Below are 46977 nucleotides of genomic sequence, written 5' to 3' on the forward strand. Positions count from 1 at the left end.
GATCGCAGCCAGTCGGACCGGAACGGCCGCGGCATCCGCCGCGGCCGTTCTTACGTCCGCCGCCAGACCGTCGCCACGGTGGCGCGGCCTGCCAGCGCCGCCGCGGCACGGCCCAGGTCGAACCCCGGCAGCGCGGCAAAGGCATCGGCCAGGGCGGCCGCGCCCGCGGCCTCGACCGGGATCAGCAGCGCCTGCCCCGCGCCCTTCAGCCGCCAATGGGCGTGGCCGTCCAGCCGCAGCAGCCTGATTTCCGTCACATCGCGCAGGGCGATCTCGCCCCCCAGCGCGCGGGCGGCGTAATAGCGCACGGCCCCCTCCTCGACCTCGACCAGCCCCGGCGCGGCGATGGCCTGCTGAAAGCGGCGACGGCGCCACGCGCCCAGGCCCCACACCGCCGCGACGGCCGCGACCGCGACCCCCAGCGGCTGGAACACTAGCCCGCCCAGCGAAAACAGCCAGACCCCCGCCGCCGCGGTCAGCCCGGCGGCGATCACCTCGCGCCAGGGGCGGACGCGCTGGACCAGTTCGGGGCGGATCAGGGCCACAGCGGCCGCGACATCATGCGATGCGGGATGCCCGCGTCGTCAAAGACCGGACCCTCGGCGACAAAGCCCAGTCGCTCATAGAACCCCAGCGCGTGCGTCTGCGCCCCCAGCCGGGCGGTGGTCACGCCGGGGATGCGGCGCAGCTCGTCCAGCGCCGCGTGCATCAGCGCCGCGCCAAGGCCGGTGCCGCGCGCCTCGGGCAGAACCGCCACCCGCCCGATCTTGCCCACGGCGCCGTCGATCAGCAGCCGCGCGCAGCCGACCGGCCGCCCGTCCACCACCGCCAGCAGGTGGATGGCCGCGTCGTCCAGCCCGTCGATCTCCAGCGCCTCGGGGACGGCCTGTTCGCGGATGAACACCGCGCGGCGGATCGCGTGACAGGCGGCCAGGTCGTCGCTGGGCGCGATCCGGGTGGCGGGCGCGGTCATGCGAAATACCGTTGCAGGATGGCCTGGTAGATGTCTTTCAACGCGCGGACCTGATCGACGGGGACCCGTTCGTCCACCTGGTGCATGAACGCGCCGACCAGGCCGAATTCCAGCACCGGGCAGTGATCCTTGACAAAGCGCGCGTCCGACGTGCCGCCCGAGGTGGACAGCGCCGGCACACGCCCCGTCCGCTCGGCCACCACATCCGCGACCAGATCCACGAAGGGCCCCGGTTGCGTCAGGAAGCTTTCGCCCGAGATATCGACCTGCACCCCCATCCCCACGCCAGTGGCCAGTTCCACCGCCGCCGCCCGCTCGCGCAGCATCGCGGTCAGGCTGGCGCCGGAATGGGCGTCGTTGAAGCGGATGTTCGCGGTGGCCGTCGCGCGCTGGGGGATGACGTTGGACGCCGGGTTGCCGCAGTCGATCGTCGTGACCTGCACCCCCGAGGCGTCGAAATGCGCCGTTCCCGCGTCCAGCGGCCGCGCGGTCAGGTCGCCCAGCAGCGCGACCAGCGCGTGCAGCGGATTGCGCGCCTGGTCGGGATAGGCCGCGTGGCCCTGCACCCCCGTCGCGGTCAGCCGCGCGGTCAGGCTGCCGCGGCGGCCGATCTTGATCATCTCGCCCAGGACCGAGGGGTTGGACGGCTCTCCCACCAGGCAGACGTCCATGCGCTCGCCGGTCGCGGCCATCCAGTCCAGGATCGCCACGGTGCCGTCTTTCGACGGCCCTTCCTCGTCGCCCGTGATGGTCAGGATCACGGCGCCATCGGGCGGGGTTTCGGTGACGAAGTCCACCGCCGCCGCGACAAAGGCCGCGACGCCCGATTTCATGTCGGTCGCGCCGCGCCCCCAGATCAGGCCATCCGCGACCAGCCCGGAAAAGGGCGGATGCGTCCAGCGGGCCGGATCGCCGGGGGGCACGACATCGGTGTGCCCGTTGAACCCGAAGCTGCGCGCACCCTTGTCGCCCCAGCGGGCGAACAGGTTGGACGTGCCGTTCCGATCGACGCGCGTGCAGACAAAGCCCGCGGATTCCAGAAGCGCGGCGATCAGCGACAGCGCGCCCCCCTCGTCGGGGGTGACAGAGGGGCAGCGGATCAGTCGGGCGGTCAGGTCGGCGGCGTCGGTCATCGGGTTCCATCCAAGGCGCGCGGGGTGCGGTGATCGGGGATCAGCGCCCGCCGGACCCTGCACCAGCCTGGGCAGGCACCGCAAGGCGGCGAAGGACCGGCCCCCGCCCTGCCGCCCCCTGCCTTGGCGCACCCCCACGCCGCGCAAGGAAGATGCGTGGCCGGTTACGCCCGCGCAGCATAGTTGCGCTGCACCTGCGAAAGGGGTATGGCCGGTTCAACACCTTGACCACAGGGATTTCCCCATGCTCGACACCCGCGACGCGACCCTGACCCTGTCCGCTGCCCAGGACATCCTGCCGGAACTGAACGCCCTGCTGGGTCGCGCAACCGATGCGCTGCGCGCGCGCGTGACCGTCGGCGGCAAGATCGACGCCAGCGCGCTGGAGGTCGAGCAGCACGCCGCCCACGCGCTGTCCTGGATGGCGACCTATGTCGAATCGCTGGTGCAACTGTCCGCCTGGGCCGACCGGCTGGGCCCGTCGATGGGCGAGATGGAACGGCTGATCCTGACCATCGGCTTTGGCGAATACCTGACGCAGCTGGCTGGCGGCATCCCGATGAGCCAGACCGAATTCGCCCGCCTGTCCGACCTTGACCTGGACTGGCAGCCGTCGGACGCCGCGCGCGCCGCGATGGGCGGCAACACCCCCGCCGCCCGCGCCCGGCTGGCGGCGCTGATGCAGGACACCCAGGGACGCGCGACCTTTGGCGCGACGGGGCTGGACGAGGATCTGGAGATGATCCGCGACCAGTTCCGCCGCTATGCCGACGACCGGGTGATCCCCAATGCCCATGGCTGGCACCTCAAGGACGAGCTGATCCCGATCGAGATCATCCACGAGCTGGCCGAGCTGGGCGTCTTTGGCCTGACCATCCCGGAAGAATTCGGCGGGCTTGGCCTGTCCAAGGCCAGCATGGTCGTCGTCAGCGAGGAACTGTCGCGCGGCTATATCGGCGTGGGTTCCCTGGCCACCCGGTCCGAGATCGCGGCCGAGCTGATCCTGTGCGGCGGCACGCCCGAGCAGAAGGCGCAGTGGCTGCCCAGGATCGCCAGCGGAGAGATCCTGCCGACCGCGGTGTTCACCGAGCCCAACACCGGCAGCGACCTGGGCAGCCTGCGGACACGTGCCGTTCAGACGGCGGACGGGTGGGAGATCACCGGCAACAAGACCTGGATCACCCACGCCGCGCGCACCCATGTGATGACGCTGCTGGCGCGCACCGACCCCGACACGACCGACTGGCGCGGCCTGTCGATGTTCCTGGCCGAAAAAACTCCGGGCACGGACGAGAACCCCTTCCCCACCCCGGGCATGACCGGCGGCGAGATCGAGGTGCTGGGCTATCGCGGCATGAAGGAATACGAGCTTGGCTTCGACGGCTTCAAGGTCGCGGCCGACAACCTGCTGGGCGGGCAGCCCGGACAGGGCTTCAAGCAGCTGATGCAGACCTTTGAATCCGCCCGCATCCAGACCGCCGCCCGCGCCGTCGGCGTCGCGCAGTCGGCGCTGGAGATCGGGATGCAGTATGCGCTGGACCGCAAGCAGTTCGGCAAGGCGCTGATCGCGTTCCCGCGCGTCGCCGACAAGCTGGCGATGATGGCCGTCGAGATCATGATCGCGCGGCAGCTGACCTATCATTCCGCGTGGCAGAAGGATCACGACAAACGCTGCGACCTCGAGGCGGGGATGGCGAAGCTGCTGGGCGCGCGGGTGGCCTGGGCCGCGGCCGACAACGCGCTGCAGATCCACGGCGGCAACGGATTCGCGCTGGAATACGCGATCAGCCGCGTCCTGTGCGACGCCCGAATCCTGAACATCTTCGAGGGCGCGGCCGAGATTCAGGCGCAGGTCATCGCCCGCCGCCTGCTGGGCTGACGGCCGCGGCGGCGTGGCCCTGCGGCGCGCAGGTGTGCTTTGCACATCGCGGCGTGCCATAAAGGTCGCGGCCGGCGCAGCCGCGGGTTGCCGAAAGACCGCTTTGGTGGCATTGCGAATAGGCCATCATCCTGTTTCCTTGGGGGATTTCCGCATGTCCACTGTCTTTCGGCTGACCGCCGCCGCCGCCGCCCTTGCGGCGCTGGCCGCGTGCGAACCCACGGCCTCCACGTCGGCCGGGGCCGGCACGGGATTCGAGGGGGGCATCCCCCTGGGCACCTATACGCTGGTCGGCTTCGGAAAAGAGGCTGTCCCGACCCGCGACGGACGGCTGCGGCTGACCCAGGGCGGCGGTTTTTCGGGCAACGGCCCCTGCAACACCTTCACCGGCCGGAACGCGGCCCCGCTTCCGGCCTTTCGCGTGGCGGTGATGAACTGGACCGACAATCCCTGCGGCCACAAGGGGTTCGAGGGGCGGTTCTTCCAGGCCCTGACCCAGGCGCAAGAGGCGCGCTGGGAAGGCGGGGTGCTGAAGATCATCGGCCCCACCTACATGACGCTGGAACGCACGGGCAACTGATCCCGGATCAGGGGGCGCGGCCCGGCAGGGGCCCCGGTCCGCCCCCTGCGCTGCCGCGTTCATCCGGTCTGCCGGGCACCGCCGGGGCCTCGCTGCTGTCCGCCCCCTTGCGCCCGCGCGCCGCATTGCCGCCGTCCCGGGCGGTCCCCTGATCGGGCAAGCCCCCGCCCTGTCCCTCTGGATTGCTGCCCTGCGTGGTCCCCCTGTCCCCGGCGGCCGTGTCGCCGGTCGCCGGTTCCCTGCCCTGCGGGACGCCGCCGGTCTCCGCAGGCGCCTCCCCTGTCCCCGATCTTTGCGGCGATGCCGGTGCCAGGCGTGCCACCAGACGCCTGCGGGCGGCGGGCAAGGGACGCCCGGCCTGCCCCTCGGCCAGGCGCGCCGACAGGAAATGCCCCGTCAGGGCCAGCGCCTCGGCCATCCCGCCGCCCTGCCCCCCCAGCAGGCCGGGCAGGGGCAGCAGGCGCGGCGCCCACGCGCCCGCCGCGGCGGCCGTGACGGCGTGACCCGTGCGGGGGCTGACATAGGCCAGCCCGGTGCGCGCGTCCGTGACGGCGCAGCGGTCCAGCGCAAGGCCGAACCCCAGTTCCTCCAGCAACAGCATCTCCCATCGCAGATAGGCGTCGGCCCAGGGCGCGCCCGCATCCATCGCGTCCAGCAGCGCCTCGGTCGCGTCGGCCAGGCGCGGGTGCGGGTCGCGGTCCGGCAGCGCATAGGCGATCAGCGCAGTCACCGCGTTCAGCCCCGCCAGCGCATCCGCGTCGGCCATCAGGCCCGGCCGCGCGCGCAGCGGCTCGACCGCGAACGTGCCCAGCTGGTCGTCGCGCCGCGCGCGCCAGTGCAGCGACAGCCGCCCCCCCGGCTGCATCAGCGCCGCGCGCCGCGCGCTGGCCCCGCCCGGCACGACCCCGCTCAGCAGGCCCGCGTCGCGCGCGAACACGGTCAGGATCACGGCATGCTCGCCATGCCGGCGATGCGTGATCGCGGTCGCCTCACCCTGCCAGTCCATCATGCCTTCCTTTCGCCGCCACGCTGCCGCAATCCTTGTCCGCACAACAGGGGACATCACATGCTGAAACCGTGGATCGAGGCGCAGGCAAGGCTGGTCGAGGTCGCCGCCGGCCGCGCGCCTGCCGATCTGGTCATACGCGGGGGCCAGTGGGTCAACGTCCACAGCCGCGAGATCCTGCCCGGCCACGACATCGCCATCGCCGACGGGCGGGTGGCCTGCGTGCTGCCCGATGCCGGGGCCAACATCGGCCCCGGCACGCAGGTGATCGAGGCTGCGGGGCGGTTCATGCTGCCGGGGCTGATCGACGCGCACATGCACGTCGAATCGGGCATGCTGACCCCCGCGGGCTTTGCCGCCGCCGTCATCCCGCACGGCACGACCACGATCCTGCACGACCCGCACGAGATCGCCAACGTGCTGGGGCTGGAGGGCGTGCGCCTGATGCGCGACGAAAGCCTGATCCAGCCGATCACCATGCTGACCCAGATGCCAAGCTGCGCGCCCTCGGCCCCCGGCCTCGAGACGACGGGCCACCCCATCACCGCCGGAGAGGTCGCCCAGGCGATGGGCTGGGACGGCATCGTCGGCCTGGGCGAGATGATGAACTTTCCGGCCGTGGCCGCGGGCGATCCCGCGATGCTGTCCGAAATCGCGGCGACCCGCGCGGCGGGAAAGGTGGTGGGCGGACATTACGCCAGCCCCGACCTGGGGCGGCCCTTTGCCGCCTATGTGGCGGGCGGCGCGGCCGACGATCACGAAACCACTGCCGAGGCGCAGGCCGTCGCCCGCGTCCGGCAGGGGATGGGCGCCATGCTGCGGCTGGGATCGGCCTGGCACGACGTTCAGGCGCAGATCACGGCCATCACGCAGCGGGGGCTGGACCCCGCGGGGTTCATGCTGTGCACCGACGACTGCCACGCAGGAACGCTGGTGGACGACGGGCACATGGACCGGGTGGTGCGCCATGCCGTGGCCTGCGGCTGCGACCCCTTGGTCGCGATCCAGATGGCCACGATCAACACCGCGCGCCATTTCGGCCTTGAACGGGACCTCGGCTCGATCACGCCGGGACGCAGGGCGGACGTGATCCTGACCTCGGACCTGACCGCCCTGCCGATCGAGGCCGTGGTCGCGCAGGGGCGGCTGGTGGCCGAGGGGGGGCGGCTGCTGGTGGGCTGCCCGCGGATCGACTGGCCGGCCGCAACGCGCGCCACCGTCCGGCTGGGCCGCGCGCTGAGGCCGGGCGACTTCCGCGTGCCCGCCAGGGGCCAGCGCGCGACGGTCCGCGTCATCGGCGTGGTCGAGAACCAGGCGCCCACCCGCGCGCTGACCGCCGACCTGCCGGTGGTGGACGGCGCGGTGCAGCCTGCGGGCGACATCGCCCGCATCGCGCTGGTCGAACGGCACCGCGGCACGGGCGGCGTCGTCAACGGCTTCGTGTCGGGGTTCGGCTATCGCGGGCGCATGGCCGTCGCCTCGACCGTGGCGCACGACAGCCACCACATGATCGTCGTGGGCACCTGCGAAGGCAGCATGGCGCGGGCGACCGCGCGGCTGGCGGATCTGGGCGGCGGCATCGCCGTCTTTCGCGACGGGGCCGAGCTGGCCTATGTCGCGCTGCCCATCGCCGGGCTGGTGTCCGACGCCCCCGCGGCCGAGGTCGCGGCGGCCGCCCGCGCCGTGGGCGAGGCGATCCGCGCCTGCGGCTGCACGATGAACAACGCCGTGATGCAGCACGTCCTGCTGGCGCTGGTGGTGATCCCCGAGCTGCGGATGTCCGATCTGGGGCTGGTCGATGTGACCCGGTTCGAACTTTGCGACGTGGTGGTGGCGGCGGACTAGCGGCCCCGGGCGGCAGGGATCAGGGCAGCGTTAGGGTGCCATCCGCAGCCAGCGGCCAGAACGGGTTGTGGGCGATTTCCCAGACATGGCCGTCGGGGTCGGCGACATAGCCGGAATAGCCGCCCCAGAAGACCTGCCCGGGGCGCTTGAGCGGCGTTGCGCCTGCCTCGACGGCAGCCTGCCAGACGGCATCGGTGTCCGCCCGGTCCGCGCAGTTCTGCGCCAGCGTCATCGCCCCTGTGCCCAGCGCCGCGCCAGGGCGGCCCTGATCGGCGGCAAGGTCATGCAAGGGAAACAGCGCCAGCGCCGCCCCCTGCATCTGATAGAACACCACCCCTTCGGCCGGGCCCGGATGCGGGGTCCAGCCCCAGGCGGCATAAAAGGCGCGGGCGCGGTCCAGATCGGCCACGCCCAGGGTGATCAGCGTCACGCGCTGCCGCGGCAGGCTCATGTCAGTCCTCCGTCACGGCCCTCGAGGCGCCGTCCTCGCGCCGAACCTCGACGAAGCGGGCGCGGCCGTCCAGCGTGTCGAACAAGTCGCGTCCGGTTCCGGTCATGAACACCTGGGCAGGCAGGGCCGTGATCTCGTCATGCAGCGCCCGCCGGCGGTCGGCATCCAGATGCGCGGCCACCTCGTCCAGCAGCAGGATCGGACGGTCGTCCGCCAGCGCCCGCGCGTTGGCCAGCATCAGCGACAGCAGCAGCGCCTTTTGTTCTCCGGTCGATGACAGCGCGGCCGGCATGTCCTGGGGGCCCCAGCTTGCGCCCAGATCGGCCCGGTGCGGGCCGGTCAGGCTGCGCCCGGCCGCCATGTCGCGGCCGCGCGTGGCCGCCAGCCTGCGCGCGATGCTGTCGGCGTCGGGATCGTCGGCGCTGCCCTCGCCCGGCAGCAGGACCAGCCGCGCGGCGGGAAAGGCGGTTTCCGCCCCCGCCTGCGCCGCCATGATCCGCGCGATCGCCTGCTGGCGGCTGCGGGTGATGGCCGCCCCCGCCTGCGCCATCTGCGATTCCAGCGCGTGATACCAGCGCGCGTCGCCCACCTGGTCGCGCAGCAGCCGGTTGCGTTCGCGCATCGCCTTGTCATAGGCCAGCGCGTCGTCGGCATGCCCCGGCACAAAGCTGAGCGTGACGCGGTCCAGGAACCTGCGGCGGGTGTCGGGCGCATCGGTCCACAGCCGGTCCATCGCGGGCGTCAGCCAGATCAGCCGCGCCAGACGCCCCAGCGCGACCTGCGGCACCGGCTTGTCGTCGATGGTGACGCTGCGTGTCTCGCCGGGCGGCGCCGCGGTTTCCACGTCATGGCGTCCCAGCCTGGCCCGGATGCGCCAGCCGGCATCCGGTCCCTGCCGCGCCTGCTCGGCCGGGCTTGCCCCGCGCAGGCCGCGACCGGGCGACAGCAGCGACAGCGCCTCCAGGATGTTGGTCTTGCCGGCCCCGTTGGGGCCGAAGATCGCCAGCGGCCGCGCGTCCAGATCCAGGTCCAGCCGCGGCCAGGACCGGAACTGCGCCAGCGACAGATGGTCGAGCGTCACACCCGCATCGGCATCACGACATAGACCGCGCTGTCGTCGCCGCCCTCGCGGATCAGCGCGGCGTCGCCCGATCCGTTGAACAGGAAGACCGCGTTCTCGCGGTCGATCTGCTGGGCGATTTCCTGCAGGTACTTGGCGTTGAACCCGATTTCCAGCGGATCGTCGGCATAGGCCACGGCCAGTTCCTCGTCGGCGGCGCCCGCGTCGGGGGCGTTGACCGACAGGACCAGCCGATCCTCGTCCAGCGCCAGCTTGACCGCGCGCGAGCGTTCGGAACTGACCGTCGCCACCCGGTCCACCGCGCGGGCGAAGTCGCTGGCATCGACCTCCAGCTTGCGGGCGTTCCCCTTGGGGATCACGCGCGTATAGTCGGGGAAGGTGCCGTCGATGACCTTGGAGGTCAGGGTGATCGTGGGCGTGGCAAAGCGCACCTTGGTCTCGCTGACCGACACGGCGATCTGGATCTCGTCGTCGTCCAGCAGCTTCTTCAGCTCGGCCACGGTCTTGCGCGGCACGATCACGCCGGGCATCCCCGCCGCGCCGTCCGGCAGGGGCGCGTCGATGCGCGCCAGCCTATGGCCATCGGTCGCCACGCAGCGCAGCGTCGGGCCGCCCTCGCCCTCGGCCACGTGCAGATAGACGCCGTTCAGGTAATAGCGCGTCTCCTCGGTCGAGATGGCGAACTTGGACTTGTCGAACAGCCGGCGCAGCAACGGCGCGGGGGCCGCAAAGTTCGCCGTGTACTCGGTCGAGGCCATGACCGGGAAATCCTCGCGCGGCAGGGTCGCCAGGCTGAAGTTGGACCGCCCCGCCTGCACCGTAAGCCGCGCGGTCTCAGGGTCGGCGGCGATGGCGACCAGCGCGCCATCCGGCAGCTTGCGCGCGATCTCGTTCAGCAGCGCGGCGCTGACGGTGGTGGCGCCGGGACGCTCGACCATGGCGGTGGCGCGGTCGACCACCTCGGTGTCCAGGTCGGTCGCGCGAAAGCTGACGCCGTCGGGCCCGGCCTCGATCAGGACGTTGGACAGGATCGGGATGGTGTTGCGGCGCTCGACGACCGACTGGGCCTGCGCCACGGCCTTGACCAGCACCGCACGCTCGATGGAAAACTTCATGGCGTCCTGCCCCTTGCTGTCGTCGGATCGGCCGCTGACGCGGCGCGCTCAGTTTCGTTGTTTGATTGCGGCGGTCAAGCGCCCGTGATCACGCCTCCAGGGCGCGGCGCAGCAGGTCGATGTCCTCGGCCAGGCTGCGATCCTCGGACCGCAGCTCCTCGATGCGCTTGACGCCGTGCAGGATGGTCGTGTGGTCGCGACCGCCAAAGCGGCGACCGATCTCGGGCAGGCTGCGGCTGGTCATCTGCTTGGCCAGGTACATCGCGATCTGGCGGGGGCGGGCCAGGGTGCGGACCCGCTTGGGGCCGACCAGGTCCGACAGGCGGATGTTGTAATGCTCGGCCACCTTGCGCTGGATCTCCTCGACCGAGACCTTGCGGTCGGAGGCCCGCAGAATGTCGGCCAGGCATTCCTGCGTCATGTCCAGGTCGATCGGCCGGCCCATCAGGCTGGCGAAGGCGAACAGCCGCTGCAACGCCCCTTCCAGGACGCGCACGTTAGACGTGATGCGGTGGGCCAGGAACTCCAGCACGCCGGTGCCCAGGACCAGGCCCGGATAGATGGTGCGGAACTGCTCGGTCTTGGATTGCAGGATCGACAGGCGCAGCTCGTAGTCGGTGGGGTGCAGGTCCACGATCAGGCCGCAGCTGAGGCGGGACTTGATCCGTTCCTCAAGGTCCTTGATCTCGCCCGGCGCGCGGTCGGCCGAAATGACGATCTGCTTGCCCTGATCGACCAGCGCGTTGAAGGTGTGAAAGAATTCCTCCTGCGTGCTGTCCTTGCCGGCGATGAACTGGACGTCATCGACCATCAGCAGGTCCACCGTCCGGAACAGCTCCTTGAAGTCCATGACGGTGCGTTCGCGCAGCGCCTGGACAAAGCGGTACATGAACTGCTCGGCCGACAGATACAGGATGCGGGCCTGCGGGTCGCGGGCCTGACGGTCGCGCGCGATGGCGTGCATCAGGTGGGTCTTGCCCAGGCCCACCCCGCCATACAGAAACAGCGGGTTGAACGACACGGCCCCGCCCTCGGCCACGCGGCGCGCGGCGGCATGGGCCAGTTCGTTGGGCTTGCCGACCACGAAGTTGTCAAAGGTGAAGCGCGCGTCCAGGGGGGCGGTCATCTCGTCGTCGCCCCGCAGGGCCGGGCGCGGGGCCGCCGCCCGTGCCGCGGGCGCGGTCGCAGGCCCGGCCGGCCCGGCCGGCTGGGCCGCGACGGTAAAGCTGAGACGTTCGACGGGGGTGCCGTTGCGGTTCAGCACCTCAAGGATGGGGCGGCTGTAGTGGCGCGACACCCAGTCCGACAGGAAGTGGGTCGGACAGGACAGCGCCGCCGTGCCATCCTTGAGCCCGGTCAGTTCCAGGGGGGCGAGCCACCGGGTATAGTTGTTGCTGCCGACGAGCGTTTCCAGCTCGGCGCGCGCCTGGCCCCAGATGTTGTCCATGTGACGTCCCTTATGTCCCCGATCCCCGCCCGGCATGGCCGGCGGGACACTGCGGTTGGGCCGCGACGGGGTCAGGACAGCCGCATCCATCGTGCCGCAGACTGCGGCACGGGCGCGCCCGAACGGGCACGGACACGGATGGCGCTGGCGGACGACCCCGGTGGCAGCCGGTGCCGGTCCCGAGGACGGTGCGGCCCCCCGCATCCGTCCCAGATCACCCATCAGACGACCGCAGAGCCTGTCCCTGGGCGACGTTCCCCCATCGCGACGTGAATCGCATGGATAACGCTACCCCCTGCCCCCGGACGGCTGCAACCGAACTCTGTTGTTGACAGCGCAATTGCCGGAACGAATCTGGCGCAGTGTTGCAAAAATAAAAATCGTTTGAAAACAATGATTCCGGCATGAAGAAAGGGCGTGCGGATGGCACGCCCTTGCACAGTCGTCCGAAGGTCCGGGTGGTTCCGGGGCCGGTCGAAACCGGCCGTCAGGCCGCCGACAGCGCCTTGACCCGGGCCGCCAGGCGCGAAATCTTGCGGGCGGCCGTGTTCTTGTGGACGACGCCCTTGGTCACGCCGCGCATCAGCTCGGGCTGGGCGCTTTTCAGCGCCTCGGCCGCGACCTGCTGGTCGCCACCGGCCAGCGCCTCTTCGACCTTGCGCAGGAAGGTGCGGATGCGCGAGCGGCGGTTCTTGTTGACGGCAGTGCGGCGCTCGGTCTGGCGCGCGCGCTTCTTGGACTGGGGCGTGTTGGCCATGTCTGTGCGGTTCCGGTTTTGCGGTGTCTGAGAATCCTGAAGTCGGGCCTATAAGCCGCGCGGCGCCCGGAGTCAACCGGGACGCGCCCGGCCCTGCATCGGAACGCCGCCGCCGACCGGCGCATCGGCATCGCCGGGCGGGCTGTCGCCCCCGCCCGTGCTGGCGCACCGCAGCCCCGCGCTGCGGCAGGAACCCCACTGCATCCTGCCGGGCATCCCCCTGCCCGACAGGCTGCGCCCGCGTCCTGTCGTTCGCTTGCCCGAATGCGGCAGCAGAACGCGGGGGCATCGTCATCAGCGGGCATAGGCCCCGGGGTAGCCGGCCCGGTGAATTCGGTCGATGGCGCGCACGATCGACCGTCGCCCGTCGAAGGGACCCGCCATGATCGTCTGCACCGTCGTTCCGCGCCGCGTCTCGCGCGCCATCGAGACGGGCAAGCCCAGTCGCGCCACGACCTGTGCGGCGCGCGTGGCACTGCGCGCGTCCGCATAGGTCCCGATCTGCACGAACCGCGCGCCGGGCGGGATCACCCGGGATGGCGCACGGGATGTCGCACGGGCCTGCACCTGCCCCGTGCGCGCCGTCTTGGGGTCAGGTGCCGCGGCGTCCTGCCGGGCTTTCGCCCGCGCGGGCCTGGCCGCATCGGGGCGCCCGCCGACCGGCGCCGACGTCCTCGGCCCGGGCGCGGGCGAGGCCGGCCCCGTGCCGTCGACCCTGCCCCGCTGTCCGTCCGGCAGCCCGCCCGCCGCAGCCGCGATCCGAAGGATCGGCAGCGGCTCGGCCCCGCAGCGGCCCAGCGCCATCTGCTGGCCCAGCCGGACGCTGCGGGCCGCGCCCTCGGACGCGCCCAGAAGGCGACAGAGCGCCGTGGATGGTTCCGCCTGCGCCATGCCTGCCCGCACCGCAAGGCCTGCCTCCGCAGCCGCCGTCAGATCCGGCAGCCCCTTTCCCACCGCCGCCCCTGCGCGCGCGGGCTGCCCTGCGGCAGCAGCCTGCACGGGTCCGGCGGACGCGGCCGGCGCGGGCCGTTTCGCTTCGGGCGCCAGCAGTTCGCCCTCCTGCAGATTGCCGATGATGGTTTCCGACAGCACCCGCTCGATCCGCGCGACGCGCGGCTCGGCGGGCACGGACATCAGGGTCGCCGCGGCATCGGGCATGGTCCGGCGTGCCGACAGCGTCGGGGGATAGCCGCAGAGGACGGCGCCGTCCCTGCCCACGCGCGGCCGCCATTGACCCTGCAGGTTCAGGAACACGCAGCCTGCGCTGTCGATGTATTGCACCCCCGCAAAGCCGGGCGGCGGCGGCTCGGCGGGTCCGGGCCCGGCGCCGACCGCGTGGTTCGTCTCGGCCGGGTTTCGCACCCGCTCGGGCACCGGCGCCATCGGGGCAGCCGCCCCGGCCTCCGGCTTTCCCTGCGGGGTGGCGGCGGCCCCGCTTGCCAGCACAGGCAGGGCCAGCGCCGTCACCCAGATCCCCACCGCCCCGGCCACGAGGGCCAAGAACCCTGACACGCGCATGCCCGACCCCTCGATTCGGTCCACAATCGTCGTGTTCTAGGGCGAAAACCCTCAAGCAGCCGTTAAGGCGCGCCTATTTCGTGCCGAACATCCGATCGCCGGCGTCGCCCAGGCCGGGCACGATATAGCCGTGATCGTCCAGTCGCTCGTCCAGCGCGGCCGTCACCACCGGCACGTCGGGATGGGCCTGGCGCATCCGCTCGACCCCCTCGGGCGCCGCCAGCAGGCACAGGAAGCGCAGGTTCCGGGCCCCCTTCTGCTTGAGCAGGTCGATCGCCGCGACCGAGCTGTTGCCGGTCGCCAGCATCGGATCGACGACGATCACCATCCGGTCCTCCAGCTCGCCCGGCACCTTGCTGTAATACTGCACCGGCTGCAGCGTCTCGGGGTCGCGGTACAGCCCGATGAAGCCGACGCGCGCGGCCGGGATCAGTTCCAGAATCCCGTCCAGCAGCCCGTTCCCGGCCCGCAGGATCGAGATCAGCGCCAGCTTCTTGCCCTCCAGCGTGGGGGCCTGCATGGGGCACAGCGGCGTCTCGATCCGCATGGTGGTCAGGTCCAGCTCACGCGTGATCTCGTAGGCGAGCAGCAGGCTGATCTCGCGCAACAGACGGCGAAAGCCTGCGGTCGACGTGGTCTTGTCGCGCATCAGCGTCAGCTTGTGCTGGACCAGCGGATGACTGACGACGGTCAGATGTGGGGTCATGGGGGCCTCTTTCCTGCGGATCAGTCATGCACCATCGGCGCGGGCCAGCAAGCCGGCCAGCCGGGTCCGGGTCGCCGCGTCGCAGAAGGCGGCCTCGGCTGCCCACAGGTTCATGCGGGTGAAGTCGGCCTCGGTCCAGCCGAAGGCATCGGCCAGCCGCTCGTATTCCTGCGCCAGCGTGGTGCCGAAAAAGGGCGGATCGTCGCGCGAGATGGTGACGCGGACCCCGGCATCGACCAGCCGGGCGATGGGATGGCGGGCAACGTCGGGGTAAAGCCCCAATGCGATGTTCGACCCCGGACAGACCTCCAGCGTGATGGCGCGTTCGGCCAGGTCGCGCACCAGGCCTGCGTCCTCGATGGCGCGCACGCCATGGCCGATGCGGGTCACGCCCAGCGCCAGCGCGTCGCGGACCGACTGCGGCCCGGCCCATTCGCCGGCGTGGCACGTCAGACCCAGCCCCGCCTCGCGCGCGCAATCGAACGACCAGGCGAAATCCTGCGGGCGGCCCACCGTCTCGGCGCCCGCAAGGCCCAGGCCCGCGACCCAGCCCCCGGCGGTTTCCGCCGCGCACAGGGCGCTGCGCCGCGCGCGGTCCGGGCCGAAATGGCGGATGGGCGTCACGATGGCGCGGCTGTCGATGCCCTGCGCGGCCATGGCCGCCGCGGTTTCCGTCAGTGCGGCCACATGGTCGCGCCACGCCGGCAGGTCGCCGCCGCCGCAGAACTCGGGCGAGACGAACAGCTCGACATAGACCGCGCCCTGCTCGGCGCAGTCGGCCAGAACAAGCTCCAGCAGGCGGGCATAGTCGCGCGGGCCGCGGATCACCGCGGTCGCGGCCTCGTAGACCCGCAGAAAATCCCTGAACCCGGACCAGCGATAGCCGCCGTCCTCGGCAAAGATCGCCGGCGGGTCCACGCGGCGTTCGGCCGCAAGCCCGCGGATGAAGCCGGGCGGGGCCGCGCCCTCGAGATGCAGGTGCAGTTCGATCTTGGGAATGGGTTTCATGCGCTTGCGGGATCAAAGGTGGTGGCTATGGGCAGGACGCTTTTGCCGTGGGCGGGTCCGGGCACGCCCAGGTGCGCGCAGACACTGGCGCCGACATCGGCAAAGGCCACCAGGCCGATGGGCTGCAACCCCAGGCCCCAGCCCAGCACCGGCACGCGTTCGCGCGTGTGGTCTGTGCCCGGCCAGCTGGGATCGTTGCCGTGGTCGGCGGTAAAGATCGCGAGGTCCCCGGGCCGCAGCCGCGCCAGGAACCGCCCCGCGACCGTGTCGAACCATTCGAGGGCGTCGGCGTAGCCCGCCACATCCCGGCGGTGGCCGTACAGGCTGTCGAACTCGACAAAGTTGGCCATGGTCAGGCTGCCCGGCTGCGCCTCGTCGGCCAGCCGGACCAGATGCCCGGCCAGTTCTGCATCCGACCGGCCCTTGTGCAGATGCGCGATGCCGCGATGGCTGAAGATGTCGCCGATCTTGCCGATGGCATGAGTGGCCCGGCCGGCGCGGGCCGCAAGGTCCAGGATCGTGTCGCCGGGCGGCGGGATGGCAAAGTCGCGGCGGTTCGGGGTGCGGGTGAACTGCCCCTCGGCCCCGTCGAACGGGCGGGCGATCACGCGGCCGACCCGCATGGCGTGCACGGTGGGTGCAATCGCCTGGCACAGGTCGAGCAGCCGTTGCAGGCCGAAGCGGCCCTCGTGCGCGGCAATCTGCAGCACGCTGTCGGCAGAGGTGTAGCAGATCGGCCAGCCGGTCCGCAGATGCTCGCCCCCCAGCGCATCGACGATCGCGGTGCCGGGGGCATGACAGTTGCCCAGAATGCCCTGCGTGCCCGCCAGCCGGCAGATCTCGGCCGTCAGGTCAGGGGGAAAGGCGGGGCAGGTGTCGGGAAAGACGCGCCAGTCCCAAGGCACGGGAACGCCCGCAAGCTCCCAATGGCCGGACGGGGTGTCCTTGCCGGGCGAGACCTCGGTGGCCGCCCCCCACAGCCCCTGCGGGGTCGCGCCAAGGCCGGGGGCGTCGGCCCCGCTGGCCAGCCGGACGGCCGCACCCAGCCCCAGCGCGTCCAGATGCGGCATCCGCAGCGGCCGGGCGGCGGCGATGTGGCCCACGGTGTTGGCGCCGCTGTCGGGCAGCGTGCCGTTGAAGAACCGATCCGCATCCGGCGCGCCGCCGATGCCGACCGAGTCCATGACGATCAGGAACGCCCGGCGGGTCATGCGGCACGCCCCGGCAACGCCGATACGCCGCCTTGCAACGGCGCGGACGGGGCCACCGCCCGGGGATCGGGCCTGTCCCGGCGTCTTGGCACGGCCTGCGCCGCCGGCCCGGCGTCGGCGATCCACGGCGCCAGAGCGGGGCTGTCGAGGGGCGAGCCCTTGTCCGTGTTGCGCTGACCCATCGGCAGCAGGGGACGGGCGGTCGCACTGTTCGGCCGCCCCCCGAAAGCCCACAGGCTTGTCCCGAGTGGCCTTGGGTCAGCGCGCGCGGCTGACCTTTCCCCTGGCCCGGTGCATGGCGTCCCGGTCATGCCGCAATCCGTTCGCGCACCAGCGGCCCGGCGCTGGCATCGCCCAGGCGATAGGCGGCCTGGACCGCGGCGATGGCGATTTCGGCCGCCTCGGCCGAGGCGGCGTGGACCAGCGCCAGCACGCCGCCGGTCGGCTCGGCCAGCCGGCGCAGGTTGGACAGGCCCACGCGGGGATCGACCGCCTCGCCCGCGCGCCGGCGGCCGCCGCCCAGCGCCACCACCGCGCGGCCCAGGGCCGCCACGTCGATGTCGGCCACGATGCCGTCCGGGGCGGGCACGGGCCGGATCACCGGCGCGCCGGGCAGGCGGTCGGGCCGGTCGATCAGGTCGCGCAAGCCCCCCTGCGCCGCGACCATGCGCGACCAGCGTTCGGCGGCGGACCCGTCGTCCAGCCGCGCGGTGACGCGGGACAGCGCGTCATCGCCCGCCAGGCCCGCCACGCGCAGGCATTCCGCCGCCAGCGCCAGCGACAGATCGCGCAAAGCGCCGGGCGCGCCGCGCAGGACGGCCATCGCCTCGGCTACCTCGACCGCATTGCCCGCGCTGCGGGCCAGGGGCTGGTCCATGTCGGTGATCAGCGCGACCGTGGGGCACCCCGCGGCCGTGGCCGTGCCCACCAGCGCGCGCGCCAGTTCGCGCGCCTGCTCGGTCGCGGACAGGAACGCGCCGCTGCCGGCCTTGACGTCCAGCACCAGCCCGTCCAGCCCCGCCGCCAGCTTCTTGGACAGGATCGAGGCGGTGATCAGGTCGATGGATTCCACCGCCGCGGCCTCGTCCCGGATCGCGTAGAGACGCCGGTCCGCAGGGGCAAGCGACGGCCCTGCCGCCACGATGGCGCAGCCCGCCCGCGTGACGGCCGCGCGGAATGCCCCCTCGTCCAGGTCGGTGCGAAATCCGGGGATCGCCTGGAGCTTGTCCAGCGTGCCGCCGGTGTGTCCAAGCCCGCGGCCCGAGATCATGGGCACGAACCCGCCGCAGGCCGCGACCAGCGGGGCCACGATCAGCGAGGTGGCGTCGCCGATGCCCCCGGTTGAATGCTTGTCCACCGTGGGGCCCGGCAGATCCCACGCCAGCACGCGGCCGGAATCCCGCATGGCGCGGGTCAGCGCCGTGCGGCCCCGGTCCCCGATGCCCCGCAGCAGGACCGCCATGGCGAACCCGGCGGCCTGTGCGTCGCTGACCGACCCGTGGGCCAGCCCGCGCGCGATCAGGGCCGCCCCCGCGTCGTCCAGCCCGCGCCCGGACCGGACGGCGGCGATGACGGGGCGGGGGTCGGGATTCAGGCCGGGGGCGGCCAAGCCGGCGGGCAGCGGCGGCTGGGTCATGCGCCGCCCTGCATGTGCGCCACCTCGAACCGGCCGGGCAGCAGCTCGGCCACGGTGGTCGCCAGCGTCTCGCCGGACACCGTCGCCAGCAGGACCGGCGTGTCGCCGCGGGCGAATTCGGCCAGCTTCTGGCGGCAGCCGCCGCAGGGCGGCACGGGACGGGGGGCGTCGGCGATGACGCAGACCTCGATGATCTCGGTCTCGCCCGCCGCGACCATGGCCGCGATGGCCCCGGCCTCGGCGCAGGTCCCTTCGGGATAGGCCACGTTTTCCACGTTGCAGCCGCGGTGGATCGCACCCGACGCACCGCGCACCGCTGCCCCGACCTTGAAGCCGGAATAGGGCGCATAGGCAGTCTCGCGCACCTCGCGCGCGGCATCGATCAGGGACATGGCGGCTCCTTTCCGTTCACGCGCATCATCACGCCCGCCGGTGTGCGGCGCAAGCGCCGGCAAGGCGGGGATGGAAACCTGTCGCCGCGTCTTGTGACGCAACGTCCGCCGCCGTATCCCGGGGGCCAGCGACGGAGGGGGCGGCGAATGGACGAGCGGCGGCAGGACACGGTACGGCAGGCGGCACTGGACTATCACGAGCTGCCGCGTCCCGGAAAGCTTGAGATTCGGGCGACCAAGCCCCTGGCGAACGGCCGCGACCTCAGCCTGGCCTATTCGCCCGGCGTGGCCGAGGCCTGCCTGGAGATCAAGGCCGATCCGTCCGCGGCCAGCCGCTATACGGCGCGCGGCAACCTGGTCGCCGTTGTCTCGAACGGCACGGCCGTCCTGGGCCTGGGCAACATCGGCCCCTGCGCCGCAAAGCCGGTGATGGAAGGCAAGGCCGTCCTGTTCAAGAAATTCGCCAACATCGACTGCTTCGACCTCGAAATCGACGAGACGGACCCGGTCAGGCTGGCCGCCATCGTCCGCTCGCTCGAGCCGAGCTTCGGCGCCATCAACCTCGAGGACATCAAGGCCCCCGACTGCTTCATCGTGGAAAAACTGTGCCGCGAGTCGATGAACATCCCCGTATTCCACGACGACCAGCACGGCACCGCCATCGTCGTGGGCGCGGCCGCCAGCAACGCCCTGCGCGTCACGGGGCGCTCGTTCGACACGATCAAGGTCGTCTCGACCGGGGGCGGGGCGGCCGGCATCGCCTGCCTGAACATGCTGCTGAAACTGGGGGTGCGGCGCGAGAACGTGTGGCTGTGCGACATTCACGGGCTGGTCCACACGGACCGGGCCGAGGACATGACGCCGCAAAAGGCGGCCTATGCCCAGGCCACCGACCTGCGCACCCTGGACCAGGTGATCGAGGGCGCCGACCTGTTCCTGGGCCTGTCCGGTCCCGGGGTCCTGTCGCCCCAGATGGTGGCGCGCATGGCCCGGCGCCCGATCGTCTTCGCGCTGGCCAACCCGACGCCCGAGATCTTGCCCGAGGACGTGCGCGCCGCAGCACCCGACGCGATCATCGCCACGGGCCGCAGCGACTATCCCAACCAGGTCAACAACGTCCTGTGCTTTCCCTTTATCTTCCGGGGCGCGCTGGACGTGGGCGCGACCGAGATCAACGACGCGATGCAGCTGGCCTGCATCGAGGGGATCGCAGCCCTTGCCCGCGCCACCACCAGCGCCGAGGCCGCCGCCGCCTATCGCGGCGAGACGCTGACCTTCGGCCCGAACTATCTGATCCCCAAGCCCTTCGACCCCCGCCTGATCGGCGTCGTGGCCACGGCCGTCGCCCGCGCGGCGATGGAATCGGGGGTGGCCACCCGCCCCCTGCCCGACATCCACGCCTACAAGCGCCACCTCGACGGCTCGGTCTTCCGTTCGGCCCTGATCATGCGGCCGGTGTTCGAGGCCTCGGCCACCGCCGAGCGGCGCATCGTCTTTGCCGAGGGCGAGGACGAGCGCGTGCTGCGGGCCGCGAATGCCATGCTTGAGGAAACCAACGACGTTCCCATCCTGATCGGCCGTCCCGACGTGATCGAAACCCGGGCCGAGCGCGCGGGCCTGCCCATCCGACCCAATGTCGATTTCCAGATCGTCAACCCCGAGGATGACCCCCGCTATCGGGAATACTGGGAAACCTATCACACGCTGATGGCGCGGCGCGGGGTCACGCCCGACATCGCCCGGGCGATCATGCGGACCAACACCACCGCCATCGGCGCCGTGATGGTCCACCGGGGCGAGGCCGACAGCCTGATCTGCGGCTGCTTCGGCCAGTATTCCTGGCATCTGCGCTATGTGCGCGAGATCCTCGCGCGCGGCGGGCTGCACCCGGTCGGCGCGCTGTCGATGATGATCCAGGAGGAAGGCCCCCTGTTCATCGCCGACACCCAGGTCAACCACGACCCGTCGCCGCAGGAGGTCGCGGACACCGCGATGGGCTGCGCCCGCCACGTCCGCCGCTTTGGCCTGACGCCGCGCATCGCGCTGTGCAGCCATTCGCAGTTCGGCAATCTCGACACCCCCTCGGGCCGCAAGATGCGCGAGGCGATGGACATCCTGGCCGACCGCGAGGTCGATTTCGTCTATGACGGCGAGATGCACGTCGATGCGGCGCTGGACCCCGCCGTCCGGGCGCGGCTGATGCCGGCGTCCCGGCTGGGGTCCGACCCCGCGAACGTGCTGGTCTTTGCCGGCACGGATGCGGCCTCGGCGGTGCGCAACGTGCTCAAGACCCGGGCGCAGGGACTCGAGGTAGGGCCGATCCTGATGGGCATGGGCAACCGCGCCCATATCGTGACGCCCTCGATCACGGCGCGGGGCCTGCTGAACATCAGCGCGCTGGCGGGAACCCCGGTCGCGCATTACGGCTAGGGGCGGCTTGCGCGACTCAGGCCCGTCCCGGGGTTTGCAAACATTTCGGGATTGGCCAACATGTTTGCTGGCGCATCGAGTTTGCAACGAAAGCCGCGGACAATGCAGGATTCCTGCACGGCAGGGCGTGACCGATACCGTTAACACGGTTGCCCGGCCCCGCCGCTGTCGCCTATCAGATTGCTGTCTCGGGAGGGGGACCGATCATGACCTACGCCGAAACCTACAGCCGCTGGAAACAGGATCCCGAGGCGTTCTGGATGGACGCCGCGCAGGCGATCGACTGGGCCACGCCGCCAAGCCGCGCGCTGTTCGACGACGACGCGCCGCTGTATCAGTGGTTCGCCGACGCCCGCGTGAACGCCTGCTGGAACGCCGTGGACCGCCATGTCGAGGCCGGACGCGGGGACCAGCTGGCCATCATCCACGACAGCCCGATCACCCATTCGACCAAGGGCATCACCTATCGCGAACTTCAGGCCCGCGTGGCGTCGCTGGCGGGCGCGCTGCGCGCCAAAGGCGTCGAAAAGGGCGACCGCGTCATCATCTACATGCCGATGGTCCCCGAGGCGCTGGAGGCGATGCTGGCCTGCTCGCGCCTGGGCGCCGTCCATTCGGTCGTCTTCGGCGGGTTCGCCGCGCATGAGCTGGCCGTCCGCATCGACGACTGCACCCCCAAGGCGATCATCGCGGCGTCCTGCGGGCTCGAGCCGGGGCGCGTCGTCCACTACAAGCCGCTGCTGGACCGCGCCATCGAGGAGGCGACCCACAAGCCCGATTTCTGCGTGATCTTCCAGCGCGAGCAGGAGGTCGCCAAGCTGATCGAGGGGCGCGACGTGGCCTGGCATTCGTTCCAGTACGGGATCGAGCCGGCCGACTGCGTGCCGGTCGAGGGCAACCACCCGCATTACATCCTGTACACTTCGGGCACCACGGGCCAGCCCAAGGGCGTCGTTCGCCACACCGCCGGGCATCTGGTGGCGCTGAACTGGACGATGAAGAACATCTACGGCATCAACACCGGCGACGTGTTCTGGGCCGCGTCGGACGTGGGCTGGGTCGTGGGCCACAGCTATATCTGCTATGGCCCGCTGATCGCCGGCGCCACGACCATCGTGTTCGAGGGAAAGCCCGTCGGCACCCCCGACGCCGGCACCTTCTGGCGGGTGATCCAGAACCACAAGGTCAAGTCGTTCTTCACCGCCCCCACCGCGATCCGCGCCGTCCGGCGCGAGGACCCCGAGGGCGAGCTGATCAAGGATTACAACCTGCGCAGCCTTCAGGCGCTGTTCCTGGCCGGCGAGCGCGCCGACCCCGACACCGTGCAATGGGCCGAGGAGCATCTGCGCGTCCCGGTCATCGACCACTGGTGGCAGACGGAAACCGGCTGGGCCATTGCCGCCAACCCCTTCGGGATCGAGCCGCTGCCGGTCAAGCGCGGCAGCCCCTCGGTCCCGATGCCCGGCTATGACGTGCACGTCCTGGACGAGGGCGGCAACCCCCTGCCTGCCGGCAACCTGGGCGCGATCGCGATCAGGCTGCCGCTGCCGCCGGGCACGCTGCCCAGCCTGTGGAACGCCGACCAGCGGTTCCGCAGCGCCTATCTGACCACCTTCCCCGGTTATTACGAAACCGGCGACGCGGGCTATATCGACGAGGACGGCTATCTCTACATCATGGCGCGCACGGACGACGTCATCAACGTGGCGGGCCACCGCCTGTCCACCGGCGCGATGGAGGAGGTGCTGTCGGCCCATCCGGCCGTTGCCGAATGCGCCGTGATCGGGGTCGCGGACAGCCTCAAGGGGCAGATGCCGCTGGGCTTTCTCTGCCTCAAGAAAGGCGTGACCCAGACCGCGGACCAGGTGCAGAAAGAGGTCGTGCGCATGGTGCGCGATCAGATCGGCCCGGTCGCGGCCTTCAAGACCGCCGTGGTCGTGGACCGTCTGCCCAAGACCCGCTCGGGCAAGATCCTGCGCGCGACGATGGCCAAGATCGCCGATGGCCAGGCGTTCAAGACGCCTGCCACCATCGACGATCCCGCCGTGCTGGACGAGATCGGCGCGGTGCTGAAAGGCGCGGGCTTCCCCGGCGCGGCGGGCTGACAGGATCGCAGCGCAGGGCATCGGGGGCGGGCCACGGCCCGCCCCTTGTGCGTGGGCCTGCTCTCACAGCCCCCCGTCAGCCGAGATCGCCGCCCAGGCGCTGCATCAGCGGCAGGAAATCGGGAAAGCTGGTCGCAATGGGACCGGCGTCGTCCACCGTGACCGGGGCGTCCGAGGCCAGCCCGAGGACCAGGAACGACATGGCAATGCGGTGGTCCAGATGGGTCTGCACCGTCGCGCCGCCGGGCACCGCCGTCCGGCCGTGCACGGTCATGCTGTCGCGGGTCTCGTCCACCGCGACCCCGTTGGCGCGCAGACCGACCGCCATCGCGTCGATGCGGTCGCTTTCCTTGACCCGCAGCTCGGCCACCCCGTTCATCACGGTCGGTCCATCCGCGAACGCCGCGATGACGGACAGGATCGGGAACTCGTCGATCATGCTGGCCGCGCGGTCGGCCGGGACGGTCACGCCGCGCAGGGAGCCATGGCGCACGGTCAGGTCGGCGACGGGCTCGCCGCCCTCCTCGCGGTCGTTGTCCCAGGTCAGGTTCGCGCCCATCTCGGCCAGCGTCACGTAAAGCCCGTCGCGGGTCGGGTTCCGGCTGACCCCCGGCACGGTGACCTGCGATCCGGGCACGATCAGGGCGGCCGCCACCGGAAACGCGGCCGAGGACGGATCGCGCGGCACGGCCACGACCTGCGGGCGCAGCTCGGGCCGGCCGGTCAGGGTGATGACGCGGCCCTCGGGCGTGACCTCGGTGCGGATGGCCGCGCCAAAGCCCGCCAGCATCCGCTCGGTGTGGTCGCGCGTGGGCTCGGCCTCGATCACCACCGTCTCGCCGGGGGCGTTCAGCCCGGCCAGCAGAACCGCGGACTTGATCTGCGCGCTGGCCACGGGGGTGCGATAGCGCACCGGCACCGGGTCGGCGGCGCCGGTGATGGTCACCGGCAGCAGCCCGCCTTGCCGCGTGGCGATCGTCGCGCCGAACAGCGCCAGCGGATCGGTGATGCGCCCCATCGGGCGGCGCGACAGGCTGGCGTCGCCGGTGAAGGTCGCGGTGATCGGCGTGGTCGCCATGGCGCCCATGATCAGCCGGACCCCGGTGCCCGAGTTGCCGCAGTCGATCACGCCGGCAGGTTCCCCGAAGCCGCCGACGCCCACGCCGTGGACGACCCATTCGCCGGTGCCCACGCGCTCGACCTCGGCGCCAAAGGCCTGCATGGCGCGCGCCGTGTCCAGCACGTCCTGCCCCTCAAGCAGGCCGGTGATCCGTGTCTCGCCGACGGCCAGCGCGCCCAGGATCAGGGCCCGGTGGCTGACCGACTTGTCGCCGGGCACAGGCGCCTCTCCGTGCAGGGGGCCGGTTCGGCGGGCGGTCATCGGAACGGGGGCTGCGGCGTGCGACATCGGCTTCTCCTGTGGCGCGGCCGTGATAACGCGCGGCGGGGGACGCGGCCATGGCCGATCTTGCGTCGAACGGCATCCCGCCAGCGACCTGCCGCGCTAGCGGCGAAAGGTCGCGTAATGCGGCACGCGGCCCTCGCGCAGGGCCTTCTGCTCGTACCGGGTGGGCAGCCAGTCGTCCCAGGGCCGCGGCCCCTCGTCCACCAGGGCAAAGCCGGCGCGCGGCACTTCCTCCAGCGTCTGGCGCATATAGTCGGGTATGTCGGTCGCCACCCGGAACTCGGCCCCCGGCCGCATCACGCGGGCCAGCGGCACCAGATGCTCGGGCGTGACAAAGCGGCGGCGGTGGTGGCGGGTCTTGGGCCAGGGATCGGGATAGTTCAGGAAGGCGCGGTCGATGCAGGCATCGGGCAGCACGTCCATCAGGTCGCGCGCGTCGCCGGGATGGACCCGCACGTTGCCCACGCCCGCCGCCCGGATCTTGCCCAGCAGCATGGCGACCCCGTTGATGAAGGGCTCGCAGCCGATCACGCCCACGTCGGGATGGCGCGCGGCCATGTGGACCATGTGCTCGCCCCCGCCGAACCCGATTTCCACCCACAGCGGCCGGTCGTCGCCGAAGAACGCGGCCGGGTCCAGCGGCGCGCGATCGGGGTTGTCCTGAAGCGTGATCCCGCGCGGGCGCAGATCGCCCAGATCCTCGGCCAGATAGCCCTTCTGGCTCTGGCGCAGGGTCTTGCCGTGACGACGGCCATAGAAGTTGCGGCGCTGGGCTGTGCCGCGCGAGGAGAACGCCGGATCGGACATGGCGCTGCATGGCGCGTTCGGGTCCGCGCGTCAAGCCGGCGGGACGGCGGTGACGCGTCAGACAGGGGGCTTCCTTCAGGCTCCTGCTGTGCCTGATGAAACCGGCGCCCGGCCTGAGAGAGGGTTGCGGACCGGGCGATCATGTCGGGTGGCGACGCGTCGCCAGGTCCCGGGGCGGCCAGGAGACGCTCGATCACATTGCGCCTGGCGCAGGCCTTGCGGTCGTGCAGGAGGGGCCGAGCGCAAAGACTGACACGCCCGTCCGAGTCCGCCCGTCCGCTGCATACCGCCGTCCAGACCTCACGCCCCAGGTCAGAGCAGCGCGGTGCGGAGGTCGAGCTCGGCGGATAGACGTTCGTCCAGTTTCAGCTCACTTTCGATATGGTTCAGATGCTCGATCATCAATGCCGCAGCGCTTTGGGCATCCCCGGCCTCCAGACGGTCCACGATGGCCTTATGTTCGTCGGGACCACAGTCGAATTGGGCGGTGTCACGGTAGACGGCGGTGATCAGGGACGCGCGGGCGATCAGGTCACGCATGGTGCTGCTCAGGAAATCAGAGCCGACCAGATCCGCGAGTGCAAGATGGAAGCCACCCGACAGGCGGATCAGGCTGGCAGTATCGTCAGCAGCGGCAGCCCTGCGCTCCTGCTCGATATGAACACGCAGCGCAGCAATGTCCTTTGGCTCCAACGTCTCCACAAGGCGCTCCATCACCCGACCCTCGATGGCTCGGCGGGCGTAGAACACGTCACGCGCGTCCTCGACCGTGGGGGCCGAGACGCAGGCCCCGCGATGGGGTGAGATGGTCACGAGACCGTCGCGCTCCAGCGAACTCAACGCCTGGCGGACACGCGCTCGGCTGGGGCTATCTCGACAGCCGGCCGCGGTCGGGCTTCGCAGTGGCGCGCGACATCCCGGCGATGCGGGTCGGCGCGCGCGGGACGGGCAAGGCCGCGCACAGCATCGCTTGGGACGACTGGCTGCGGGGCCGGCCCGTTCGGAAGCGGGTGATCCGCAAGCCCCCCGATTGGCGGTCCTACCCGTTCCCCTTCATCTACGGCTAGGCCGATCCGGGGCTTTTCGATCATGCCGCCTGGCGCGACTGCGCGCGCCGGGCCCTGGGCGCGCGCGAGTTCAGCGAGCTTGCCGTTGACATGCTGTCGCGCGACGACCCGATGCTGATCGACTACATCTGCACGCGAACGTTGCCGCGCCGGGGCATCCATGCGCGGCCCGAAGAGGTGCTGATCACGGTCGGATCGCAGAACGCGCTGTTCCTGGCGATCGACGTGCTGGCGCAGCCCAACCGGCTGGCCGTGATCGAGGAACCGGGATACCCCGATTTCGCCGAAACGCTTCGGCGCTCCGACGCGCCTTGGCGCTGCGTTCCCATAGACAACAACGGTCTGGACCCGGCAAGCCTGCCGGATGACACCCGGCTGGTGGTCGTGACGCCCAGCCACAACATCCCCACCGGCGCGACCATGCCGCTGCCCCGGCGCGTGGATCTGCTGTCGCGGGCGGTCGCCAATGACTTCCTGATCGTCGAGGACGATTACGATTTCGAGATGTCCTATCTCACCCCGCCGCTGCCCGCTCTCAAGTCCCTCGACCGGGAGGGCCGCGTCATTTATCTGGGCAGCTTCTCGAAGTCGCTGTTTCCGGGGTTGCGCATCGGTTATCTGGTCGCCAGCGAGCCGATGATCGCCGCGGCGCGCGAGGCGCGGGCGATCATGCTGCGCCATCCTCCGACACATCTGCAGCGGATCACGGCCCATTTCCTCGCGCTGGGCCATTACGATGCGCATGTGGTCCGCATGCGCGAGGAAATGAAGCGCCGCCGCAGCGAAACGATAGACGCCCTGACCGGAACAAGCTTCTGCATTGCAGGAACAGCACGCGACGGCGGCGCGAGTATCTGGCTGTCCGCGCCGGAAGGTATGGACAGCCTGGGTCTCGCGGAGCGAGCCCGCGATCGCGGTGTCCTGATTGAGCCAGGCGCCGTCTTCTTCGAGGCGCCGCCGCTGCCATGCCCCTTCTTTCGCCTCGGATATGGCTCAATTCCCTTGCTCCAGATACGCCGGGGCCTCCAACAGCTGCAGAAAGCTTGCGACGACTTGCTGAACCGGCCCCTGTTTCGACCGGACACCTGGGCATAGCCACGGAGGCTTTGGTTCTCGGCTGAGCGGTAGGCGCTCTCTTCCCAGGCGTCCTGGCGGTTTTCGCGTATTGAACGAGTTCATCGAGCAGACGGGGGCCGTCGTGCTTGGTGGCGCGGTAACCACCCAGCGCTGGACGATCTCGTGCATCAGGGCGCTCAAGGATCGGGGCCGGGCCGTCGTTCCTCGGCTTGCCGGTCAAACGCCTGTCGCAGCCCTCTGCCAACATGGCGACGGTGGGATCATCCGAGAGCACAGTAAGCACTAGGCGGGATCACCTTGGCGGGCCGAGGGGCGTCCGGCAACGTCGGACCCGCCAGAGGATAGTCCAAGGCGCAGATCAGATGCTTTCGGCCCCATCAATCACCAGCGCATGCCCCGTCATGAAGGCCGACCTGTCGGAGGCGAGGTAGAGGATGGCCTCCCCCATCTCTTCCGGGGTTCCGAAGCGGCCCATCGGAATGGTGTCGCGCACATAGCTCTCCAATGCGGCGCGGCCGCCCATCTGCTCCTCGAACCCCGTGTTGAAGACAGTGTCGACAAAGCCGGGGCACAGCGCATTGCAGCGTACATTGTGGCGGGCGTAATCGGCAGCGATCTGGCGCGTCATGGCGATGACGGCGTGTTTCGTCGTGCAATAGGCGATCATCTCGCGGTCATATTGCACGCCCGAATTGGACGAGGTGATGATGATCGACCCCGTCCTTTGCGGGGCCATAATGGACATTGCGGCCTTGGCCGCCACGAAATGCGCACGCACGTTCAGCCGCCAGGACAAGTCCATCCCGTCCACGTCCAATTGATCCAGCCGCCCCGGCACCTGCACGCCCGCATGGGAATGCAGCACATCCAACCGCCCAAACCGAGTGGCCGTGTCTAGAATAGCACCCGACAGCGCCCCATCGTCCGTGACGTCAAGGCCGATGCCTTCTGCCTGTCCGCCCTGCGCGGTGATTTCGGCCGCGACAGCTGCGGCGCGGTCGGCAATCAGGTCGGTGACCACAACCCGGGCCCCTTCGCGCGCCATGGCGATGGCTCCCGCCCGTCCGATCCCGGCACCAGCTCCCGTTACGAAGGCCACGCGGTTTTTCAGCATCATGATCCGTCCTTTGAAGGTATCTCAGCGCTTGCGGGGGCGAAGGATCATCTGGGCGGTAATCAGCAGCACCAAAGAGGCCGCCATGACCATCGCTCCAATGGCGTTGATCTCAGGTGTTACCCCTCGCCGGATCGAGGAAAAGACATAGATCGGCAGTGTCGTCTCAGACCCGGCAACGAAGAACGCGACGATGAAATCGTCAAAGCTGAAGGTGAAGGCCAGCAGGAACCCTGCCAATACTGCCGGGGCGATCTGCGGCAGGGTGATCTGCACGAAGCTGCGCATTGGCGGAGCGCCCAGGTCCGCAGCAGCCTCCAGCAGGGTGCGATCCATGCCTTGCAGACGTGCGCGCACGATCACGATGACCAGCGCCATAGTGAACAGCCCGTGCGCGGCGATCAGCGACCCTTTGCCAAGGCCGAGTTGCGGTGGGGCTTTGCCGCCGAACAGCGTGGCCAAGAGCGGGTTTAGCGTGTCGAACACCGTCACCAGCGTGATCAGCGTGGCAATGCCGATGACGATGCCCGGCACCATCACCGCCATGTATATCAGCGCGTCATAGACCATGCGCAGTCGGCCCCGGATGCCCTGCAATGCCACGGCGGCCAACGTGCCGCAGACAGTGGCCAGCAGGGCCGAGGTCATAGCCACAGTAAAGCTCGTCTTCAGCGCGTCGATGACAAAGGGATTGTCCAGCGCCTTCCCATACCATTGCGTGGAAAATCCGGCGAACTGCGCCGCATGCCGCCCGGCGTTGAAGGAAAACAGCGCAATAATCCCGATGGGGATGTAGAGAAACAGATAGACCGCTATGACATAGAGCCTCATCCGCGTCCCTTCACATCATCGCCACATCGTCGCGCCCACCCGACAGGCGCTTCATCGCTCGCAGATAGAGCGTGACGATGACCAGCATGACCATCACCAGCGTCGCCGCGACAGCCGCTCCGAAGGGCCAATTGCGCGATTGAAGAAACAGATCGACCAAGGCATTGCCGACGAAGAACACCTTTCCGCCACCAAGGATCTGCGGGATCAGGAATTCTCCCATCAGAAGGATGAAGACCAGCATCGACCCGGTCGCCACACCTGCCAGCGACAGGGGCAAGGTTATCTGCACGAAGGTCCGCCACGGCGGGCTGCCCAGATCGGCTGACGCTTCCAGCAGACGGCGGTCGATCTTTTCCAGCGCGACATAGATCGGAAAGACCATCAGTGGCAGATAACCATAAACGATCCCCACCATCACCGCGAAGGGCGTGTTGATTAGGCGCGGCCGGCCAAAGCCGAATTCGGCGATCAACCGGGGCAGGCCGTTGCCGCCAAGGATCTGGATCCACGCATAGGACCGGATCAAGATGGAGGTCCAGAACGGCACGATGACCAGGATCAGCAGGATAGTGCGCCAGCGCGGATCGGCCTTGATCGCCAGATAATAGGCCAGCGGATAGGCGATCAGCAGGCACAGCACCGTGCCGAGCGGGGCGAGCAGAATGGTATTCTGAAAAGCCGTCCAGCGTGCCGCGAGGTTCGCGTAATTGTCCAGCGTGAAGGCCGGGACGTATCCGCCCGCAGCCCCCCTTTCGCCAAAACTGAACAGGACGACGACCAGCAAAGGCAGAACCAGCATGAGCAGAAGCCATGCCGTGGCGGGTACCAGAAACAGGGTAGTGCGCAGGGCTGGTCGCACGTCCGTTCCCCGTTAGGCCGACTTAAAGCGAGCCATGATCTCGGCCCGTACGGGGTTGGTGAGCGTGATCGCAGCGCCGAATTCGAGGGCGTTCAGGATATCCGCCGCCGGATAGAGAATCGGGCTGCTGCGCATCTCATCGGGCAGCAGTGCATCCACGCGACTGTCTCCAGTCGGGTAGCCATGGAACCGTGCCTCTTGCGCGGCCATTTCCGGCGCCAGCAGGAAGTTGATCAGCGCATAGGCCGCGTCGCGATGCGGGGCCGAGGCCGGGATGGTAAAGAAGTCCGACCACAGTTCACCACCTTCCTTGCCCAGCACGTAGGCGATTTCCGGTATGTCGCGCTGCAACTGCACCGCGTCGCCAGTCCAGCACATCGACATGGCCGCATCCCCCGACCGCATCGAGGGCTGGTAATCCGAGTTGATGGCAAAGAGATGTGGCTTCGTCTCGATAAGCAGCCGTTCGGCATCGGCCAATTCCTTGGGATCAACCGAGTTGAAGGAGTAACCGTAGTATTTCAGCGCGTTTCCGATGGCGGTCAGCTGATAGTCATGCACCATCGTGCGGCCCGACAGTTGATCGCGGCTCAAATCCCAGAATTCCTTCCACGTGGTGGGCGTCGCGCTGTCCAGTTCGGAAGTATTCACGCAATAGCCAGTGGTGCCGATGTTGCGCGGGATGGCGTAGGTCTTGCCATTGATCACGCCTGGATCGGCAAAGCGGGCTTCGAACGCCGAGGGGTCGAAGTTGGGGATGCGCGATAGGTCCAACTCCTCGATGATGGCCTGATCGACATAGGTGGAAATGGTGTAGTTGGTGGCCACGACCACATCCCAGCTTGCGCCGCCGGCCTGCAGCTTGGCCAGCATCTCCTCATTCGAGCCGAAAACGTTCACATCCACCGTAGCCCCGGTGGCGGCACGGAAGGCTTCAAGGCTTTCAGGGGCGTGATAGTTCGGCCAGGTCGCGATTACGACCCGGTCGCCGATACTTCCCTGCGCCCAGGCTCGGCGCGCGAGGCCAGGCATGGTTCCGGCCATCACGGCCGTCGCCAGCCCAAGCCCTGTCTGGGCCAGAAAATCGCGACGCGAGAGTGATCCCTTGCGATAGCTTTCCAGCTTCTGGAGGAAGTGTTTTTCAGTGGCGGTGGCACGACGGTCAGTCATCTTTTTCATCCCTGTTGATTGGTGCGGGGAGAGGTGCCCGCGCATGTGTCTGCGCCGGTCGCTAATGATTGGGTTCAGTCCCTGGTCAGTGCAAGCGGGGCACCTTCGCGCCAGCAGACGGCGACTTCGGTGCCGACGGTCAGATTACGGAGTACGGCATCAGCGCCACGCGGCACGACGGTGACCAGATGGTCGATAGCAGACGACGACAGGTGATATTCGGTATGTTCGCCCAGGAAGATGCGATGCGTGATCCGCATGGGGTGGCCGTCCGGAGCGCCGGCCAGGGCAAGCTGGATGTCTTCGGGCCGCAGCGACAGCAGGATCTCCGTGCCAATTGTCAACGGCGCGCCGGTGCGGGCGGTGAAGGACAGCCCCTCTGGCCCTTCGGCGCGGATATGATCTCCGACCATGCCCATCACCCACGCCGGGATGAAGTTCGACCGCCCGACAAAATCGGCCACGTAGCGGCTTTGGGGGCGATCGTACAGGTCTTCCGGCGTGCCGATCTGGGCGATCTGGCCATGGTCCATGATGCAAACCCGGTCTGACATGGACAGAGCCTCTTCCTGGTCATGGGTCACAAGGACGAAGGTGATGCCCAATTCGCGCTGGAGCGATTTCAATTCGATCTGCATTTCGTGGCGCAGCTTCTTGTCCAGCGCGGCCATCGGTTCGTCCAGAAGCAGTATCTTGGGCCGGTTCACGATTGCCCGCGCCAGGGCGACGCGCTGTTGCTGCCCGCCCGACATTTCCCAGACGCGCCGATCGCTGAAGCCGGCAAGCCGCACCATCTGCAGCGCCCGCTCCACCTCGGCGGCCACTTCAGCCCGAGAAGGACGGGGACGGCGCTGGTTCAGCCCATAGCCTACGTTCTGCGCCACGTTCATATGAGGGAACAGGGCATATTGCTGGAACACCATGTTCACCGGTCGCAGATAGGGAGGCACCCCGTTGACCACGCGGCCATCGATCAGGACTTCGCCCTCGGTTGCCTGCTCGAAGCCCGCGAGCATCCTGAGCGCCGTGGTCTTGCCACAGCCGGAAGGGCCCAGAAAGGAGAGGAACTCACCCGGCCGGATGGAGAGGTTCAGCCCACGCGCAGCTGTAACCACGCCATACCGCTTGGTCACAGCCCTCAGTTCTGCAATGGGTCGAGCTTCCATGCTGCTCCCGGGGGTCTATATCTTGACTTGGGGAAAAGCGTAGAAAACCATGCCAAGGCTGTATATATCACAAAAGGCATAGCTCGGGTCATGGTTGACACTGCGGATCCGAACGATACCCCGGCCGAATTGTTGGGGACGGCGATCGCCGCACTTGGAACACAGGACTTCTGCCCGGCACTCACGGCATGGCTTCGCGCGGTGGTGCCGTATACGTTCACTGTCGTCTTCGGCTACCAGGGTGACAATCGGCCCATTGAGATTCATGACGATTTTCCGCAGGGGCGACGCAAGGTTTTCGTCAGCGACTATGTCGAGGGACCCTACCTGCTGGACCCCTTTTTTCTTAGCGCGGTCTGTCCAGTGCCTCCAGGACTGTATCGGCTGCGCGACCTCGCACCCGACCGGTTTTATCAAGGCGAGTATTTCCGCACTTATTACATGCGGACCGAGATTGCCGAAGAGATCGGATATTTCGCGCATGTGCCCGGCGACGCTCATGTCGTCCTGTCGCTGATGCGTGAGGACAAGATCTTCAGCCAGCCCGAATTCCGTCGTCTTTCCAAAGTCTCCCCGATCGTTACAGCTCTGATGGCACAGCATTGGTCTGGCCTCGCTGAGGTATTCGCCACCCACGCAACCCAAAAACCGGAACTGACGGGGCATGGCCTAGACCGACTCACCGCACGCGAGCGCGAGATCGTGGGCTACGTCCTGAAGGGCCATTCGGCCGAGGCGACAGGACAGGCGCTTGGCATTGCATCGGGAACAGTGCGCATTCACCGCCGCAACATCTATGCAAAGCTTGGTATCTCGTCGCAACGTGAGCTCTTTGCGCGCTTCATGGACTCTGTTGCATGAATTGCTTGGAACCCGGATTTCATCTTCCCGGAACCGCGACGTCCGTGTTGGTGCGTCGTGCGCGGCCAAGCCATTCAGGACGGCGACACAGACCTGGAACTCTGCGACCTAGCGATGGAGGTCACAGCCTGTCCGACTCTGGCCCGGTAGTTTGACCCAGTGCCTCCTGGTCCCGAAGCAGCGTCGAAGGTGGTAGCTGCCTAAAAGGTGCAACGTGATGCGCAGGACATGAGCAGCCGCTTTTCTACTCCTTGCGACCCTCGTCAGAGAGGCGCGAGATCAGTCCATGCAGCGTATCGATCCGGTCCGCGGCATTCACGTCCCCGTCCTTGTCAGGCCGGCGTACGAGGCTCCAGTGCGCCTGCATCCGACGATGGCAGCCGTTTAGGAGCGCAAAGTGGGCGACCTGATTGCCGCCCTGAATACACCAGATTGCCGCGAAGAAGCCGCCGAGATCTTGCGCGGGCTGATTTCGGAGGCTCGAGTGTCGCCTGAGGGCGACAGCGGACTGGCGCTGGAACTGGCCGGCGACCTGGCGGGAACTCTCGGCCTCTGCACCAATGACAAAGCCCTGCGAGAGGATCGCAGGGCTTCGAGTCACGTTTCGATGGTTGCGGGGACAGGATTTGGCCTCAACCGAACGTCAGGGGCAATCGCGGTCAGGACCCGACAAGTTCGGTCGAGATCAGATACAACTCACGCGAAGCAGCGTAGTAGCGGATTAGAAGGCCGCTGAAAACCTTGCCCCCGACGTGATCTGGAGAGCATGATTCATCATCACCGTTGCGTTTACGGGGGTAATGGTACCTGGGACCGATGAGGCGACGGGGTAGCATTGTCAGATAAACTCGGCTTGCCCAAGCGAGAGCGGCCGCCCTACCCTTCTGGCATGACTCAGCGTAGCCCGTTTCGGTACCCCAAGACCTCACCCGAGATCATCCGTCTGTACGTGATGCTGTACATCAACTTCCCGCTGTAGCTGCGCAACATCTTGGAGCTGCTGCACGAGCGCGGCGTCGACGTGATCTATGAGACGGTCCGCTTCTAGTGGAACCTGTTTGGGCCGATCTTCCGCCGAGATCCGCAGAAACCGTGCTTCCCCGATGCGTCTGGCCCGCCGTGAAAGTGGCACCTGGACGAGGTCTTCGTGAAGTTCAACGGCACCCTGCACTACCTCTGGCGCGCCGTCGATCTTAAGGAAAAGGTGGTGGAAGTCGTCGTGCCGGAGGTGTCCACGTTGTTGATGCGGTGATGGTACGGAAGCTGAGCGCGGCAATCTCAGTCAACTGGGAGCCCGGGTCTCAGGCCTTGATCTTCTCTATCAGAGTAACGGCAGGCAGCCCGCCGAAATGCGCGTCGCAGGTCAGCAAGGTCGCTCTTCGCGCGCGGGCAGTTGCGAAGATAATGGCATCGGCAGTCGCAAGCCTGTGTTCCCGGCACGCCTCTGCCGCCCCCAGCGCGATCTCGGTATCCAGTGGGACGACGTCGCAGACCTGCGTAAAGGCAATCACTTGATCGGCCTTGTCCTCGCCGGCCTCGCGCGTCAGCCATTTGGCCAGTTCCAGCTGAACCATCGTCGGGACAAGCCACGCAGCCTGTTCAGGCAAATGTTCGGCCAGCCTGTCCCCGGTCGCCGAACCGATCAGCCATTCGATCCAGGCTGAGGTATCGACGAGGATCATCAGAACCGGTCCGAGCGGTCGCGGTAGTCAGTCGCGGACGCGCCACGCGCCATGCCTTTCAGCGCATCGCGTTTCGGGACGGGCACCAGCAGAACACCCGTTCCCTTCGGGATGAACGCGAAGGTCAGCCCGGCCTCCCAGTGCTGGGCTGCCCGAACCGCCTTGGGGATCGATATCTGGAACTTCGAGGACAAGGTCGCGGTCTCCGCCATGGTCATACTCGCATTTGATCGATAACAAGAACGTAAGAAGATAATGCGGCGAAAGCAAGGAACCCAGGCAGCGACAGAAAAAGATTGGCGTCCGCCTCGTGGCCTTGGGCGGGCGGCAGGTGCAAGCTGGTCCGGGTCTCACGGGAGGCTTCGACTTGATCGAGTAGATTACCAGGATGGTCTGATCCTTGAGCTTGCGGGAACCGGACGCCGCGTAAGCGTCGACGTCACACAAGCGGGCGAGGCACGCGCCACTCGCTAGGCTAGGGAGCCTGCTTTGCCCGACTATTTCGCCTTATTCCTGTCCGCCGAAATCGGTTTGCCGCTGCTGTGCAGTCTGGTTACCGGGATGCTGATCGGCCTTGACCGCGAGGTGCAGGGCAAGCCCTGCTGGGCTGCGGACCCATGCACTCGTGTGCTTGGCCGCAACGCTGCTGACGCTCGCCGCGGCGCAACAGGAACTGTGGACGTTGAACCGCATCCCCGGGACACAGATCGTGTCGGACCCGACCCGCATGGCCCATGGCATCCTGACCGGGATCGGGTTTCTGGGCGCGGGGGTGATCTTCCGCCAAAGCCCCTCCGTTCACGGACTGACCACAGCCGCTTCGTTGCAGATCAGTGCCGCGATCGGGATCGTCCATGGCGTGGTCCTGTTCGGGCTGGCTCTGATCGGCACCGCGGCGACGCTGCTGGTGCTGGTCGGGCTGCGGGTCCTCTATGCTGTCCTGCCGCGCAGCGGTGGCCTGCGGCTGACGGTCGTGATCCGTGATGGCGAGGGGCTCGACGCGGCGGCGTTGCGCGGGCTGTTGCAGGCACATGGCCTTGCCTGACCAGCCGCTGAGCCAGAGCTACGACGCGCAGACACGCAGACACGCAGCACGACGTTCAGCACAGCGACGTGGGGGCCCAGTCTTGCGAATCGCGACCGACTGACCGTGGCGCTGCGCCCATCCGGCGGTGCTGGGTTTCACCCTGCTGCTGGCTGAAGACGTCGGAGCGCGCGAGGTCGGTGGCTGAGGCAAGACCTCCGCTTCGCAGTCCGACAAGCAGGTCAGTTCGTCGCTCCGCCCGTTCCGATCGCACCTCCGTTGGTTGTGCCGCTGGGAGGTGGCACGGACACGTCGTCCTCGCCATTGCCGGCGCTGCTGGAGGCTGCACCGGCGCCTTCGACTGCGCTTGCAGAGGCACCCGCACCCTCCCCGGCTTCGGCGTTGGTTGCGGAGGGACGGTCGGGACAGTTTCCCAGTCCCACGACCGGATCGCATTGCCCCTCGATACCCGTGGTCTCGCGCTCCGCCGCCTTCCCTTCCCTTTCGGGAAGCGGGATAACCGGCGCCGGATTCGCGGTCGGAATCGACGTCGAGGTGCCGGGCAGCGGGTTTCCGCGCAAGGCCGTAGGTGAGCCGTCCGGTCCTCCGGTGAGTTCGCCCAGCATGCTGTGGGGATTGTCCACGGAATCGCCGACAGAGCCTGAGGGCAGGCTGTCAGGCGGCACCGTCTGCGCATCGGGCGCCATGCTGTCCGCAGGCAGCGGTGCGCCCGTTCCCTGCTGCGCGGCTGCGGGGACAGTCAGCAGCAGTGACATGGCCACCGCGGTTGCGAGGCTTGATCCAGCGACAACAGAAAAGGGGTTCATGGCGCAAGTCTCCCAGGGTGCAAGATACAGCCGCAGCAGAAACGTCCGAGCCGGGCGGATGGTTCGCCGCCCCGGGGGTTCGGGTGCGAGCCCGTTCCGGAGGACGTTCCCATCCAGACCTGTTCGAGCTTATGCGGCATCAGGACCATGATCCAGATCATGGACCGCCCGAGTCGCCCGATCCATTTTATGCTGAAAATCTGAGTCAGAGGACGACCGGAATGACCGCTTTTTCACTTTCCCGCCGTGGCTTCATGCAAGCGGGCGCCGCTGCCGTTGGCGTCCTGGGTGCTGGTCGCTTCATGAACAGCACGGCCCTCGCGGCCATCGACCCCAACTCGCACGGGCAACGCGTTTTTCACGCCACGCACTTTGGCCCCTTCGAGGCGGTCGTCCGCGACGGGCGGGTCACCGCGATCTCGCCCATCACGCATCTCGACAAGCAGCCCACCGACATGCTGATGCTGGGCACCATCGATCGTGTCTATGACGAGTCGCGCATCCTCTATCCCATGGTGCGCAAGTCCTATCTGGACAACTGGCAGACCGGCGACACCAAGCCCGAACTGCGCGGCAAGGAGGAATTCGTCCGCGTTGACTGGGACACCGCCCTGGCCCTGACCGCGAGCGCGATCATCAAGACCATCGAGGCGGACGGCAACGAGGCGATCTTCAGCTCCTCCTACGGCGGCTGGGCCAATGCCGGTTCCTTCCGCCCCAACGTCATGCAGCAACGCTTCTTCAATCTGATCGGCGGCTGCACCATCACCCAGGGCGACTTTTCCGCAGGGGCCAGCCAGGTGGCGCTGCCCCATATCATCGGCGACATGGAGGTCTATTCGCCCCAGACGGCCTGGGAGGTCGTGCGCGACAACACCGAGGTCTTCGTGCTGGTCGGATGCGACCCGATCAAGAACAACCGCATCGAATACACGGTGGCCGACCACGGCATGTACGGTCCCTGGGCCGAAATCCGCGACGCGGGCTGCCGCTTCATCTCGATCAACCCGCAGCGGACCGCCTCGGACCAGTACCTGAACGCCGAGTGGGAAAAGATCATCCCGAACACCGACATCGCCCTGTTCCTGGGCATGGCCCACCATGTCCTCGATCAGGGACTGGAAGACCAGGAGTACATGGGAATGTACACGGTCGGGTCGGAGAAATGGATCGCCTACGTCAAGGGCGAGGCCGAGGACGCCACCCCCAAGACGCCCGAGTGGGCGGCCGCCATCACGGGCATCCCGGCCGACAGGATCCGGGAGCTGGCCGAGCTGTTCGCCAAGTCCCGTACCCAGTTCGGCGGCGCCTGGTCGCTGCAGCGCGCCCATCACGGCGAGTTGACGCACCACGCGATCATCAACTTCGCCGCGCTGATCGGCAAGATCGGCAAGCCGGGCGAGGGCGTGGGCTTCAGCTGGCACTATGGCAACGGGGGCATGCCGCAGTCGGGCCAGCCCACGCCCACGGGTCTGTCCTCGGGCAAGAACCTGGTGGACAAGCTCTGCCCCGCCAGCCGCATCGTCGAGATGCTGGAAAACCCGGGGAAAGAGTTCTTCTACAACGGCCAGACCCGCACCTATCCCGACGTGAAGATGATCTACAACGCGGGCAACAACTTCGTCTCGCACCAGCAGGACCTGAACCGGCTGCTCAAGGCGTTCGGCAAGCTGCACACCATCGTCAGCCAGGACATCTGGTGGACGGCGGCGGTGCGTTGGGCCGACATCGTGCTGCCCGCATCCGGCACGCTGGAACGCGACGACATCTCGGTCGGCGGCACCTATTCCAACGACAAGATCTACGCGATGAAGAAGGTCATCGAGCCGCTGGGCGAGTCGAAAAGCGACTATGAGATCTTCGAGGCGCTGGCCGACAAGATGGGCCTGTGGGCACAGTTCACCGACTCGGTCGATTACATGGACCACATCCGTGCCGCCTACGGACGGTCCGGCGCGTCGAAGACCACACCCTTCGAGGAATTCTGGGAAAAGGGCTATGCCCTGCAGCCCGCACCCCCCGAAGCCCGCAAGTGGGTGCGCCATGGCTCGTTCTACGAAGACCCCGAAGGCCACCCGCTGCATACGCTGTCGGGCAAGATCGAGATGTTCTGTCAGACCATCGCCGACATGAAGGTGGCCGACAACCCGGGCATGCCCGTGTGGCAGGAGCCGCTGGAATACCTGGGCAACGCGCAGGAAGGGCAGCTGCACATCGTCAGCCCCCATCCCTGGTACCGCCTGCACAGCCAGATGGACAACTCGGACCAATTGCGCGATCTCTACAAGATCGACGGGCGAGAGCCGGTGCGGATGAACCGACAGGACGCCGAGGCCCGCGGCATCGCGGATGGCGATCTGGTGGAAATCCGCAACGACCGCGGGGCGATCATCGCGGGCGCCGTGCTGTCGGACGACATCATGCCGGGCGTCATGTCGCTGTACGAAGGCGTCTGGCCGGATCTGGACAGCAAGGGCCGCTGCAACTCGGGCCAGATCAACTGGATCACCTCGGAGCGCCCGGCCTCGGGGCTGACGCAGGCGACCATCGCCAATACCTGCGTGGCCTCGGTCGCCAAATGCGAGGACGCCGAGCGTCCGAACCAGGCCTATCGGAAGCCCGCGATCCTCGAGGACTACCAGTTCGCCGCAATCGACGAAGACGCGCTCGGCCTTGACCGCGTGGCCGAACTGGTCGAGTCGCTTTATGCAAACATGGAGCCGGGCGAGCGCATCTTCTATCAGCGCTGCACCGTCTGCCATGGCCCGCGCGATCCCAAGGGCTTCACCCAGCTTCAGTGGCGCGGCATCACGCCCTCGATGTTCCCGCGCGCGGGTCTTGATGATGACGAAGCCAAACTGGTGACCGAGTTCCTGATGAAGAACGCCTCGGACGCTCCTGCCGTCCACTGACGCCCGAGGCGGAAACGGGTTGCGGCCGGCCATTGGGCCGGCCGGCGGTCTCAAAGGAACTGCCTTGCCGCGGATCCCACGGGCCCTACCCCTCCGGCATGACCCAGCGATGGCCGTTCCGGTACTTCAAGAGGCTCTGATGATGTGACCGCCCCCCGACGGCATCTCTGTGCCAGGGTGGGTCTGCAACGATCCACAAGGGGGAGCGGTCACATCATCAGAGCCGGACCGGGCAGTACTTCATGAAGGCCTCGCCCGTGCGGGTCGGCGATTACCTGGAAATGTTCGCCGAGATCGATCTTCTTGGGGTCTTGTCGGCCTGCCCCGGCGGCGACTGCTCGACCACGCACTCCTCGGATGTGGCGACCTGTCATCCGATGTATGTGTACATCTACCGTGCCGCCCGCCTGCCGGAAGGCTGGCAGCCGCCAGCTCCGAACGGGTACGACCGAAGCCACAGAGTTGCCTCGGAGGCAAACGAATGACGAAGGCAACGCTTACTGGGGATGGCCACGAACAGGAGCGCTCGTAAGTGTTCGGACAAACCAAAGCTCTTGTCGAGAGAAGCTGAAGTGTGGGCGCATTCCGGCAAGAACAACGATCATTCCGACTGGGAGCCTCTGCCCGATCACCTGCACCGCGTGGGCGCACTTGCGGGCGAGCTGGGCCGGCCACTGGGACTGGAACGGACCTCGGTCCTTGCGGGGTTGTTCCACGACCTGGGCAAGTTCCATCCGCAGTTCCAGGCCCGCATCAACGGCGCGGCGGTTCGGGTCGATCACTCGACGGCAGGCGCGGCAGTGCTAATGCGCGAAGCCGCGCGACTCGGGCGCGGCGAACGGCTGGCGGCCGAGGCCGTCGCCTACGCGATCCTTGGCCATCACGCGGGCCTGCCCGACATGGCCTCGGACAGCGACGCCTGCGCAAACGAGCGGATCACGGGGTTCACGGACGGGCTCGCGCCGTCCTGGCCCGAGACGGTGACGCCCGATCTCACCGGGCTGCCGGCCGAGCTCGCCGCAAAGATCCGGCCGGCAGACCCAGCGCGGGCGGCCTTCGACTTGTCGCTTGCGGTCCGGATGGTCTTTTCCTGCCTTGTCGATGCCGACCGAAGGGCCACCGAGCAGTTCTACGCCGAGCTCGACGGCTACATCCCCGATCGCGACTGGCCGGCGCTCGGGCCTCATCTGAACGCGCATCTTGCCGCGTTGGACAACCGGCTCGCCGAATTTCCGCAGAGCGGGGCGGTGAACGGGATTCGGCGCGAGGTCATGTCCCACGTCAGGAAGGGCGCCGCCCGATCGCCGGGCGCCTTCACGCTGACGGTCCCGACAGGTGGGGGCAAGACGCTGGCCTCGCTGGGCTTTGCGCTGGAGCACGCGCGGCGGCACGGACACCAGAGGATCATCTACGTGATCCCCTTTACCTCGATCATCGACCAGACGGCAGACGAGTTCCGCCGCCTTCTTGGCGGGGATCACGTGCTGGAACACCATGCCTCGATCGACTTGGAGAACAGTCCTGGCGATCACCGCTCGGCACGCGACAAGCTGCGGCTGGCGATGGAGGACTGGGCCGCGCCGTTCGTCATTACCACCGCCGTTCAGTTCTTCGAAAGCCTGTTCGCGGCGCGCACCTCGCGGGCACGCAAGCTGCATTCCATCGCAGGCAGCATCATCATCCTGGACGAGGCGCAGACCCTGCCCCGCGGGCTGCTGGCGCCATGCCTGCGGATGCTCGATGCGCTCTGCGCGCATTACGGCTGCACCGTGGTGCTGTGCACGGCGACGCAGCCCGCCTTGGACGAACGGCTGACCGGCACACAGATGGTGAATGGCGCGCCGGTTCAGACGATCTTCGGACTGCCGCTTGCCGGGCGGGAACTTGCGCCCGATCCGGCGGGGCTGAACGCGCGGCTGCGGCGGACGCGGATCGAACATGGGGGCGTCATGGACGACGCCGCGCTGGTTGACGCGCTGGCCGCGCATCTGCAGTCGCTGGTCGTGGTGAACTCGCGCCGCCATGCGCTGGAGCTTTATCGGGCGGCCGCGCATCTGGACGGCGCGATCCACCTGACGACCCGGCAACATGCGGCGGACCGGACCGGGATCATCGCCGGCATCCATGCGCGCCTTGCGGCAGGCGAACCCTGCCGCGTCATCGCCACCAGCCTGATCGAGGCTGGGGTAGACCTGTCCTTCCGCCGGGCCTGGCGGGCCGAGGCCGGGCTGGACCAGATCATCCAGGTCGCCGGCCGCGTCAATCGCGGCGGCGAATATCCGGTCGAGGATAGCATCGTCACCGTCTTTCAGCCTGCGGATCACAAGCCACCCCGTGAAATTGCCGGGCTGATCGGGGATTTCCGCGCGATCATGGCTGCGCATGGCGATCTGCAATCGGATGCGGCGGTGGATGCGTATTTCCGGCAGGTCTATTGGCGCCACCAACTGGGCCGCAATGGACTGGACGCCAAGGACATCCTGCCCCGCCTGAAGGTGCAGCCCTCGCCGACCCTAACCGATTTCGCCTTCCGCTCGATCGCCGAGGATTTCCGCATGATCGAAAGCGGGCTGGCCCCGGTGATTGTCGTAAACGACCCGGATACGCTGGCCGGACGGCTGCGCGGCGCTGAAAGCTCGGGCAGGATCGCGCGCGAATTGCAGCGGTTCGTCGTTCAGGTGCCGCCGCGGGAACGGGCGCGGATGATCGCAGACGGCGCGGTCGGGTTCCTCGCGCCGGAGGTGCGCGGCGACCAGTTCGCCGTTCTGCAGCGCCGGGCGCTGTATTCGCGTGAGGTCGGGTTGATATGGGAGGAAGCGGAATTGCTGACAGCAGAAGAGTCGATATTCTAAATATAAAGGGCCGCGCATAATGCGCGGCCCACGTTAACAGAGACCAACGCTTCTCGCAGATTATTTCTATCCACGCCCTGCATTTTTACGGAGGGCGACTATGGAGGCTCCAGATCAAGCTCAAGCGCGATGGTGAACCGACCTACGTGAAATCTGAGGGCATAGTAACGACGCTTGGTCATCAGGGCGTCTCCTTGACTGAGATAAGGGTTGACATAGGTTCGCGAGTCGGTCAAGAGTTTACTTACTAACGAGACTAACGTCTCTCGGAGATTGAAGTGGGATTTGGTGTCTGCTTGTATGCCTCGGCTTCCTATGGCCTGTTCACGCGTCCCGAACTGAAGGTCGAACGGATGAGCTATGACGCGCTGACGCCCTCGGCGGCGCGCGGCATTCTTGAGGCGATCCACTGGAAGCCCGCGATCCGCTGGGTGATCGACCGCATCCATGTGCTGGAACCGATCCGCACCCAGACCATCCGCCGCAACGAGGTCGGGCACAAGGCGCCCTATGGCACGCTGAAATCCGCGATGAAGCGCGGCGATCTGGGCGGCGTGCAACTGCTGGCCGACGAGGACCGCCAGCAGCGCGCGGCGACGGTGCTGGTGCGCCCGGCCTATGTGATCGAGGCGCATTTCGACCTGACCGCGAAGGCCGGTCCCGACGATACCGAAGGCAAGCACCTGGACATCTTCAACCGCCGCGCCACGCGGGGGCAGTGCTTTCACCAGCCCTGCATGGGCGCCCGAGAATTTCCCGTGGATTTCCGCCTGATTGCGCCTGGCGAACCCCTGCCGCCCGCCATCCCCGAGAACCGCGACCTGGGCCTGATGCTGTGGGACATCGACCACGCCGCACCGGGCCGCCCCTCGATGTTCTTCCGCGCCCGGATGCAGGCGGGCGTCATCGACATCCCTCCGCCCGGCAGCCCCGAAGTGCTGCGATGAGCGTCCTTTCCTCGCTGGTCCGCGCCTATGGCCGTCTGCCGGACGCGCCGCCGTTCGGATACTCGAACGAGAGGATCGCGGGGGTTGTCAGCCTGAACCCCGACGGGTCCGTGGCCGGACTGCACGACCTGCGCGAGGGAACGGGAAAGAGGCGGACAATGGCCAGCCTGTCGGTGCCGCAGCCGGTCAAGCGGACGGTGGCGATTGCGCCGAATTTCCTGTGGGACAAGACGGCCTATTCGCTGGGCGTCACCGCAGGCGAGGGCAGGCGGACCGCCGAGGAACATGCCGCCTTTGTCGAACGCCACCGCGAATGGCTGGCCGGGGCCGACGACGAGGGGCTGGCGGCCTTCCTGCGGTTCCTCGACCGCTGGACGCCGGACCAGTTCATCTGGGACGAGACGCTGAGGGACCAGAACATCGTCTTTACGCTGGAAGCGGACCGGCTGGCGGGACGAATGCTGCATGATCGTCCTGCGGCACGGGAATTATGGGCGATTGTCCAAGGCGCGCGGGGCGGCGCTGGTGCGGTCTGCCTTGTCACCGGCAACCATGCGCCGGTCGCGCGGCTGCACCCGTCCATCAAGGGCGTCTGGGGGGCGCAGTCCTCGGGCGCGAGCCTCGTGTCCTTCAATCTCGACGCTTTCGAATCCTACGGTCACGAACAGGGCGAGAATGCGCCGGTGTCGGACCAGGCGGCCTTTGCCTATGGGGCGGCGCTGAACGCGTTTCTGACCAGCGGCAGCGGCCACCGCGTCCAGATCGGCGACGCCTCGACCGTGTTCTGGGCCGAGGCGCCGGATAGGGCCTCGGCTGGCGCGGCCGAGGACATCTTCAGCGCCATGTTCGACGCACAGCCGACCGGGGCGGCAGATGACGCGGCTCGGAGGGAAATCGAGATCAGGCTCGACCGCCTGCGCCAAGGCAGGCCGCTGGCCGAGGTCGAGCCGCAACTGGACCCCGGCACCCGCTTCACCGTGCTGGGGCTGGCCCCGAACGCCGCGCGGCTGTCGGTGCGCTTCATCGTCGAGGACAGCTTCGGCGCCCTTGCCGACCGCTATCGCCAATGGCAGGACGATATCCGGGTCGAGCCCGGCCCGCGCGGCGGTCCCGCCAGCCTGTTCCGGCAGCTTTGCGAACTGGCCGTGCAGGGCAAGATGGACAACCTGGCCCCGCGGCTGGCGGGCGACATGATGCGGGCGATCCTGACCGGCAGGGCTTATCCGCTGACGATCCTGTCCACGGCGCTGACCCGCATCCGCGCCGACGGCCGCATCGACGCGATCCGCGCGGGGCTGATGAAGGCGGTCCTGATCCGCAACTACAACATGGAGGTGCCGGTGGCGCTCGATCCAGATTTCGACAACACGGGCTATCAGCTTGGCCGGCTATTCGCCGTCTATGAACAGATCCAGCATGCGGCGCTGGGGGATGTGAACGCCTCGGTTCGCGACAAGTATTACGGCGCGGCCTCGGCCACGCCGCGCAAGGTCTTTTCCATGCTGGACCGGGGCGCGATGTCGCATCTGTCCAAGGTCGGGAAGAAATCGCCGGGTCACGAAGTGAACCTTCTGAAGACCTTGCGCGCGGTGACGGACCGGCTGTCGCCCGGCGCCGAGCCGTTCCCTCAAACGCTGCCGGCGCGCGACCAAGCGCTGTTCGCGCTGGGGTACCACCACCAGCACAGCGATTTCTTCCGCAAGAAGACTGACGAGACCGGACTGACCGACGAACCCCGAGGTGACGAATGACCGCCCTGACCCAACGCCACGACTTTGTCCTGATCTTCGAGGTCACGAACGGGAACCCCAACGGCGACCCCGACGCGGGCAACCTGCCGCGCCTCGACCCCGAGGACAGTCACGGGCTGGTCACGGATGTCAGCCTCAAGCGCAAGGTCCGTAACTTCGTGGAACTGGCCCGTGGGGGCGAGGACCGGATGCATATCTATGTCCAGGAAGGCGCGATCCTGAACGAGAAGCACCGCAAGGCCTATGTGGCCATCCGTCAGGACGAGAAATCGAAGACCGCCGCCAAGCTGAACCCCGCCAATGACGCCGAAGCCGATGCCGTGCGGAACTGGATGTGCGCCAACTTCTTCGACGTGCGGACCTTTGGCGCGGTCATGTCCACCGGCATCAACTGCGGCCAGGTGCGCGGCCCGGTGCAGATGGGCTTTGCCCGTTCGGTGGAACCGATCCTGCCCGCCGAGATCACCATCACCCGCATGGCCGCCACCAATGAAGCCGAGAAGAAGAAGGCTGCCGAGGGCCAGGAAGGCGACGACCGGCGCGACAACCGCACGATGGGCCGCAAGCATATTGTCCCCTACGGGCTTTACGTCGCGCATGGCTTCATCTCGGCCAAGCTGGCGGAACGTACCGGATTCTCGACCGGAGATCTGGAGCTTCTATTGGAAGCCCTGACCAACCTGTTCGAACATGACCGCTCCGCCGCGCGGGGCGAGATGGCGACGCGCAAGCTGATCGTGTTCCGCCACGCCAGTGCCCTTGGCAACGCGCCCGCCCATGCGCTGTTCGACCGGGTTCAGATCAGCCGCATGGTCGATGGCGAGCCGCGCCCGATAGACGGGCGGCTGGACAACCTGCCCCCGGCCCGCCGCTTTGGCGATTACGACATCCGGGTGAACCGCGACGGCCTGCCCGAGGGCGTCGAGGTGCTGGAACTGGTCTGATGGCTATGCCCGAGGTCGAGCCCATCCCGATCTCGGCCCTTCAGCATGCCGTTTACTGCCTGCGTCAGGCGGCGCTGATCCATCTGGAACGGCTCTGGGCCGAGAACCGCTTCACTGCCGAGGGCGGGGTGCTGCACGCCGTCACGGAGAAGGGTGGCAAGCGGGGTGGACGCGGGGCAAGGCGGGTGAATGCGCTGCCACTGGCATCAAGCCGACTGAACCTTGCCGGGGTAGCCGATCTGGTCGAGTTCAGCCGCCCCAGCCCTGACGCACCCGAAATTGCGTTTCCCGTCGAATACAAGCGCGGCGAGGCTCTGTTGCACAAATCCCTTCCGTGATTCATGTCGTGAGTCCGGTATGGTAGCTGGTCGGCATGAGCAGACTCACACGCCTGACCTACAAGAC

At 68.1% G+C, this 46977-nt stretch carries 39 protein-coding genes and 3 pseudogenes; 16 read left to right on the forward strand and 26 right to left on the reverse strand.

Features of this window, described 5'->3' with window-relative positions; all coding sequences use genetic code 11:
* Window positions 1-50: 50 nt before the first annotated feature.
* Genes DPQ23_RS08450 through dapE form a run of 3 tightly spaced genes read right to left on the reverse strand, consistent with a single transcriptional unit; the run spans window position 51 to window position 2106 of the window.
* A complete protein-coding gene (locus DPQ23_RS08450) occupies window positions 51-545 on the reverse strand; it encodes a hypothetical protein (protein ID WP_240602581.1) in 495 nt (164 codons plus the stop codon).
* Entirely contained in the window at window positions 536-973 is a 438-nt protein-coding gene (locus DPQ23_RS08455) for a GNAT family N-acetyltransferase (RefSeq protein WP_112874256.1), read from the reverse strand. The genes DPQ23_RS08450 and DPQ23_RS08455 overlap by 10 nt, the downstream gene beginning before the upstream one ends.
* Window positions 970-2106: a succinyl-diaminopimelate desuccinylase gene (gene dapE, locus DPQ23_RS08460; protein ID WP_112874257.1), complete on the reverse strand. Its 1137-nt coding sequence runs from the start codon at window positions 2104-2106 to the stop codon at window positions 970-972. Before dapE ends, DPQ23_RS08455 begins: the two co-directional genes overlap by 4 nt.
* A 244-nt stretch (window positions 2107-2350) precedes the next feature.
* Between dapE and DPQ23_RS08465 the strand changes: the two genes are divergently transcribed.
* Window positions 2351-3985, forward strand: coding sequence for an acyl-CoA dehydrogenase family protein (locus DPQ23_RS08465; RefSeq protein ID WP_112874258.1), 1635 nt, complete (start codon window positions 2351-2353; stop codon window positions 3983-3985).
* A 154-nt stretch (window positions 3986-4139) separates the two neighbouring features.
* The gene (locus DPQ23_RS08470; protein ID WP_112874259.1) at window positions 4140-4565 is read left to right on the forward strand and encodes an META domain-containing protein; all 426 of its coding nucleotides are present in this window, start codon (window positions 4140-4142) and stop codon (window positions 4563-4565) included.
* Window positions 4566-4866: 301 nt separating this feature from the next.
* Here the strand turns inward: DPQ23_RS08470 and recO are convergent.
* Window positions 4867-5574: pseudogene (gene recO, locus DPQ23_RS08475) on the reverse strand (DNA repair protein RecO); the annotation flags it as partial.
* Between the two features lie 57 nt (window positions 5575-5631).
* Here recO and DPQ23_RS08480 point away from each other — a divergent pair.
* Complete coding sequence (locus DPQ23_RS08480; protein WP_112874261.1) at window positions 5632-7416, forward strand: adenine deaminase; 1785 nt, start codon at window positions 5632-5634, stop codon at window positions 7414-7416.
* A 19-nt stretch (window positions 7417-7435) separates the two neighbouring features.
* Here DPQ23_RS08480 and DPQ23_RS08485 read toward each other — a convergent pair whose 3' ends face one another.
* From DPQ23_RS08485 to DPQ23_RS08535, 11 genes are all read right to left on the reverse strand, one after another.
* Window positions 7436-7861, reverse strand: coding sequence for a VOC family protein (locus DPQ23_RS08485; protein WP_112874306.1), 426 nt, complete (start codon window positions 7859-7861; stop codon window positions 7436-7438).
* A gap of 7 nt (window positions 7862-7868) precedes the next feature.
* Complete coding sequence (gene recF / locus DPQ23_RS08490) at window positions 7869-8948, reverse strand: DNA replication/repair protein RecF (RefSeq protein WP_112874262.1); 1080 nt, start codon at window positions 8946-8948, stop codon at window positions 7869-7871.
* Entirely contained in the window at window positions 8945-10063 is a 1119-nt protein-coding gene (gene dnaN / locus DPQ23_RS08495; protein ID WP_112874263.1) for a DNA polymerase III subunit beta, read from the reverse strand. The genes recF and dnaN overlap by 4 nt, the downstream gene beginning before the upstream one ends.
* A gap of 88 nt (window positions 10064-10151) precedes the next feature.
* Window positions 10152-11510: a chromosomal replication initiator protein DnaA gene (gene dnaA / locus DPQ23_RS08500; RefSeq protein ID WP_112874264.1), complete on the reverse strand. Its 1359-nt coding sequence runs from the start codon at window positions 11508-11510 to the stop codon at window positions 10152-10154.
* Between the two features lie 487 nt (window positions 11511-11997).
* Window positions 11998-12267, reverse strand: coding sequence for a 30S ribosomal protein S20 (gene rpsT, locus DPQ23_RS08505; RefSeq protein WP_112874265.1), 270 nt, complete (start codon window positions 12265-12267; stop codon window positions 11998-12000).
* 294 nt (window positions 12268-12561) lie between these two features.
* Entirely contained in the window at window positions 12562-13809 is a 1248-nt protein-coding gene (locus tag DPQ23_RS08510; RefSeq protein WP_162630692.1) for an SPOR domain-containing protein, read from the reverse strand.
* A 49-nt stretch (window positions 13810-13858) separates the two neighbouring features.
* Window positions 13859-14491 carry a uracil phosphoribosyltransferase gene (upp, locus tag DPQ23_RS08515; protein WP_112874267.1) on the reverse strand — a complete coding sequence of 211 codons (633 nt, stop codon included), beginning with the start codon at window positions 14489-14491 and terminating at the stop codon, window positions 13859-13861.
* Between the two features lie 24 nt (window positions 14492-14515).
* Window positions 14516-15499 carry an adenosine deaminase gene (locus DPQ23_RS08520; RefSeq protein WP_112874268.1) on the reverse strand — a complete coding sequence of 328 codons (984 nt, stop codon included), beginning with the start codon at window positions 15497-15499 and terminating at the stop codon, window positions 14516-14518.
* Complete coding sequence (locus DPQ23_RS08525; RefSeq protein ID WP_112874269.1) at window positions 15496-16710, reverse strand: phosphopentomutase; 1215 nt, start codon at window positions 16708-16710, stop codon at window positions 15496-15498. The genes DPQ23_RS08520 and DPQ23_RS08525 overlap by 4 nt, the downstream gene beginning before the upstream one ends.
* Before the next feature lie 307 nt (window positions 16711-17017).
* On the reverse strand, window positions 17018-18346 hold the full coding sequence (locus tag DPQ23_RS08530) for a thymidine phosphorylase (RefSeq protein WP_112874270.1): 1329 nt from the start codon (window positions 18344-18346) through the stop codon (window positions 17018-17020).
* Window positions 18343-18738, reverse strand: a complete 396-nt coding sequence (locus DPQ23_RS08535; protein ID WP_112874271.1) for a cytidine deaminase — start codon at window positions 18736-18738, stop codon at window positions 18343-18345. The genes DPQ23_RS08530 and DPQ23_RS08535 overlap by 4 nt, the downstream gene beginning before the upstream one ends.
* 147 nt (window positions 18739-18885) lie before the next feature.
* Here DPQ23_RS08535 and DPQ23_RS08540 point away from each other — a divergent pair, with 147 nt between their 5' ends.
* Both DPQ23_RS08540 and DPQ23_RS08545 read left to right on the forward strand, forming a co-directional pair.
* Window positions 18886-21168 carry an NADP-dependent malic enzyme gene (locus DPQ23_RS08540; RefSeq protein WP_112874272.1) on the forward strand — a complete coding sequence of 761 codons (2283 nt, stop codon included), beginning with the start codon at window positions 18886-18888 and terminating at the stop codon, window positions 21166-21168.
* Window positions 21169-21374: 206 nt separating this feature from the next.
* Entirely contained in the window at window positions 21375-23273 is a 1899-nt protein-coding gene (locus tag DPQ23_RS08545) for a propionyl-CoA synthetase (RefSeq protein WP_112874273.1), read from the forward strand.
* Window positions 23274-23349: 76 nt separating this feature from the next.
* Here DPQ23_RS08545 and aroA read toward each other — a convergent pair whose 3' ends face one another.
* The 3 genes from aroA to DPQ23_RS08560 form a co-directional block, all read right to left on the reverse strand.
* Window positions 23350-24681, reverse strand: coding sequence for a 3-phosphoshikimate 1-carboxyvinyltransferase (aroA, locus tag DPQ23_RS08550; RefSeq protein WP_112874274.1), 1332 nt, complete (start codon window positions 24679-24681; stop codon window positions 23350-23352).
* A 96-nt stretch (window positions 24682-24777) separates the two neighbouring features.
* On the reverse strand, window positions 24778-25485 hold the full coding sequence (gene trmB, locus DPQ23_RS08555; protein ID WP_112874275.1) for a tRNA (guanine(46)-N(7))-methyltransferase TrmB: 708 nt from the start codon (window positions 25483-25485) through the stop codon (window positions 24778-24780).
* A 312-nt stretch (window positions 25486-25797) separates the two neighbouring features.
* Window positions 25798-26235, reverse strand: coding sequence for a GntR family transcriptional regulator (locus DPQ23_RS08560; RefSeq protein ID WP_205961425.1), 438 nt, complete (start codon window positions 26233-26235; stop codon window positions 25798-25800).
* Window positions 26236-26663: 428 nt separating this feature from the next.
* Between DPQ23_RS08560 and DPQ23_RS08565 the strand changes: the two genes are divergently transcribed.
* Entirely contained in the window at window positions 26664-27647 is a 984-nt protein-coding gene (locus DPQ23_RS08565; protein ID WP_240602582.1) for an aminotransferase-like domain-containing protein, read from the forward strand.
* A gap of 340 nt (window positions 27648-27987) precedes the next feature.
* Here DPQ23_RS08565 and DPQ23_RS08570 read toward each other — a convergent pair whose 3' ends face one another.
* The 5 genes from DPQ23_RS08570 to DPQ23_RS08590 all read right to left on the reverse strand — a co-directional run bounded on the left by DPQ23_RS08570 (window position 27988) and on the right by DPQ23_RS08590 (window position 32772).
* Window positions 27988-28746 carry an SDR family NAD(P)-dependent oxidoreductase gene (locus DPQ23_RS08570; protein ID WP_112874277.1) on the reverse strand — a complete coding sequence of 253 codons (759 nt, stop codon included), beginning with the start codon at window positions 28744-28746 and terminating at the stop codon, window positions 27988-27990.
* 21 nt (window positions 28747-28767) lie between these two features.
* A complete protein-coding gene (locus tag DPQ23_RS08575; RefSeq protein WP_112874278.1) occupies window positions 28768-29574 on the reverse strand; it encodes an ABC transporter permease in 807 nt (268 codons plus the stop codon).
* 10 nt (window positions 29575-29584) lie between these two features.
* The gene (locus DPQ23_RS08580; protein WP_112874279.1) at window positions 29585-30436 is read right to left on the reverse strand and encodes an ABC transporter permease subunit; all 852 of its coding nucleotides are present in this window, start codon (window positions 30434-30436) and stop codon (window positions 29585-29587) included.
* Between the two features lie 12 nt (window positions 30437-30448).
* Window positions 30449-31606 carry an ABC transporter substrate-binding protein gene (locus DPQ23_RS08585; RefSeq protein ID WP_112874307.1) on the reverse strand — a complete coding sequence of 386 codons (1158 nt, stop codon included), beginning with the start codon at window positions 31604-31606 and terminating at the stop codon, window positions 30449-30451.
* Between the two features lie 74 nt (window positions 31607-31680).
* On the reverse strand, window positions 31681-32772 hold the full coding sequence (locus DPQ23_RS08590; RefSeq protein WP_112874280.1) for an ABC transporter ATP-binding protein: 1092 nt from the start codon (window positions 32770-32772) through the stop codon (window positions 31681-31683).
* 90 nt (window positions 32773-32862) lie between these two features.
* Here DPQ23_RS08590 and DPQ23_RS08595 point away from each other — a divergent pair, with 90 nt between their 5' ends.
* Together DPQ23_RS08595 and DPQ23_RS16185 are read left to right on the forward strand one after the other, a co-directional pair.
* Window positions 32863-33633 (forward strand): helix-turn-helix transcriptional regulator, encoded by a 771-nt coding sequence (locus DPQ23_RS08595; RefSeq protein WP_112874281.1) that lies wholly within the window; start codon window positions 32863-32865, stop codon window positions 33631-33633.
* A gap of 889 nt (window positions 33634-34522) precedes the next feature.
* Window positions 34523-34855, forward strand: a pseudogene (locus tag DPQ23_RS16185) (DDE-type integrase/transposase/recombinase); the annotation flags it as partial.
* A gap of 79 nt (window positions 34856-34934) precedes the next feature.
* Here DPQ23_RS16185 and DPQ23_RS08610 read toward each other — a convergent pair.
* Window positions 34935-35315 (reverse strand): type II toxin-antitoxin system VapC family toxin, encoded by a 381-nt coding sequence (locus DPQ23_RS08610; RefSeq protein ID WP_112874284.1) that lies wholly within the window; start codon window positions 35313-35315, stop codon window positions 34935-34937.
* Window positions 35315-35533: an AbrB/MazE/SpoVT family DNA-binding domain-containing protein gene (locus DPQ23_RS08615; RefSeq protein WP_205961426.1), complete on the reverse strand. Its 219-nt coding sequence runs from the start codon at window positions 35531-35533 to the stop codon at window positions 35315-35317. Before DPQ23_RS08615 ends, DPQ23_RS08610 begins: the two co-directional genes overlap by 1 nt.
* A gap of 413 nt (window positions 35534-35946) precedes the next feature.
* Between DPQ23_RS08615 and DPQ23_RS15945 the strand changes: the two genes are divergently transcribed.
* On the forward strand, window positions 35947-36360 hold the full coding sequence (locus DPQ23_RS15945) for an MgtC/SapB family protein (protein ID WP_240602584.1): 414 nt from the start codon (window positions 35947-35949) through the stop codon (window positions 36358-36360).
* 221 nt (window positions 36361-36581) lie between these two features.
* Here the strand turns inward: DPQ23_RS15945 and DPQ23_RS15415 are convergent, their stop codons facing one another.
* Window positions 36582-37115: a hypothetical protein gene (locus tag DPQ23_RS15415; protein ID WP_162630694.1), complete on the reverse strand. Its 534-nt coding sequence runs from the start codon at window positions 37113-37115 to the stop codon at window positions 36582-36584.
* A gap of 353 nt (window positions 37116-37468) precedes the next feature.
* On the opposite strand from DPQ23_RS15415, the gene DPQ23_RS08625 reads away from it, so the two are divergent.
* From DPQ23_RS08625 to DPQ23_RS08655, 7 genes and pseudogenes are all read left to right on the forward strand, one after another.
* The gene (locus DPQ23_RS08625; RefSeq protein ID WP_240602585.1) at window positions 37469-40078 is read left to right on the forward strand and encodes a molybdopterin-dependent oxidoreductase; all 2610 of its coding nucleotides are present in this window, start codon (window positions 37469-37471) and stop codon (window positions 40076-40078) included.
* A gap of 227 nt (window positions 40079-40305) precedes the next feature.
* Window positions 40306-40563: pseudogene (locus tag DPQ23_RS08630) on the forward strand (hypothetical protein); the annotation flags it as partial.
* Window positions 40564-40650: 87 nt separating this feature from the next.
* Window positions 40651-42930, forward strand: coding sequence for a CRISPR-associated endonuclease Cas3'' (locus DPQ23_RS08635; RefSeq protein ID WP_240602586.1), 2280 nt, complete (start codon window positions 40651-40653; stop codon window positions 42928-42930).
* A 278-nt stretch (window positions 42931-43208) separates the two neighbouring features.
* On the forward strand, window positions 43209-43877 hold the full coding sequence (gene cas5c / locus DPQ23_RS08640) for a type I-C CRISPR-associated protein Cas5c (RefSeq protein ID WP_112874287.1): 669 nt from the start codon (window positions 43209-43211) through the stop codon (window positions 43875-43877).
* A complete protein-coding gene (cas8c, locus tag DPQ23_RS08645; protein WP_112874288.1) occupies window positions 43874-45628 on the forward strand; it encodes a type I-C CRISPR-associated protein Cas8c/Csd1 in 1755 nt (584 codons plus the stop codon). The genes cas5c and cas8c overlap by 4 nt, the downstream gene beginning before the upstream one ends.
* Window positions 45625-46572, forward strand: coding sequence for a type I-C CRISPR-associated protein Cas7/Csd2 (cas7c, locus tag DPQ23_RS08650; RefSeq protein WP_112874289.1), 948 nt, complete (start codon window positions 45625-45627; stop codon window positions 46570-46572). The genes cas8c and cas7c overlap by 4 nt, the downstream gene beginning before the upstream one ends.
* 5 nt (window positions 46573-46577) lie before the next feature.
* Window positions 46578-46910 (forward strand): CRISPR-associated protein Cas4, encoded by a 333-nt coding sequence (locus DPQ23_RS08655; protein ID WP_240602587.1) that lies wholly within the window; start codon window positions 46578-46580, stop codon window positions 46908-46910.
* The last annotated feature ends 67 nt before the right edge of the window (window positions 46911-46977 follow it).

Origin of the sequence: Paracoccus endophyticus (assembly GCF_003286075.1) — a bacterium.
Lineage (GTDB): Bacteria > Pseudomonadota > Alphaproteobacteria > Rhodobacterales > Rhodobacteraceae > Paracoccus > Paracoccus endophyticus.

Coding starts and splice junctions, on each gene's coding strand:
- DPQ23_RS08455 (WP_112874256.1), bottom strand. CDS start 973: ATGACCGCGCCCGCCACCCGGATCGCGCCCAGCGACGACCTGGCCGCC.
- dapE (WP_112874257.1), bottom strand. CDS start 2,106: ATGACCGACGCCGCCGACCTGACCGCCCGACTGATCCGCTGCCCCTCT.
- DPQ23_RS08465 (WP_112874258.1), top strand. CDS start 2,351: ATGCTCGACACCCGCGACGCGACCCTGACCCTGTCCGCTGCCCAGGAC.
- DPQ23_RS08470 (WP_112874259.1), top strand. CDS start 4,140: ATGTCCACTGTCTTTCGGCTGACCGCCGCCGCCGCCGCCCTTGCGGCG.
- DPQ23_RS08480 (WP_112874261.1), top strand. CDS start 5,632: ATGCTGAAACCGTGGATCGAGGCGCAGGCAAGGCTGGTCGAGGTCGCC.
- dnaN (WP_112874263.1), bottom strand. CDS start 10,063: ATGAAGTTTTCCATCGAGCGTGCGGTGCTGGTCAAGGCCGTGGCGCAG.
- dnaA (WP_112874264.1), bottom strand. CDS start 11,510: ATGGACAACATCTGGGGCCAGGCGCGCGCCGAGCTGGAAACGCTCGTC.
- rpsT (WP_112874265.1), bottom strand. CDS start 12,267: ATGGCCAACACGCCCCAGTCCAAGAAGCGCGCGCGCCAGACCGAGCGC.
- upp (WP_112874267.1), bottom strand. CDS start 14,491: ATGACCCCACATCTGACCGTCGTCAGTCATCCGCTGGTCCAGCACAAG.
- DPQ23_RS08520 (WP_112874268.1), bottom strand. CDS start 15,499: ATGAAACCCATTCCCAAGATCGAACTGCACCTGCATCTCGAGGGCGCG.
- DPQ23_RS08525 (WP_112874269.1), bottom strand. CDS start 16,710: ATGACCCGCCGGGCGTTCCTGATCGTCATGGACTCGGTCGGCATCGGC.
- DPQ23_RS08530 (WP_112874270.1), bottom strand. CDS start 18,346: ATGACCCAGCCGCCGCTGCCCGCCGGCTTGGCCGCCCCCGGCCTGAAT.
- DPQ23_RS08535 (WP_112874271.1), bottom strand. CDS start 18,738: ATGTCCCTGATCGATGCCGCGCGCGAGGTGCGCGAGACTGCCTATGCG.
- DPQ23_RS08540 (WP_112874272.1), top strand. CDS start 18,886: ATGGACGAGCGGCGGCAGGACACGGTACGGCAGGCGGCACTGGACTAT.
- DPQ23_RS08545 (WP_112874273.1), top strand. CDS start 21,375: ATGACCTACGCCGAAACCTACAGCCGCTGGAAACAGGATCCCGAGGCG.
- aroA (WP_112874274.1), bottom strand. CDS start 24,681: ATGTCGCACGCCGCAGCCCCCGTTCCGATGACCGCCCGCCGAACCGGC.
- trmB (WP_112874275.1), bottom strand. CDS start 25,485: ATGTCCGATCCGGCGTTCTCCTCGCGCGGCACAGCCCAGCGCCGCAAC.
- DPQ23_RS08565 (WP_240602582.1), top strand. CDS start 26,664: ATGCTGATCGACTACATCTGCACGCGAACGTTGCCGCGCCGGGGCATC.
- DPQ23_RS08570 (WP_112874277.1), bottom strand. CDS start 28,746: ATGATGCTGAAAAACCGCGTGGCCTTCGTAACGGGAGCTGGTGCCGGG.
- DPQ23_RS08575 (WP_112874278.1), bottom strand. CDS start 29,574: ATGAGGCTCTATGTCATAGCGGTCTATCTGTTTCTCTACATCCCCATC.
- DPQ23_RS08585 (WP_112874307.1), bottom strand. CDS start 31,606: ATGACTGACCGTCGTGCCACCGCCACTGAAAAACACTTCCTCCAGAAG.
- DPQ23_RS08590 (WP_112874280.1), bottom strand. CDS start 32,772: ATGGAAGCTCGACCCATTGCAGAACTGAGGGCTGTGACCAAGCGGTAT.
- DPQ23_RS08595 (WP_112874281.1), top strand. CDS start 32,863: ATGGTTGACACTGCGGATCCGAACGATACCCCGGCCGAATTGTTGGGG.
- DPQ23_RS08610 (WP_112874284.1), bottom strand. CDS start 35,315: ATGATCCTCGTCGATACCTCAGCCTGGATCGAATGGCTGATCGGTTCG.
- DPQ23_RS08615 (WP_205961426.1), bottom strand. CDS start 35,533: ATGACCATGGCGGAGACCGCGACCTTGTCCTCGAAGTTCCAGATATCG.
- DPQ23_RS15415 (WP_162630694.1), bottom strand. CDS start 37,115: ATGTCACTGCTGCTGACTGTCCCCGCAGCCGCGCAGCAGGGAACGGGC.
- DPQ23_RS08625 (WP_240602585.1), top strand. CDS start 37,469: ATGAACAGCACGGCCCTCGCGGCCATCGACCCCAACTCGCACGGGCAA.
- cas8c (WP_112874288.1), top strand. CDS start 43,874: ATGAGCGTCCTTTCCTCGCTGGTCCGCGCCTATGGCCGTCTGCCGGAC.
- cas7c (WP_112874289.1), top strand. CDS start 45,625: ATGACCGCCCTGACCCAACGCCACGACTTTGTCCTGATCTTCGAGGTC.
- DPQ23_RS08655 (WP_240602587.1), top strand. CDS start 46,578: ATGCCCGAGGTCGAGCCCATCCCGATCTCGGCCCTTCAGCATGCCGTT.